Source organism: Leuconostoc pseudomesenteroides KCTC 3652, assembly GCF_014634745.1.
Taxonomy (GTDB): Bacteria; Bacillota; Bacilli; order Lactobacillales; family Lactobacillaceae; genus Leuconostoc; species Leuconostoc pseudomesenteroides.
This window is the reverse complement of sequence record NZ_BMBP01000003.1, coordinates 57,672-115,342: the sequence shown is the minus strand read 5'-3', so window position 1 is coordinate 115,342 and position 57,671 is coordinate 57,672. Positions and strand designations below refer to the sequence as shown.

The window sequence follows — 57,671 nt, the reverse complement described above, 5'->3', positions numbered from 1 at the left end:
TTATAAAAGTATGATATGTTATTAGATAACTTTAATTTTGCTTAGTTTGGAGAGAAAATGAGTATTTTTAGTAAGTTAATGTGGTTTTTCAAGGCCAATAAGCGGCTCTACATCTTAGGGTTGTCTTTTTTGTTGCTGACGGAAATTTCACAAATGGTATCGCCGGCGCTTATTGGGCGGTTTACCGATATTTTAGTAGCGCGAGAAGTCACCAGTCAAAATTTATTGATTTATGGTGGTGGCATTCTACTATTTTCTATTTTGATGTATGGCTTTCGTTATGCATGGATCACACATATATTTCAAGGGTCAGCTTTGTTGGAGCGCACATTAAGGCAACAATTATTTGATCATTATATGCAAATGGATACGACATTCTACCAACGTCGTCGTACCGGTGATTTGATGGCACATGCAACTAACGATCTTTCGGCAATTCAAAGAGTTGCTTCTGGTGGTGTGTTAATGCTAGTTGATTCGATCGTTATTATTATATTCACAGTCATTTCAATGGCCTTTGTTGTCGATTGGCGCTTGACACTGATCGGTGTTTTGCCATTACCTTTGCTGGCTTGGGGTGTCCGCTATTTGTCACCAAAGATTAGACGTGCTTTTACTGCCTCGCAAGAAGCTTTTTCACGGCTTTCTAATAAATCACAAGAATCAATTGCTGGAATCAAAGCGATTAAAACTTTAGGGCAAGAACAACAAGACGTCGCATCTTTTACAAGTGAAGTCCAAAACACAATTGCAATCAATAAAAAGGTGGCTAGAATTGATTCAATGTTTGGGCCCATGGCAACGCTTGTGATGACAATTAGTTATGTGGTTATGGTAACGTATGGTGGTTCTTTGGTCACAAATCAGACAATCACGATTGGCCAACTGGTTTCTTTTTCTACTTATTTGGGTTTGTTAGTCTGGCCAATGTTTGGTTTGGGACAGTTATTCAATGTGTTGGAACGTGGCAACGCATCATACATGCGAGTTCAGGAAATTCTGGCAGAAAAATCGGCTATTATTGAAGATGAATCAGGTCGTGAAACTTTAGCTCATGGGGATGTTACCATAAACATTGATGAATTTAAGTACCCTGATGACGAGACAACAACTGCTTTATCTGATGTTCATTTGACAGTCAAAGCTGGCGAAACGCTAGGGCTAGTTGGCCGTGTCGGTGCCGGAAAAACCACACTAATCAAATTGCTGCTGCGTCAGTTTGACGATTATCAAGGAAATATCACTGTGGGTGGTTTTGATATCAAACAATATAAGTTAAAAGCTTATCTGAAAGCAATTGGCTATGTGGCACAAGAAAACTTTTTGTTTTCAACGACAGTATTGGATAATATTCGTTTTGCAGATTTGACTAAAACAAGGGAAGAAGTTGAGGCAGCTGCAAAAAAAGCTGCCTTTCACGACGATGTTTTAGGTTTTCCAGCGGGCTATGAAACAGAGGTAGGGGAACATGGTGTTAGCTTATCTGGTGGGCAAAAGCAACGCTTGGCTATTGCGCGCGCTTTAATTGTTGATCCAGAAATTTTGATACTAGATGACGCCTTATCAGCTGTTGATGCACGCACGGAGAAACAAATTTTGGGTGCGTTAAAAGCAGAACGACAAGATAAAACGACTATTATTGCTGCTCATCGTATTAGTTCGGTCATGAATGCTGATGAAATTATTGTTTTTGACGATGGTCAAATCAAGGAACGCGGTACGCATGCTGAATTGTTAGCGTTAAACGGTTGGTACGCGCATATGTATGCGCAACAGCAATTAGCGACACAATTAGATGAACAGTTGTCAGCAAAGGAGGAAAATAATGCCTGAAAAAAATGAATCAGTTTGGGCTAAAAGTATTCCCGTAAAAGAACAACTTCATGTTATTTGGACGTTAATCAAGATGGCTAAGCCATTTCGAGCGATGTTCATTTGGGCTTTGTCAATTGGGGCCGCTTTTGCATTATTGCAGGCCGCCGCACCACGTGTGATTTCTTATTATATGACAAACTATTTGCATCAAACGACGAGTGTCCCTTTACAGATAACAATTAGTTTTGCTGTATTGGTGGCTGTCATTCGAATTTTACAGGCAATCACGGATGCTTTGAATGCCTATTATTTTTCGGTGGCGGGTGAATATGCTTTAGAGGATATTCGAGTTCGTGTCTTTAAAAAATTGCACACGCTAGGGATGCGATTTTTTGATCAAGTACCTGCGGGATCATTAGTGACGCGTGTGAACAATGATACAGCGTCGCTTGCTGACTTTTGGCGATTTTTTATGGAATTAACATTTGCTGTCATGAGTATGATTGGTGCCTATATCGGTATGTGGACAGTTGATGTGAAGGCAACACTACTTATGTTAGTCGTTGTGCCATTCATTGTTGCTAGTATCATTGCTTATCAGCGATTTTCATCGAGCCTTTTTCGGCACATGCGAGAAAGGTTGTCGGCACTGAATGCAAAAATTGCTGAAAGTATTACTGGTATTGATGTGATTCAAGAGTTTTACCAAGAAGACCGCTTTAAAAAAGAGTTTTCAAGAATTAACGGTGAATACTTTAATGCTAGATTTAAAATGGTTAAGGCAGATGCATTATTACTCGAGCCTATGATTGACATGTTATTAGGTGGTGCAACAGTGCTAATCCTTTGGTATTTCGGTGAATTGTCAATGCATACAGTGGTAGCCGCTGGTGTAATTTATGCATTTACTACCTATTTAAATAACATTTTTGGACCATTAGAAAATATTATGAGTTTGTTCAGTCCATTTCAAGAAGGATTAGTGTCTGGCTACAGAATTTTGGGCATTTTAGCAGATGAAACATATTCCCCTGCTCAAAATACAAATGCGCAAGGTGATATTACCGATGGCAAGATAGAATTTAAGCACGTCAATTTTAGTTATGATGGTCAGCATCAAATTCTAAAGGACCTGACATTTACAGCTAATCCAGGGGAAACGATCGCCTTGGTGGGACATACAGGATCTGGGAAAAGCTCAACGATTAATACATTGATGCGTTTTTATGAGTTTCAAAGTGGCGAAATCTTGATTGACGGGCAGGATATTCGAGATGTTAGCATGAAAAACTTACGTCAAAAAATGGGATTAGTTTTGCAAGAACCGTTTATGTTTTTTGGTGATGTAGCTTCTAATATCCGAATGTATGATGACAGTATTTCTGACGCGCGTGTGAGGGAAGCTGCCGAATTTGTAGGTGCCAATACTTTCATTGAAAAATTAGATAATCAATATAGAGCCAAAGTTCAAGAAGGCGGTTCTGGTTTTTCTGCCGGGGAAAAACAATTAATTAGCTTTGCACGAACTATTGTGCAAGACCCAAAAATTTTAATTTTGGATGAAGCAACGGCAAATGTCGACACTGAGACTGAAACCTTGATTCAAAAGTCACTGAAAAAAATGCGCGAAAATAGGACAACTATTGCTATTGCCCATCGACTATCTACCATTAAAGATGCTAATTTAATCCTTGTTTTGGATGAAGGACGTGTCGTTGAACGTGGTACGCACGAGTCGTTGTTAGCACAGAGAGGACGGTATTATGACTTGTATCGTTTGCAAGGCGCCAATGATGCTATTGTTGAATAAAAGTTGAAATTAATATATTTGTTATAAAACCTGACATAACTTTGACTAAATTGACAAAATGTGCGTAAAATGGAACTAGAACAGACTGGACTAGAACTCTACGTTCGTCCAGTTTTTTTTGATATCGTGAGTGCTTAAGGCAATCACAACGAGTGAAAAGGAGAATTAGGTCATGTCAATGATTGAATTTAAGAATGTTGAGAAATATTACGGGAATTTTCATGCGCTTAAGAACATTAATTTGGAAATTGATGAGGGCGAAACAGTTGTTTTGATTGGACCATCTGGGTCAGGAAAATCAACTTTAATTCGTACCGTTAATGGATTGGAAGAAATTCAAGAAGGTCAGTTACTTGTCAACGGCTTTGATCTTCATGATCCTAAAACTGACATCAACCGTATTCGTAAGAATGTTGGCATGGTGTTCCAGCACTTTAATTTGTATGATAACAAGTCAACAATTGAAAACATCATGTTAGCACCACGTCTTGTTTTAAAAAGAGACGAAGCTGAAAACAAAAAAATGGCAATGGCATTGTTAGAAAAAGTTGGCTTGGCAGACAAGGCTGCTAATATGCCTTCCGAACTTTCTGGTGGTCAAAAGCAACGTGTTGCGATTGCTCGCTCACTGGCTATGCAACCAAAGGCGCTTTTATTTGATGAACCTACCTCAGCGTTGGACCCAGAAATGATTGGGGATGTTTTGGATGTTATGCGTGACATTGCTAAAGATTCGTCAATGACCATGCTAGTTGTGACGCACGAAATGAGTTTTGCTAAAGCAGTTGCTGACCGTGTTATCTTTATGGCTGACGGTCAAATCCTTGAAGATAGCTCAACAGAAGCATTCTTTAATAATCCAACTGAACCACGAGCGCAACAATTCTTGAGCCAGGTTGAGCATCACTAAAATTTAGATTGGGAGGAAAAGTGTTAAAAACTTTATTGATGCCAACAATAATCGGTAAAATTTTTAATGCGACATTATTATGGAAAAAGCTAAAAAAAGACAATTCGGCATTATTGCCACAATCGTCTTAGCTGCCGTTATTGTCCTCGGTCTAATGTGGGCAACAGCTACCGCTAAGAAAAATCAAGAACATCAAGACACTTTGGCGCGTGTTGAAAAACTAGGCCGGATTGTGTGGGGTGTTAAAGCAGATACAAAATTATTTGGTTTGATGGATACAAAAACTGGTGTTTCTAAAGGATTTGATGTTGATATCGCCAAAGCACTGACGGTACAGTTATCCAAGCAAACTGGTGTACCGATGTCTGCTGAATTTGTACCCGTTTCATCATCGTCAAAAATTCAACTTTTAAAAAATACCAATATTGATGGTACTGTTTCAACAATGACTATCACGCCAGAACGTGAAAAAATTATTGACTTTACAAAACAGTATTTTGATGCCGGACAATCAATTCTAGTTAAAAAGGATTCGGGCATCAAGTCAATTAAGGATATGAATGACTCAAAGTACACGATTATTGTGGTCGTAGGTACAACAGCTGCGGAAGAAACTAAAAAGTTCGCACCTAAAGCGAAATTGTTGGCCGTTCAAGACTATGCAACTGGCATGCAAGCATTAAAGGCCGGACAAGGTCAAGCAATGTCGACCGACAATGCAATCTTATATGGTTTTGCAACTGAAAACCCTGATTATCAAATTGTTGGTGGCACATTTACACACGGACCTTATGGTATTGCTTTTGATAATGATCAAGGACCAATGATTCGAGAGACCAATAAAGCCTTGGCTACATTGAAGAAAAATGGTGTATACAATAAATTGATTAAAAAATGGTTCAGTAATGTGCCTGGTCTCGATTGGCATGAATTGGAGGCGAAATAATGGATTTATTACAGAATAATTTTTCGACATTTTTGCAAGGATTCGGTTATACGTTATTATCAAGCGTTATTGCGCTAGTTGTCTCAATGATTCTGGGTACTTTCTTTGCCATTTTGCAAATTTTACCCCAAAAATGGGTACAAAAAGTTGGTAACATTTACGTTCAGGTTTTTCGTAATATTCCCTTGTTGATTATCACTTTCTTTTTCTTCTTAGTTGTTGCAAAAGTGATACCAATGAATGGGTTCACTGCTGGAACAATTGCCCTATCACTATACACATCAGCCTTTATTGCAGAAACCGTCCGCGCGGGTATTTTATCAGTGAACAGTGGACAAATGGAAGGTGCTCGTGCTAATGGTTTATCTTTCTGGCAGGCGATGCAACACATTGTCTTGCCACAGGCGTTTAAAATAGCCTTGCCATCGCTGGGTAATCAATTCATTAATTTAGTAAAAAACTCATCTATTTTGGCTTTTGTCGGTGGTCTTGATTTAATGTATCAAGGCAATATGGTTGCGGCTAACACTTTTGACACGTTTGGCACATATATTATTGTGGCGCTTTTCTATCTAGTGATTACATTGCCGTTGAGTTACTACATGCAGCATCTTGAACGTAAACTAAAGCACGCGGCTTAAGGAGGACATTATGGTTACATTAGGAATTTTTGACGCCTTTACACCACAGAACGTCCAATATTTGTTGGGTGGTTTAGGCATTACAGTGGGTGTCTCAGTTATTTCAGTTATTTTAAGCTTCATTGCAGGTTCGGTGATCGGTATTATTCAATTTGAGAGATTACCATATTTTTCAAAGTTCGTTGGGACAATTAATAATATTATCCGTAACTTACCCTTGCTATTGATTATTTTCTTTGTTTATTTTGCCTTACCAAAATTAGGCATTCACTTGCCGATATTCTGGGCAACAGTGGTTGCTATGAGCACGTTTGAGTCTTCAATGTTGGCTGAAATTGTTCGTGGCGGACTTGAGTCGATTGATAAAGGGCAATTTGAAGGCGCACGCGCAAATGGTCTTTCCAATTTGCAAACAATGTTTTATATTGTATTGCCACAAGCTTATAAGAAAATGATTCCGCCAATTATTTCACAGTTGATTTCATTGGTTAAAGATACCAGTTTGGCAATGGGAATTGTCTTGTCAGAAATGACTTATCGTGGTCAAATTATCTATGCACAGAATTCAACGTATATCATTCCTGTGTTGATTGTGATTACCCTAATTTATTTCTTACTAAATTACGGCTTGTCCTTAATCGCAAGATGGTTTGATAGTAAGTTAGCTTAAATTGATGAGAGAGAATTGACGCTAATTGAGGTAATCAGACCAAATAAGGATCGGTTTGTCAGTGTATTTCTACTATAAATGTTATATTGTACGTTAAATCGCAGTAAAATCTTAAAAGATAACAAAATGAATTGCAAATGAGAAATACACATGGTAAACTAATACCATTGTTAGCAAAAAAGTATATCGGGAGGATATATTAACATGGATACATGGAAAAAATGGGCAATCGGCGCCGCCGTTGTCGTTGTGGTAGGTGGCGGAACACGCGCCGCTGGCCTCTGGGGTGGTTCAAATGGATCATCAAATGCACTTAAGTTTTCTTTCCCAACAGAAATCCAAACATTGGATATCTCAAAGAATACGGATACTTATTCTGGAACAGTCATCGGTAACACGGGCGCTAACTTGTTGCGTGTGAATGCCAAGGGTAAGGCTGTTCCTGAATTGGCTAAGTCAGTTAAGGTTTCAAAAGATGGTTTGACTTATACAGCAACTTTACGAAGTGGCTTGAAGTGGTCTGATGGTTCATCTTTGACAGCAAAAGACTTCGTTTATTCATGGCAACGTATTGTTGATCCAAAGACAGCTTCACAATATGCTTACCTTGCTTCGGGTGTGAAGAATGCTGATGCCATTACTGCTGGTAAAGCTAAAGTTAGCACTTTGGGTGTTTCAGCAAAAGGTAATGTTATTACATTCCAACTTGAACGTCCAATGCCACAATTTAACTATTTGTTGACATTTGCTAATTTCATGCCACAAAAGCAAAGCTTTGTTGAAAAGCAAGGTAAGAAGTATGGTACTACTTCTGCAAAGCAACTATATTCAGGTCCTTATAAGTTTGAAGGATGGAATGGTACTAACAACAGCTTTAAGTTAGTAAAAAATGATAACTATTGGGATGCCAAGAGTGTTAAGACAAAAGAAATCGACTACTCTGTCGTTAAAAAGCCAGAAACGGCCGTTCAATTGTATAAGCAAGGCAAGCTAGACCGCGCTTCAATCTCAACACCTGAACTATATGCTGCCAACAAGAGCAATAAGGATAAGGTGAAGGTTCCTGAAGCAACCACAGCTTATATCGAATATAACCAAACCGGTAAGAACAAGTTCTTAGCTAACACAAAGATTCGTCAGGCTTTGAACCTTGCAACTAACCGTAAAGAATTGGTTGATCAAGTAACATCTGGTATTTCAACACCAGCTACTGGCTTGGCACCACAAGGTTTGGCTAAGACTGCATCAGGTGAAGATTTAGCTAAGTACGTAGCACCTGGCTACAAGTACGATGCTAAGGCAGCTGCTAAGTTGTTCGCTGAAGGTTTGAAAGAAGTTGGTGAAACAAAGATGACTTTGACAATCACTTCTGATGCTGACAGCCCAGTTGCAAAGACAACTTTGGACTACTTACAAGGATCACTACAAAAAGCTTTGCCAGGTTTGAAGGTTGAAGAAAAGTTTGTACCATTCAAGCAACGTTTGTCAGATTCACAGACACAAAACTTTGAGGCTGTCGTAACGCTTTGGGGTGGTGACTATCCAGAAGGCTCAACATTCTATGATTTGTTTAAGGATGGCGCTTCATACAATGATGGTCAATTCAAGAATGATGCTTATACTGCAGCTGTTAAAAAGGCAGAGACAACAGATGCTTTGAATGATTCAGCACGTGACTCAGACTATAAGACTGCTGAAGCCGCATTGTATAAGGATGCTAACTTCAACCCATTGTACTTCCGTGCAGGATATTCATTGGCTCGTCCAAGTGTTAAGGGCATTATCATTAACACGACTGGATTGAACATTGATTTCAAATACGCCTACCGTAAGTAAGTGATTTATGATAGAATTAAACTACATTTAATTAAAAATGAGAATTGACATATGTCAATTCTTATTTATTAGGAAGTCAAGACTATGGTGAAATACATTTTAAAGCGATTGGCGCTTTTGATTTTCACGTTATTCTTAGTGATTACTGCAACTTTTTTCCTGATGCAAATTATGCCAGGAACACCGTTCAATAACCCTAAGCTAACGCCACAAATGATTGCCCAATTGAACAAAGCATATGGATTGGATTTGCCGCTTTGGCAACAATATCTTCATTACTTGGTAAACGCCTTTCGTGGTGATTTTGGAACATCATTCCAATATCAAAACCAAAGTGTTAGTATGCTGATTGGTCAGCGTCTACCAATTTCTGCACAACTTGGCGCACAAGCCTTGGTTGTGGGCGTTATTGCTGGTTTGCTCATGGGTGCCGCATCAGCGCGTAATAAAAACAACAAAATTGATGGCCTATTGGGTGTTGTTTCGACACTTGGTATTTCAGTGCCTAGTTTCATATTAGGTATTATCTTCTTGTACTTGTTTGGTTTCAAGTGGCCATTATTCCCAGTATCAGGCTGGTGAGACTCGTTTTCACAATCAGTATTGCCAACATTGGCACTGGCTGTTTCACCAGCAGCTGTTGTGACACGATTTGTTCGATCTGAAATGATTGAATCATTGAGTTCTGATTATGTGCAGTTGGCTCGAGCTAAAGGTCTGAGTGAGAAAGAGGTTGTTAATAAACACGCCTACCGTAACTCTATGATTCCTGTTCTAACATTGATTGGACCAATGGCGGCTGGTTTGTTAACCGGTTCCACATTGATTGAAAATATTTTCTCAATTCCAGGTATCGGGCAACAATTCGTTTCCTCAATTCCCACTAAAGATTTTCCAGTCATCATGGGAACTACTATCGTATATGCATTGATGCTGATGGTTATGATCTTGATTACGGATATTTTGACGGCAATTGTTGATCCACGTGTTCGGTTGCAATAAGGAGGCTCATGATGGCTGCAAATACAGAAGACTTTGTCATCGTTGGCGCACAAAACTCCGAAGCCAACGAACATATTTCTAAGCCTGCCTTGTCATTTTGGCAAGATGCTTGGCGTCGATTAAAATTAAATAAACTAGCTGTGATTTCACTTTGGTTTTTGGTGTTTATTCTCGGCTTTGCATTAGTATCAAATTTTTTCGTAACACAAAACAAAGCTAACGCTTTTGATTCTGATAACGTTGGTAAATATAAAAACTTACCACCAAACTCAGGGTTACCAATTCCAGGGTGGAATGGTAAGTTGAAAGAGCCTGGTGCCACAGATACTACTGATCCCTATAAAAACAATAACGTTAAAGAAAATTTCATTTTGGGAACTGATAATCTTGGTCGTTCATTAGGAAAACGTGTTATTGTGGGACTTCGTATCTCATTGTTAGTCGCTATTTCAGCAACTTTTATTGATTTGTTAATTGGTGTTACTTACGGTGTATTCTCCGGTTGGAAAGGTGGCTGGGTTGACGTTGTCATGCAGCGTATCATTGAAATTCTTTCCTCTGTACCTAATTTGATTGTTGTGACTATGTTTGGTTTGTTACTGGGAAACGGTGTCACATCAATCATTATTGCGATTGCCATTACGGGTTGGTTAAGTATGGCACGACAAGTACGTAACATGACACTTTCATTGAAAGAGCGTGACTACGTCTTGGCTGCCAAATCTCTTGGTGAAAGTTCAACTAAGATTGCGATTAAGCATTTGATTCCTAATATGGCTGGTACAATCATTGTTCAAATCATGATGACAGTGCCAAGCGCAATCATGTTTGAAGCGGTCTTGTCTGCCATTAACTTGGGTGTTAAGCCACCAACGGCTTCACTTGGTTCATTGATTTCTGATGCTCAAAGTATGTTGCAATTCTACCCTTACCAGGTTTTGATTCCTTCTGGTGTGTTGGTGTTGATTTCGTTGGCGTTTATCTTGCTGGGTGATGGGTTACGAGATGCCTTTGACCCACGTGCTAGTGAAGATTAAGAGGTGCAAGTACTTATGAGTAATCCTATATTAAGAGTTGAAAATTTGCACGTCAATTTCAATACCTATGCTGGTACGGTGCAAGCCATTAGAGACGTGTCATTTGATTTAAATCAAGGCGAAACGTTGGCAATTGTTGGTGAGTCTGGCTCAGGAAAGTCAGTCACAACAAAGACATTGATGGGTCTGAATGCTAAAAATGCTGTGATACCTGAGAATAGTCGTCTTTTGTTCAAAGACAAAAATTTGTTGGAATTGTCCGAAGAAGAATGGCAACATGTTCGTGGTAATGAAATTGCGATGATCTTCCAAGATCCAATGACTAGTTTAGACCCAACAATGAAGATTGGGCAGCAAATTGCTGAACCATTAATTAAACATCAAGAGTTGAGCGAAAAAGATGCTTTGGCTCGCGCTTTGGAGTTGATGAAGGGCGTTGGTATTCCTAACGCTGAAGAGCATATTAACGATTACCCTCATCAATGGTCTGGTGGTATGAGGCAGCGTGCTGTTATTGCAATTGCGCTGGCTGCGGATCCTGAAATTTTGATAGCTGATGAGCCAACTACTGCTTTGGATGTTACGATTCAGGCACAAATTTTGAATTTGATGAAGCAGTTACAAAAGCAGTCAAACTCTTCAATTATCTTTATCACACATGATTTGGGTGTTGTTGCTGGTATGGCTGATCGAGTAGCTGTCATGTACGCTGGTAAAATCGTTGAGTATGGTACAGTTGATGAAATTTTCTTTAATCCACAGCATCCCTATACATGGGGACTGTTAAATTCAATGCCAACCACGGATACGGCTGAAGGGTCATTGCAGGCTATTCCGGGGACACCACCAGATTTGTTGGAGCCACCGCTAGGTGATGCTTTTGCCCCGCGAAATTCGTATGCACTTGCCATTGATAGTAAAGAAGAGCCACCTTTCTTTAAAATTAGTGATACACATTATGCAGCCACTTGGCTACTTGATGAGCGAGCACCTAAAGTGACCCCACCCGAACAGATTTTGAAACGTTGGGCACGATGGGAAGAAATACAAGGACAGGAGGCTTAATCATGACTGAAGAAACACCAAAAAAATTGGTTGAGCTGAATGATTTGCAATTGTACTTCAACAAGGGAAAGGCCAATGAAGTACGGGCTATTGACCATGTCAGTTTTGACATCTATGAAGGTGAAGTGTTTGGCTTAGTAGGTGAGTCTGGTTCTGGTAAAACGACGATTGGTCGTACTATCTTAAAGTTATATGAACCAAATGATGGTACGATTACCTTTGATGGTGAAGACGTCACTAAACTTAAGGGCAAACAGTTATCTAATTTCCGCAAAGACGCACAAATGATCTTTCAGGATCCACAGGCTAGCTTGAACGGTCGAATGAAGGTGCGTGATATTATTGCTGAAGGCATCGATATCAACCATCTGGCCAAGTCAAAGAGTGAACGAAATGCTAAAGTTCAGGATTTGTTGGATTTGGTTGGTCTAAACAAAGATCACGCCACGAGATATCCACATGAATTTTCTGGTGGTCAGAGACAACGAATTGGGATTGCACGTGCGTTGGCAGTTGATCCAAAGTTTATCATTGCAGATGAACCTATTTCCGCTTTGGATGTGTCAATTCAAGCACAAGTTGTTAACTTAATGAAAGAATTGCAGAAAAGGCATTCATTAACATATCTGTTTATTGCCCATGATTTGTCGATGGTGAAATATATTTCAGACCGTATTGGTGTGATGCATTGGGGTAAGTTATTAGAAATTGGTACTTCAGATGCCGTTTATAATCATCCATTACATCCTTATACAAAGAGTCTATTATCTGCTATTCCAGTACCAGATCCTGAAGCTGAAAGTTTGAGGCAGCACATTGATTATGATACAACCATTGAAACTGATGGTAAAGAGCGTAGCATGATTGAAGTTAATCCAGGACATTTTGTATTGGCTACGCCTGAAGAAGCAGAACTATATAAGCAACAACAAAAATGAACACCTGTTAGCCGACCATTATTGGTTGGCTTTTTTTGTAAACAAAAACGAAAAGTGTATAATATTTATTAGTTAATTAAGATAAAGAAATGAGAATTGACATGACAAAATTACAAGATGATTTTTATGATGCAATTAACGGTGAGTGGGCAAAAACAGCTGAAATACCAGCTGATAAGCCCTCAACTGGGGGTTTTAATGATTTAGCAGTAGGGATTGAAAAGTGGTTGTTGTCAACGACTAACGAATGGCAAAACGGTGAGAACGTACCAGATGATGATATATTGCAGCAGTTTATTGCTTATCATCGTTTGACGTCCGATACACAAACACGGGATAAAATTGGTGTCGCGCCAGTATTGCCTTTGCTGGAACAATATAAAGGTTATCAATCGTTTGCTGATTTTGCATCCCATATTGCTGAACTTGAGCAAAGGGGATTGCCAAACGCATTGCCTTTTTGGATTGACCCAGATTTCAAGAATGCCAAACTAAATGTTTTGTGGGCTGGTAGTCTGCCATTACTGCTGCCAGACACGACATATTACACTCCCGACAATGAGCAAGCTAAAGTATTACTCGCGAAATTTCGTGAACAGCAAATGACATTATTGCCTCAGTTTGGTTTTTCAAGTGATGAAGCGGAAACAATGATTGACAATTACATTGCTTTGGACGCCCGAATTGCAAGTGTTTCATTGAGCCGAGAGGAACAAAACGAATATGCCAAATTGTATCACCCTTATCAATGGGATAATTTTGTTCAACAAGCGTCGGATTTGCCACTAAATGATATTATCAAAGCTTTGATTGGACAGATGCCGGATAAAATCATTGTACCTGCAGAGCGTTTTTGGGCTTCTGCAGATCAATTTTATTCTGAGGATGCATGGCCATTATTGAAAGACTATCTGCTTATAAATGTTGCTAATGAATATACTGATTTGTTGAGTGATGATTTGCGTGTCTTGGGTGGCGCTTATGCGAGAGCTTTGCAAGGCTTGCCTGAAGCTAAAAGCACCGAGAAAGCAGCTTTTTACTTGGCAGCAGGACCATTTAGCCAAGCGATTGGTATGTATTATGCACATGAGAAATTTTCTCCAGAGGCAAAGGCAGACGTTGAAGCAAAGGTAGCGACGATGATTGATGTCTATAAAAATCGTTTGCAGAACGTTACTTGGTTGACGCAGGCGACACGGGATAAAGCAATTATCAAACTTAACGCGATTGTGCCTCACATTGGTTATCCTGATAAACTGCCAGATCGTTTGTCACAAAAGACAGTTGATGAAGGGGCGACATTGTTTGAATCTGCAGCTAAATTTAGGCAAATTGAGATTACCCATACTTGGCAACAATGGCATCAACCAGTTGATGAAAATGAATGGCAAATGCCAGCACACTTGGTCAATGCTTACTATGATCCGCAACAAAATCAAATTTTCTTTCCGGCAGCTATTTTACAAGCACCTTTTTATAGCTTACATCAATCTTCATCAGCCAATTATGGTGGGATTGGTGCAGTGATTGCTCATGAAATTTCTCACGCTTTTGATACCAATGGCGCGTCATTTGATGAATTTGGTAGTTTGAATAATTGGTGGACTGATGCGGATTATGCTGCCTTCAAAGAACGTACACAGCAAGTTGTTGATCAATTTGATGGCTTAGATTCGTATGGCGCTAAAGTGAATGGTAAGTTGACAGTGTCAGAAAACGTGGCTGATTTGGGTGGATTAGCTGCTGCTTTGGCCGCTGCCAAACGAGATGAGGATTTTTCATCGGAGGCATTCTTTACCAATTGGGCTGCTATTTGGCGTATGAAAGCACGTCCTGAGTACATGCAATTGTTAGCGGCAGTGGATCCACACGGTCCTGCTAAGGCGCGTGTTAACGTACAAGTAAAAAATTTTGACGACTTTTTCACGACATTTGATGTTAAAGAAACTGATGGCATGTGGTTGGCGCCAGATAAACGCGTTCAAATCTGGTGATGACTGGTCTAAATGACACATTAGTCATCTGATTTGTTCTCAAACAATTATATGTTTTGGTTAGTTAATGGGTGCAATATAGCGAATCGTCGTTTATTTTGTCTTTTATGTCAAAATTGCTTGCTATCACTCTCATTTTCTGGTATTATAATATAGTTGTTTGAGATATGGGAGTGTACCTTCGGGTTCGTAGGTTCGAATCCTACCGCTCCCATTGCCGATTTAATAGTTAACGGCAAAATAAATTAACTATTGCCCCTTCGCCAAGCGGTAAGGCATCGGTTTTTGGTACCGACATGCGCTGGTTCGAATCCAGCAGGGGCAATTGCTAGAGGAACTTGGGAAAGTTCCTTTTTTTGTATATAATTATCATGATAAGAATAGCCTAGTAAGAGGTATCAATGATGAATTTTTTTGTGAACAAACGGATTGGGCATAGTAATAGCGGTGTGGAACATGCGCAATTTTATCGCGCCCAATGTTTTCGTGAAAAAAACATGGTGTTCAAGTTGATTTACACTGATTACCTACCACAATTGCATGAACACATGAAAGAGTGGCGCTTAAAGGAAAATGAAGTTATTGGTTTGTATGACTATTTATTGAGCGATAATCCTTCAGAATATTTGCAAAACGGATTAGCGCACACAAATGTGTACCGACAGCAAACTTTAGTAGATTTTGTGGACACGCAAAGAGTAGTGCATCAACAAACGACGGGTCAATATCAGGCGACGATACTGAAAAGTAAACGGTTTGATAGCAAAAAAAATGTTTATTTAGTTGGGGATGACCGCGTCATTTTAGAAAATGGACAACATCGTGTGGCTTGGCATTATCGTCATTCTGAATCGCTTGGTAAAATCATGACTAACATTCATGTTTCGGGATTTCATGACCGTGATTATTTGTTTGCGACGTTTGAAGAGTTACTCATGTTTTTTTTACTAGAATTGCAACGTGAATTTACTCATAATTGTTACTTCATTGATCGTGGTACTGACAATGAGGAAGTGCTTATTACCTTGAAAAATCGAGGTTATCAGTTGAAAATTGTTGACATTGTGCATGCAGCTCACTTGGTTTCTTATCAAAATAATCGACCGGTATGGAATAACTATTATCAATATATGTTTGATCACTTAGATGATGTTGACAGAGTGATTGTGGCGACAACCTTACAACAAAAAGATATATTGTCACAATTGCGTGATAGCGGTTTACCAGTCGATCCTCATAAAATAATAGCGATTCCAGTCGGTGGTGTTAATCAAATTGCGGCGCCAAAAAAATGGGCTGGTAATGTTGCAAAATTCGTCACGGTTTCACGACTGCATCCAGAAAAAAAGATAGCGCACATTGTTGAGTCGATTGCGCAACTTAATCAAAAGGGCTTTGCTGCCACTTTGTCAATATATGGTACGGGAAATGAAGAAGATAAATTAAAACAGCTCATTAACGACTACCATTTGAATGACAAAATCACTTTAAAGGGATTTTGTCAGTCGATTACACGCGAGCTGCTGAATTATGATGCTTATGTTTCCGCGTCTTATTCAGAAGGTTTCGGTCTGACATATATTGAAGCATTGGGAGCAGCACTACCAGTTGCCTCCTATGCTAATTTGTACGGTGCACAATCATTGATTAAAGATGGTAAAAATGGTCATTTAGCAGAATTTGATCGTCATAACAAAAATGAAGCTACCAATATTGCTCATTTGTCAGCAGCGATGCAACTTATTTTCACAGATTATGATACGTTATCGGAGGGCGCTACATTGACTGCTGAAAACTTTCAAATTAAAAAAATAGCGGATCAGTGGGCGCGTGTTGTTGAGGGGCTATCATGAAAATTGAAATCATCAATTCTTTATCGATCACGCAATTGGATGGTATTGCTTGGCAAATCGAACAAGTTAAGCTCGGGCGTAGTGATGAATTATGGGTTGCCACACCCCATGAAGATGCTGTTTACCTCATCAAAAAGATGGGATTGTCACCTGATAAGGTGTTTGACATGTATGGACAACAATATTTTTCAACAATTGATGACACAAAAGGTATTTGGTGGTCAGACTTGATTGTGCCAAATGAAAGTCAAATTGTCGTCAATCAAGATGGTACTAAAAGTATCATGAGTTTTGGGCGTGAGCTGGCAAAGGTGAGATGGTTTAGTCAATCTAAACGACTAGTACAAGCTGTGACATGGTATGATGACGACGGCAAAATTGACTATAAAGATATTTATCGACGTGACGGGCGACTATTTGCTAAACAGTATTTTAGTGATGGTGAATTGTTGCAATCTGACTTTTATCTTGGTAATAATAAGGTGGTTGTTCAAGATTTTTATGCTGATGGGCACTGCAACTTAGTGGTGGCTTTTGGACAAAAGTTCCGGCGACAGAGTGATTATATTGCAGATGTTGGTAACCAACATGTCGATAATCAGTATAATGTGACACAGCTTGGACGTTCAATTGACTTTGCACCACAAAAAACCAAACTGACATTATTTAATGATGTGACAGATAAGAATGGGCATGTTTTGAAAGAAGTGTCTGCTATTTTAAAGAATAAACATCATCCGATTGGATCAGTCTGGGTTAAGCCACAAGACGCAATAACATTGAAAATGTCTGGGTTACCGGGGCAAAAGGTTCATGTCATTAGGACTGAACGCCATAAGTAGTTATTATCGTGCATTTTTTCACACACCAAGCAAGACAATTAAAGCGTTTTGTTTTATAATAGAGTTTGTAACAATAAAAAATTGGAGGCTATCATGGCTAAATTGACTGTTTCAGATTTGGAACTTTCAGGTAAGAAAGTATTGATGCGCGTTGATTTCAACGTGCCTATCAAAGCAGGCGTTATCGGAAACGATAACCGTATTGTGGCAGCATTGCCAACAATCAAGTACGTGTTGGAAAACAACGGTCGTGCAATTTTGTTTTCACACTTGGGACGTATTAAGTCTGAAGATGATAAAAAAGAATTGTCATTGGCACCAGTTGCTGCGCGATTGGGCGAATTATTAGGCAAGGACGTTAAGTTCGTACCATTTACACGTGGTGCAGAATTAGAATCAGCAATTAATGCTTTGCAAGATGGCGAAGTTTTGATGGTTGAAAACACACGTTTTGAGGATGTTGTTGACGGCGTTGAAGTCAAAAACGAATCAAAGAACAACCCAGAGTTGGGCAAGTATTGGGCATCATTGGGTGATGATTTGTTCATCAACGACGCCTTTGGAACAGCACATCGTGCCCACGCTTCAAACGTCGGTATCGCTTCAAATGTTTCACAAGCAGCCGCTGGTTTCTTGATGGAAAAGGAAATTAAGTTCTTGGGTGACGCTGTGGCTAACCCAGTTCGTCCATTTGTTGCTATTATTGGTGGTGCAAAAGTTTCTGATAAGATTGAGATTGTGAAGTCACTATTGTCTAAAGCCGACAAGGTTATTGTTGGTGGTGGTATGGCTTATACTTTTGACGCTGCTAAGGGTGAAAAAATCGGTAACTCATTATTTGAAGCCGACAAGGTTGAATTGGCTAAGGAATTAATGGCTGAAGCTGGTGACAAGTTGGTTTTGCCGGTTGATTCAATTGCTGCTGACGCATTTTCAAATGATGCCAAGACAGAAGTTGTTGATGCCACAGCTGGTATTCCTGATGGCTACATGGGACTGGATATTGGTCCTAAGTCAGTTAAGCTGTTGCAAGATACTTTGTCAGACGCTAAGACAGTTGTTTGGAACGGCCCAATGGGTGTGTTCGAAATGCCTAACTTCGCCAAGGGTACATTGGCAATTGGTGAAGAATTGGTTAAGGTGACTGAAAATGGTGGTACAACAATTGTTGGTGGTGGTGACTCAACTGCCGCAGTACAACAATTGGGTGTTGCTGACAAATTGACACATATTTCAACAGGTGGTGGTGCATCACTTGAATACCTTGAAGGTAAGGAATTACCAGGTATTGCTTCAATTTCTGAAAAATAAATTTATCAGTTAAACCTGATTAAAGGCACAGCGCTCTACTAGGAGCCTGTGTTTTTTTTGTCACATTTTTAGTAATTTCTTTACCATTTATGAAATAGCTATTTTTCTATATTATAATGTCGTTTATATGAGAAATATGTTAATTTGATTTCTAAACCATGTACAAAGATTAGATATACATGATATAATATTACCCAGGTTAAAATTAAGGAAGAGTAACATGGCAGAAAAATTGTTAGATGCTCAAGATGTTTCGGTAGAATTTAAGATTGCCGGTGAATATCAAAAAGCATTGCATAAAGTTAATTTATCAATCAATCATGGTGAAGTTCTTGCCCTTGTGGGTGAATCCGGTTCAGGCAAATCAACGTTTGCAATGAGTGTCATGGGACTTCATAACCCTGACCAGACAAAAGTCACTGGGTCCATTAAACTTAATGGCAATGAATTAATCGGTTTAACCGAACGACAATTCGATCAGTATCGTGGTGTTTCGGTCGGCATGATTTTTCAAGATCCACTATCAAGTTTAAATCCTCTTATGAAAATCGGCGATCAAATTGCGGAAGCCATGACTGTTCATGATAAACACACGCAACAAGTGTCAAATCGCGTGTTAGGATTACTTGATGACGTTGGTATTGTCGACGCTAAACGTGTCGCACAGCAATATCCGCATGCGCTTTCTGGTGGTATGCGTCAGCGTGTGATGATTGCAATTGCATTGGCTAACGAGCCAGATTTGATCATTGCTGATGAACCGACAACCGCTTTGGACGTTACGATTCAAGCACAAATTTTGGATTTGATTAAGGAAATCCAACAAAAAAAGAATGCCGGTATTTTACTCATTACCCATGATTTAGGTGTTGTGGCTGAAATGGCTGATACTGTTGCGGTTATGTATGCGGGTCAGATTGTTGAAAAAGCTGGTGTTGAGGAATTATTTAATCATCCGAAACATCCGTACACACGTTCGTTATTGCGAGCTGATCCTTCAGATGTTAAACCAGGTGAAACGCTATATGCTATTCCAGGTACAGTGCCAGCTCTAAAAGATATGGATCACAATAAAGATTTGTTTTTGCAGCGTGTGCCTTGGTTAGATGAATCAGTAGTAAATGCCAACGTAAAAGATGAGCTACAACAAGTTGGGGATCATCACTATGTTCGTGGTACAGCGTGGCAAAATTTTGAATTTAATGACGTTACTGAGGGAGAAAATCAGGTATGAGCGACTTAATTAGAATTGAAAATTTGAAAGTCTATTATCCGGTACGTTCTGGTTTCTTTAATCGTGTAACGGATAACATTAAGGCTGTTGATGATGTGTCATTTTCCATTAAAGCAGGACAAACATACGGGTTAGTAGGTGAGTCAGGCTCAGGCAAAACGACGATTGGCAAATCATTGGTGGGATTAGAAGATCCCACTAGCGGGACAATTTTGTTTGATGGCGAGGAAGCTACAACAATCAAGCAGAAAAAGAAATTAAATTATAACAAAGATGTCCAAATGGTGTTTCAAGATAGTCAATCTAGTCTAAACCCACGTCGTTCCATCGGAGAAATCATCGCTGAACCTTTGAAGAGCTTTGGTGTACCTAACGCAATTGGTGCGGGAGCCGGAGATAAACGTTCATTTGATCAAGATGATATTGATAAACGTGTATTAGAATTATTAGAAATTGTGGGTTTGCCAGCACGAACTGTGACGCAATATCCGTTCCAGTTTTCGGGTGGTCAGCGGCAACGTATTGGTGTGGCCCGCGCCTTAGCAACCAATCCACGATTAATTGTGGCAGATGAGCCAGTTTCAGCGTTAGATTTATCAGTTCAAGCGCAAGTTTTGAATTTCATGAAAAAAATACAACGTGACTTCGGCATTAGTTTCTTATTTATTTCCCATGATTTAGGTGTTGTGAAGTACATGACGGATAACATTGCGATTATGCATAATGGGCGTTTTGTCGAGTTAGGTACGACGGCAGATATTTTCGATGATCCGCGTCATATTTATACTAAGCGATTACTATCCGCAATTCCAAGTCTAGATGTTAGCAAACGTGATGCTAACCGCGCTTATCGCAAGCGGGTTGAAGCTGAATTTGCTGAAAATCAAGCTGCATATTATGAGCAGGATGGCTTACGGGCACGTGCGTACGATTTAAAGCAAATTACGCCAACCCATTCTGCGGCACTTAAGAAAGGAGAGGCTTAATTATGTGGCGAACGATTTTACGGCGTGTTTTGATTATGATTCCTCAGTTATTTTTGGTTTCAATACTGATTTTTATGTTGGCACAGTTAATGCCTGGTGATCCATTCTATGGAAATTTAAATCCTAACTCCGATCCAGCTACCATTGCGCGCATGCGACATGCGGCTGGCTTGGACCAACCACTATATCAACAATATATTCACTGGATTGATCGTGTTTTTCACGGTGATTTAGGCACATCATACGCCGTTAACAAAGGCTGGACTGTGACGCGAATTATTGCTTCGCGTCTTTGGCCAACCATTTCAATGGGAATTATTGCAGCGATATTAACTTATGTTTTTGCAATCTCTGAAGCTTTATTATCAGCACGACACGAAAACAAAACAATTGACCGCATTTTGATGGTGTGGAATACAATCACCTCAGCAGTACCATCCTTTGTTTTTTATTTTTTGATGATGATTTTGTTTGTTTACTTGATTCCAATTTTTCCAGCTTCAGGTACGGGAATAGATGACTCTCAGAGTTTTACGACGAGTTTTTTCAGTAATTTGCGTTATGCGTTTTTACCTGCGTTCACGATTGCCTTGTTCAGTACGAACAGTATTTTTCAATATTTGAGATCAAACTTATTAGATCAACAAGCACAAGATTATGTTAGAACTGCACGTGCTAAAGGTGTCACAATTAAGGATGTCTTTAGAAAACACATCTTACGAAATGCCTTTCTGCCGATTGCATCGGGAATTGGTTACTCAATTACTGGTGTGCTGGGTGGTGCAATGTTTGCTGAAACAATCTTTGGTTATCCCGGTATTGGTGCATTATTCGTCCAAGCTCTGACTAGTCGTGATTATACAGTCATCACAGCAGTTATGTTATTGCAAGGATTCTTAGCATTGTTGGGTGGCTTACTATCTGATGTTATTTCAGCTTGGGTTGATCCACGTATTCGAGTGAAATAAGGAGTGAACCATGGAAACTAAAATGAAAAAACAACGGTTTGGTGCACGCTTTATTAAAAATTTCTGGCGTGAACTCGAAAAAGATAACTTAGCATTAGTGACAGTTGTCTTGTTAATTGCACTATTCTTATTTATAGTCATTGGTCAATTCTTTGTGCCAAGTAACATTGGGACTATGAGTGATATTTTGAATGCTAATCTACCACCCATGAGTGGTGGTCATATCTTAGGCACAACAGATTCTGGTGCTGACTTTATTTTAACGTTGATTGCCTCAGCTAAAAACTCAATTATTATTGGTTTTGGCGTTGCAATCATTATTACAGTTATTTCAGTTGTTGCTGGTATGATTATCGGCTATTTTGGTGGCTGGATAGATTGGTTATCAATGCGTATTATTGATTTCTGGTTGATTATGCCACTTATCATGATTTTAGCAATTATTTTTTCAACAGCTAAGGGCTTGTCGATTTGGAATTTAATATTGATTTTGGGACTAACCAGTTGGCCAGCGAGCGTGCGTTTGGTTCGAACATTGACGTTATCTGAAGTTAATCGTGATTATGTTGATGCGGCCAAAATTTCGGGAACCCCTTGGTACAAAATACTCTTTACAGGTATTTTTCCAAATATTTCACCAACGATTATATCGGATTTTGCACTAACATTGGCTACTTCAATTGGTATTGAGACAAGTTTGACATTCCTTGGCTTTGGTTTAAAACAAGGCACTAACTCAATCGGAATGATGTTGACTGTGTTAAGCCAGAACTCAGCCTCAACTATCTATACGCAATGGTGGTTATGGTTGCCAGAAACTATTGTGTTGATTATTTTGACAGTTGGTGTTGTGATTTTGGGTCAAGTTGCACGACGTGCGAGTGACCAGCGACAATCAGTTTCTTAAAATAATAATATAAAAATGAGAAAATGATGTTGACAGCAAAATAAATAAGTGATATATTGCTTAACATGATGAGTGTTTTAAAAAAGAACATTCCAATGAAGAAACACAAAAAGGGAGAATATATATGGTAAGCACAGGTGCAAAAATTGGCTTTGGCGTTGTTGGCCTAGTCGTTGTTGTAGGAGGTGGCTGGGCAGCATTGTCAGCAACGTCCAATAAGGACGCTACACCAAAGGCAGTCAGTGTTGGTTCATTTAAGGGTGATTATACTAACTCAAAGGCAGCGATTAAGGGCGGTAATTTAACAGTTACCTATCCTGGACAAGCTGCTTCACCAATCACATTTGCTGGGTATACGGAATTCGCACAGTGGGCGGCTGCTCAACAACAACTACAACCAGCTGGTAATAATCAGTTGTTCTACACCGATAAGAATGGGAAGATTATCAGTAGTGGTCCAGCAAAATTGAAAGTTGACAAAGATGCCAAAACTGTCACGATTACATTGAGAGATAACTTGAAGTGGTCGGATGGTAAAGCTGTCACTGCCAAAGACGTTGAATTTTCACTTGAAACCTTGTCCACTAACACAGTAGCTTCAGGTAACTTTACTGAAGCCTATACCAAGATTAAAGGTTTGACAGATTTCCAAAATGGTAAGTCAAAGTCAATTTCAGGTATCAAGTTTGATGATGGTGAAGATGGCAAGAAGTTGACAGTATCTTATACAAGTCTACCAGCTGCTGTTAACTGGGGTGACGGTGTGCCAGCCTATGCTTTGCCATATCATGATTTGAAAGATGTGAGTTCAAAGACGATTGACACATCTAAAAAAGTTACCAAAACACCTCTGTCATTTGGACCGTTTAAAGTGTCGTCTGTTTCTTCAGACTCAACAGTTAAGTATGTGCGTAACACTGATTACTGGGGTAAACAAGCTAAGTTGAAGACAATCACTTATTATGTTAACCAAGATCAGTCAAAGCTTGAAAATGACTTATCAAAGCAAAAGTTTGATATTGTGACAACAGCGCCAGCTACATTGTGGAAGAATGGTAATACGCCAGTGTTGTCAAAATATAACAATGCCAAGGGATATGCTGCTACTGGTCAAGCTGATGCAGGGTATTGGGAACTTTACTTTAACTTAGGACACGCAGATTCTAAGGGAACAAGTATTCAAGATCGTTCAACGCCATTGCAAGATGCCGACGTACGTAAGGCAGTTGGTTATGCACAAAACGTCGGTGCGGTTGTTGCTAAGTATGGTAATGGTCTACGTGTGACAACTAACACATTAGTTTCAAAGTCAGAAACTAAGAAGTTGTTCTACGATAAGAATGTCAAGGGTTATCAAGAAAAAGCAAATGGCGACATCAAGAAAGCTGATAGTTTGTTGGAAAAGGCAGGCTATAAGAAAGATTCTGATGGTTACTATGCTAAAGATGGCAAGCGTCTAACGTTGACTTACTTGGCTCGTTCAGGTCGTTCAACAGCTGAGTCTGAAGCAAAAGCTTACATCGCTGCATGGAAAGCAGCCGGTATTGAAGTTAAGCTTTATCAAGACAAGTTAGTTGATGCAGCTACTTGGCAGTCAATTGTTTTGTCAGCAAAGAACAATGATTGGGATATCACTGATGGTGGTTGGGGTGAAGGTACAGTACCAACATTTGACCAACTTTGGAGCAAGAATGCTGCTTATAACTTTGGTCATGTCACATCAGCAGCTTTGACTAAGAATTTGACTGACACACAGAATTCAACTTCTGATGCAAGTTTGATTAAGAATATCAAGGCCTTCCAAAAGTTAGTTGTTGATAAAGAAGCCTACACAATTCCTACTTACACTAACATTGATGTGCAATTGGTCAATGGTCGTGTTAAGGGATGGACAAATGCACCTGTCAATGATTTGTATGCTAAATTAAGTGTTACTTCAAACAAATTGACTACTTCTGGTAATCCACGTAAGTAATCACAAATTAAATACGGGTTGGTATCCTCCCATGGCTCACGTTACTTTTCCAGCCCGTAAGCAGTAGTTGAGCCAAACAGTAAAAAACATCACAGCATGGATTTTTGACTTCCTAATGTTGTGATGTTTTTTTATGTCATTTTCTAATTGTTTTATAAAAATTTGAACCAAAATTAACATTTTATTGGCTAATTAGCATACAATGTATGTGACAACGACTCAGACATTTCGAAGAAAAGAAAGTGTGAAAAAATGTACGCAATAGAGATGAAAGATTATGGCGACGTCGATGTTTTTGCAGAGGTAACAGATGCCAAAACACCAGACATTAAGCCCAGTCAGGTACTGGTTAAGCAACGTGCAACAGCTATTGATCCCTATGATGTAAAGTTTCGTGCAGGTGTCATGGGAACTAGTGCACCAACACCACTGATTAATGGCTCGTCTGTGGCTGGTGACATTATTGCAGTAGGTAGTGAAGTAAGTGATTTTCATGTTGGTGATCGTGTTGCTGCATCACCGCATCTCAAAAGTTACGCTGAATTTGTGGCTGTCAGTAGTAAGCAATTAGCTAAAATTCCAGATGGTGTGAGTTATGAAACAGCCGCAGCAGTTGTTTTGGGTGGTCAAACGGGTTATCAAATGATGACGAGCGATTTAGATGTACGACCTGGTGAGAGCGTATTGATTCACGGTGGCGCCGGCTCAGTTGGATTTACTGCGATTCAAGTTGCTCAGGCAATCGGTGCGGATAAAATATACACAACCGCCAGTGGGGAATCAGCCGTATTCTTAAAGGCGTTCAATCCGCATTTACATGTTATTGACTATAAGAAAGAAAGTTTGGCGACTGTTATTAAAGATAAAGTAGACGTCGTGCTTGATACCATCGGTGGTAAAACCTTAACTGATTCTTTGAGCGTGTTGCAATTCGAAGGTCGACTTGTGTCCATAGTTGATGATAATGATGACCCAAGAGTCACTCATAGTTTTATGAAGTCAAATGGTCAGCAATTGGCGGAATTGTTGCAGATGGTTGCCAGTGGTGATGTGAAAGTCAATATTGCTGAAGTGGCGCCATTTAATGTGATTAATCTGAAAGAATTTCATAGTCGTCAGCACGTTTTAGGCAAGTTAGTTTTAAAGTTCTCGTAATCCAACTTTTATTTTTAGAAACCTTAAAGGTCTCTATATATTTGTTAGTGAAACACGTCACTTTATAAAAGAATTTTATGTAAATTTTACATAAAAACTATTTACAAATATGAATTTTATGGTTACAATTTACTTGTAAATAAATTCACATATATGAAAGAGGTTAAATATGAAAGCAGCAGTTGTCCGTGAAGTGAATGATGGGTATGTTGATTTAATTGATGATTGGCAACCACGCGCGTTAGGCTTCGGTGATGCTTTGGTTGATGTTGAATACGTCGGTCTTTGCCACACTGATTTGCACTGTGCTAATGGTGACTTTGGTAATCCAAACGAAATTGGTGAACGAAACGGTCAATTCCGTCGTGTTATTGGTCATGAAGGCGTTGGTCGTGTTTCAAAGTTAGGCGAAGGTGCCGGTGATTATCTTAAAATTGGTGATCGCGTATCAATTGCTTGGTTCTATGATGCTTGTGGTGTTTGTGACTACTGTGTTTCAGGTAATGAAACGTTCTGCCGTAAGGTTCGTAACTCAGGTTACACGATTGACGGTGCAATGTCACAACAGGTTGTTGTCAACTCAAAATATGCAGTGAAAGTACCAGAAGGTTTGGATCCAGTTGAAGCAACATCAATCACTTGTGCCGGTGTGACAATGTATAAGTCACTTAAAGTTGGTGAAACAAAGCCAGGTGAATGGGTGTCAGTTCATGGTGCCGGTGGTTTAGGTAACTTGGCTGTGCAATATGCTCATAATGTATTTGGTGCACACGTAGCCGTTATTGATGGTAACGATGACAAGTTGGCTGCTGCTAAGGCTAACGGTGCTGAAGTGTTGGTCAACCGTAAGACCGAAGATGTGGTTGCTAAGGTTAATGAACTAACTGGTGGTGTGCATAACGCGCAAGTAACTGCTGTTAATGATGCAGCTTTCTCACAAGCTGTTAATGTTTTGCGCCCAATGGGTAAGTTAGTGGCCGTTGCTTTGCCACAAGGTGATATGGCACTCAATATTGCTAAAACAGTATTAGACGGCATTGAAGTTCGAGGATCACTTGTTGGTACTCGTGCCGATTTGAAAGAAGCTTTCCAATTTGGGGCTGAAGGTAAAGTTAAACCAATCGTCGAAACAGTTGATTTCAAGGATATGAATGATGTGATTGATGAGATGAAGGCTGGTAACATTACTGGACGTAAAGTCTTTGACTTCACAGCATTATAATTAAAAAAAACGAGATACAGAATTTGTATCTCGTTTTTTTAACTATTGATTTGCCTCAAGTGTGATTAAATTACCTTCGGAGTCATGGATTTTAAAGGCGATTTTATTGCCGAAACGTGGCTCGGGCTTGCCTACAATTGGAATAAAATTATTGCGAAGATGTTGCTTTAATTCATCTTGATGGTCTCTAATCAACATTTCTAATTGATCAGTTGATTCACCGGCTACAAAAATAATATCATCACCATCAATCATTAAGTGGCGACCACTTGCGTGACCAGATTGTGGTAGGTCGAATACATCACGCCAAAAACGGTAGGCGCGGTTGACATCTTGAGCTGGAATTGTTTTAATGTTGAGTTTTCTTGGTTTCATAATACTTATAGTATAGCTGTTTCAGTGGTTTTTTCAACCTTCTCAATGTCATGTTGACGGGTTAAAATGATGTATACAACAGTCATCAATGTCACAATTGCCATGATTAACCACGAGATATTTGGTGAGATCAAATTTGCAATACCAAGGAACAATAACTGACCAACTGGCGCGCTTGACAAAGCAAATGTATTGAGCAAACCACTGACACTTGCCAGCTTGTTTTGATCAATGCGTTTCATTAAAATGGCACCAAATTTGGGATTGACTTGCGCGTTAAAATAAGCAACGACAAAGGAAATAAGCATCCATACACTGCCGTTTGGATAAATGATTGGTACGAGCTCTAAGCCTAGTACGCCAGTCAGCGCTACGGCTAGTAATTGCTTAGTTGTTAGATGACTCAGAAAAGGCATGGGCAGAAGAGAGCCTAACAACATCCCGGTTGAAAAGATAGCGCCAAACATCGCGACGGTAGTGCCAAAACTACCAATGAGCAGGCTTTTTTCGTGTAAAAGTGTGACATTAAATACGCCATTTAGCGAGGTGCCAATAAAATTAACTGCAGTGGCTAATAGCATTAACTGAAAGAACAGCTTGTCTTGATAAACATACGAAAAAGTCATTTTTAAGTCGTGCCACATGGGTTGCGTTGGTTTTGGACGTTGTGTTGTTTCAATATGTGCTTCGGCTTGTTTGAAGTGGTGACGATTGACAGTCATAATGAACCAAGCGACGATGAACATGAACGCATTGATCAAGCTAAAAGCGGCATAATCCTGATGTAGTAATCCCAATAATCCGACACCGGCAAAACCGCCAATTAAACTCACCGTGATACTGACCGCCTGCTCCAATCCCATTGCGTTTTGTAATTGATCATCGCTTAAAATATATCGTGATACGGGGGTCATTAATAGATTACTGTATGAGCCAATGGTATCAGCGAAAAAAATAAGTACTAGTAGCGCGATAAAACTGTCAAACCGACCATGCCAGAAAGTTAGAATAACAGTCACAATTAAGAATATACCGGCTTGCGATAGTCGGGCAAATGACCAAGCGCGCAGATGATTTTTAGTTTTATCTGCCAAATTTCCCATCACAACTGATAGTAGTGATGGGAAGAACTCAGCGAATGCCACTAATGTTACTGCGAGCGTTTTATTGGGTAGGATAGCGGCATAAATTAAAAAAACAATGTTAAAAAAACTGCTCCCAATATTATTAAAGAACTGCGCTATAATCATCACGCGAAATGCTTTGTTGACTTTGAAAACCTGCATTAGCAATACTCCTTTTGACTTGAATAAATTAAGTGTACACGGTAAGATAAATTAAAGAACAATAAGAGAATATATTCTACTTTAAATCATCTGTACACAACAGTTAGTAAAATAAGCATAGTTGATTTTGTTGTTAACACGATATAAGTGACATATATGACAACTTTTAAAAATAAGCAGGTATAAAATGACAAATTATGGCGAAGTTTTGCATGAATTGCGTGTTGGCAAACAGATGACATTAGCAAAAACAGCGGGGGATATTGTATCTGCTTCCTTTTTGGCTCGTTTTGAAAAAGGTGACACCAACATATCGTTAGAACACTTCACAAGGATATTGCAGCGGTTAAATGTCAGCCCCTTAGAATTTTTTGCGCTAGCCAACAAGTTTTCTGCGCAAATGTTTGATGATTTATTTACACAAATAACCGAACAGGCAACAATTGATTTAACGTGTAACAGCGCAGTTGTGGGTCAATATGTGTCATTATTAGCTAAGAAATTAACGCATACGACACAGCGATTGCCGGTGTTGTTGGCGCTAGATTTCTTTCAAACATTACTTGATGTGCAACACTTAGCACAACATGCTAATATGACAAATGTTTCTCAACGTTTGTTACAAGGTGGACGCCGAGCAAAAAATTATTTATTGTCAGTTGATACATGGGGTGAATTTGAGATGAAAATATTGACCCGATTTGCCTCAATGATTAGCGCCTCAGAGCTACGACCATTAGTTCAGTTAGCGGTACAAAAAATTGCCATTTATCAGCAGCAAGCTGTGTATGAAGATTATATGTTTCGTTTGTTAAATTCAGTTTTCTTTGCGACTGTGTACACTGATACGCAATTATCAGCTGAAATCCTGACGCTTATGTCCAGAGAAATGACAGCTCGAAATAATGCTGATAATCATTTGAAATACAGGTTAGCTGAGGCGTTACAAGCGCTTGCTGAAGGTCAAATTGCAAAAAGTCGAGCAAATTTTGAACAATTGACAACTGTAAGCCAACAAATTGGTTTGACATTTGATACATTCTTTGGCTTCTCAGCACAGGACTGGTTAGCTTTTGAGGAACAAGTGAAACACGGGCAACAACATACACGCATTCTGCGTTTTGAATTGTGAGGTAAACTATGATTGATTATGGCGCGACATTTAAACGCTTGCGAGAAGATAAGGGCTTGAAAATTGTTGACCTCGAGCAACCCAATATTTCACGATCATTGATTGGTAAATTTGAAAGCGGTCAAACACGGATGTCGGCTGATCGTTTAGACAAATTATTAGCCGACATGGGTGTTAGCCATGATGAATTCTTATTTCTTGGTGGTGATCGTAGTGATAATTATATTTATACAAAACTACATGAAATGGGCGTGCAAACCGGTGAACCAAAAGAAATGCAACAACTTGAGGCGATGATTACACGATCAACTAATGATTTAAAACATGGTCGTGGTGGGATTGGCGCTCGTTTTATGCGTGAATTTGGTTTGATGCTGAAGTACGGCATAGACAAAGAAACGAATGAGCAGTTCTATGATCGTGTTGAAGTAAAAAAGCATGTCAAACCAGCTGTTGATTTTCTCAAGCAAGCTGAAACTTGGGGGCGAATTGAACTAGACATTTTTACTTTGTTCTATCCGGGGATGTCACCAACAGACTTGTTGACACTGGGGCGTTTAGCCATTAAACGGGCACATTTTTATTCACAATTGCGAACAGAACAGATGCGTTTAGTTAACATTATTGACGTTGTTTTCACTGGCTTGATTTACACAGATATTGATGGCGCCGCTGAAATGTTAGCTTTAGAAGAATCGGTATTAAAGCGTATGGACGAATTCATGACGAATTTAACCACGCAACGGTTAAGGCTTGTGTATAGCAAAGGCATATTGCAAATGCTTCAGGGAAATGTTGAAGGTGGCTACACACAAGCAACGTCTGTTGTCCCAGCATACGAAATTGCTGGCATGAATCAGACGGCAAAATTCGTTCAAGAGGCAGCAAAATTAACGCGCAAGGAAATATTGGCCGGTAATCCTGACAATATACCACACACATACTCAATGTTGATTTAAAATGTGATAAACTTATAGTTATGGCATTATTAGAAGTAAACGGCCTAACCATGGCCTACGCAGAAAAAACTTTATATGAAGACGCAGAGTTTGAGCTTCAAAGCGGCGAACACATGGGAATTGTTGGACAAAATGGTGCCGGCAAATCAACGCTCATTAAGATTGTCACTGGGCAAGAACTTCCATTATCAGGCAAAATTGATTGGCAAAAAGGCTTGAAAATCGGTTATTTGGACCAGTATGCAGAAATTCCAGAGGGCATGACGCTGGTTGATTTTTTGCATACCGCTTATCAAGACCTATATGACAAACAAGATCGTATCACGGCACTTTACAATGAGTATGCCGAAACGTTGTCTGATAAATTGCTCGAACGCGCTGGTCGCATGCAAGAAGAACTTGATGCGGCAGGCTTTTATGATGTCGACACGCAAATTGAGCGTGTGATTTCTGGTTTGGGATTAGAGGCTATTGGACGTGAGCGTGAGTTGGAAGCTATGTCTGGTGGACAGCGCGCCAAGGTCATTTTGGCCAAGCTCTTGTTGGAAAATGACGACGTGATTATTTTGGATGAGCCAACCAACTATTTGGATGTGGCACACATTGAATGGCTGGAAGACTTTTTGCAAACCTTTGAAGGTGCAGCAATGATTATTTCCCATGATTTTGATTTCTTAGACAAAGTCACTAACGCAATCATTGATGTTTCATTTGGTAAAATCACTAAATTCCGTGGTTCATTTAAAAAGGCTATGCGTCAAAAAGACGAACGCGCCGAACAACAGTTGCGTCAGTACGAAAAGCAACAAACAGAAATTGAAAAGGCACAAAAGTTCATTGCCAAAAATAAGGCACGTGCTTCAACTTCTAAGCAAGCAAAGTCTCGTGAAAAAATGTTGGCGCGCATGGACCGTGTTGATCCACCTTCTGAAACCTTGCAAGCTAAATTTAATTTTCCCTATGTTAATTCACAGTCAGCTAACGCGTTGACAGTTAGTGATTTGTCTGTGGGCTATGTGACACCGGTGCTAGAGCCCGTGACTTTTTCAATTACCACTGGGCAAAAAGTTGTCTTTAAAGGTTTTAACGGCGCTGGTAAATCAACTTTGATTAAATCAATTTTGGGTGTCATACCGGCATTGGCTGGTCAATCTGAATTTTCCCCATCAGCGGTTGTTAATTATTTTGACCAAGATTTGGCTTGGGATAATGATAGCAAGACACCATTGCAGGAAATGCAAGATCGTTTTCCAACATTGGAACCAAAAGCCTTGCGTACGCGTTTAGCTGCAGCAGGCATCAATGCCGAAAATGCCCAAAAACCATTGCAACAACTTTCAGGTGGTGAACAAACCAAAGTTAAGTTGGCAATCATGGAAATGAAACCAAGTAATTTCTTGATTTTAGATGAGCCAACTAACCATTTGGATGAAGGTACTAAGAATGCTTTGCGCGCAGCGATTGACAAGTTTCAAGGCAATGTCATTATTGTGTCTCACGAGACCAGCTTTACACAAGGACTTGGGGACAAGGAATTGAACGTTGCAGCATTAAGTTATAAAAAGGAATCAGATTAAATGAATTTACTTACTCAAACAGGTATGCATGACGATATTACTGTGATTGATGTGGTTGATTCAACAATGACAATAGGTCGTGATATGCTCAAACAGGGCGTGTCACGACCTTTTGGCATTGTGAGCAATCAACAGCGCGCTGGTTATGGTAAAAAGGGACGCTTTTTCTTTTCACCGCGAGGCGCAGGCGTTTATCAAACTTATGTTTTTGATGTTGCGGGCGAATTTGACGCTGGTCTCTTAACAACAGGGGTTGCGGTTTCTGTGGCAGAGGTTCTTTTTGAAATGACTGGGATTCAAGTGTCATTGAAGTGGGTCAACGATTTTTACCTACATGATCGTAAAATGGGTGGTGTCCTAGTTGAAGGTATTTTAACTTCGGGTAAAATAACACAGGTGATTATCGGTATTGGTTTAAATATTTTACCGACGGCGGTGCCATCTGATTTGGAAGATATTGTAACAACACTCGGTGTGGACGTGGATCGCAATACGTTAGTTGCCGCGATTTTTGAAAGAATTGTTCAAAATATATCTGGATATCAAGCAGGTCAACATCTTGATTATTACCGTCAGCATTCATATTTAAAGGATAAGATGGTCACTTTACTGACAAATAACCAAGAAATTTCTGGACAAGTTCTTGACATTGGTACATGGGGTGAATTATTATTGAAACATGATGAAAACTTAACACCATTCATCAGTGGTGACGTAACGAAGGTGTTCATTAAGGGGAAGAAATGAAAAATAATACACAACGAATTGCGATTACAGCGGTTTTGACCGCGCTATTACTGATTATTGGACCACTAGCAATTAATGTTGGACCAGTGCCAATGACACTACAAACTTTAATTGTTGCACTAGTAGCTTCAGTAGCGTCAACGCGGGTTAGTTTAACAGCCATTGGACTTTATATTGTACTTGGCGCACTTGGTTTGCCGGTCTTTGCAGGATATTCTAGTGGCTTTGCCGTCTTGATTGGACCAACTGCCGGCTATTTGTGGTCATTCTTGCTTTATGCACCAATCATTGGGTTGACAATTAAGCATACCTCAAACATTTTGGCATTGATTGTTGCCAACATTGTAGCAGTGGTTGTTAATTTGGTGATTGGTACAATTTGGTTGTCTATCAGTACGCACATGAGTGCAACAGCAGCAATTGCGGCTGGTGTGACACCGTTCGTATTATCAGGATTGATCAAAATAGTTGTTGTGGTATTAGCCACAGTGTTGATCCGTCAGGCTACTCAAAAAATGCGTTTGACGGTATAAGTGTTAACGGGTATTGCTATCATCGGGAAATTCTGGTATAGTATTATCTGTTATGGAGAAGTACTCAAGCGGCTGAAGAGGCGCCCTTGCTAAGGGTGTAGACGTGTTAAAGCGTGCGAGGGTTCGAATCCCTTCTTCTCCACTAACCATTGAATGGCGTTGTATCAAGTTGTAAAAACCTTGATATGACGCTTTTTTTCATGCAGTAAATTGATTGAAATGTTAATAATACTAAGTATATGGATCACAATCGTTGCAAGGCGCGGGGATTAGAAGGTGAGATGATATAATATTAAAAACACTCTTAAGGAGAAAATGATGGCACAAAAAGAAACGTTTTCGGAATTTGAACGACAAGCAATGCGGAAAAGAGCAAAAGAACTTAAAAAAGCCAAAAACACGGAGGCAGATGTTTTAGAGAAAATAGCAGAAATGACTGACGAAGAAGTTAGCTTTGCGATGACAATTCATGATATCGTAAAGCGTGTCGCACCTGAGTTAAAAGCTAAAACGTGGTATGGTATGCCTGCCTATGCAAATGCTGATGGGAAAGTGGTGATATTTTTCCAAGCGGCGACGAAATTTAAAGCGAGGTATTCGACGATTGGTTTCAATGATACCGCTTCACTTGACGAAGGAAACTTATGGACGACGTCATTTGCCATTAGCGCTATGACAAATGACGTCGTTGCAAAATTGACAGTGCTCATTAAACGCAGTATCTCGGGTAACAATATTTCATGAGCACAGTAACATGTTGATATGACGTGTGGTACTTATTCAATTTAACATCTCAAAAAAACCACGACTGGAAGGTAATTCAAGTCATGGTTTTTTTGTCCTACGGTTAATTTTAAAAATTGTCTACCGGCATAATTAAAGTATCCGTTTAGTTGTGGTGTTGATGTGAACTGTGGGCTTGAATATTATTTTTAATTTGCAAAGCCCAAATGACAGTGCGCCGTCCTAAAAAATAAGACATCCCACCAAATAACACTTCTATGCCAACACACACCCACCAAAGCTGAGTTAGAGGGTGATTAAATAAGCTAGGCACAAACATGATGAACATGTAAAGGAAAATGACAAAAGCACAAACCGCAACAGCCCAGACGACGAGTGCGAGCCAGAATCTGAAGCCAAATGGTTTGTCATCATCAACATCAAATAACGTGTCTGAGAATACCAAAATCATGCCAAATAATTCTTCCATAGTAGTTGCCCTTCGAGTTTTTCTTATTGTACCATAAGCAATTGTTATCATGATGAAGTAATTAAACCTTGATATTTTTTTACGCGCAAATCCCCAAATAACGCCATGCTAGTGACGCTTGCTTTACAAGAGCAAGCAGGAATTGCTAGTATTGTTCTTAGTGAGTCGGTTACATTAGGAGATGAAAGCTATGAGTTTTGAACAAGATATTAAACAACTAAGACTACAAAAAAAGATGACACAACAGGAGCTGGCAGATGAAGTTCATGTCAGTCGGCAAACTGTGTCAACTTGGGAAACAGGTAAAAATTATCCTAGTTTGGATGTCTTAAGGCGTTTGAGTGATTTGTTTGACGTATCTTTCGAAAAAATAATGTTCGGAGAAGAAATCGACATGACAAACAAACAAAAAAGCATTGCTGAAGCAATTGATCAAGATGTGTCATTGAAGCATCGCTATAAGCGACTCACGATGATACTGGGGTCCATTTTTGTATTATTGGTATTATGGTTGGGCATGCTGTTGGTTGGTTACCAAAAAGGCATTGATACAATTGACCGCATGAATCCATTTTTGCAATACAAAGTTGCCTATACAAAAATGCCTAGCGATAAAGTCACTAATCCCAATAATAAGGCAAACCATGGTTATTGGACAAAATGGTTTTCAGATAATGACATGGGGACGGAGTGGACGAAGCTAACGCTAACAACGGGACTCAACCCCGGCGTGAAAGATCCGTACGTAATGGCTTATCACAAAGGCAGCTACGTTAAAATTGCCAGAATTGTACCGGGATCATCAGTTAGCACCGTCATGAAAAGCAATGTTTCAGCTATCACAAGATTGATGTATTCAAAAGATCACGATAATTTGAGTATGAATTTCCGATCAGTTAAGGATTTACAAAATAAAAAGCACTTTAATAAAGTTATTCAAGAACTTGTTGTGCAGTAGGTTAAACAAAGAATCATTATTGGGGATGATTCTTTTGCTTTTATTGAAAAAAGATTAAAAAATTCGGAAAATTTAGCCTTTAGATTGTACTATAATGAGAGTTATATACTAGGTTGATTGAAGCGATTGGGAGGTCGAAATCATGAATGATAATCAGATGAACTATGGCATTGCTGAAAAGCATAGTTTTAAAGATACCCTCCGAAACATTGGTAATATTGCTGCTGTGGGGACACATCGTTATTATTTTTATGTGGAACACGAGGGCAATGCGAGCCAAAATAAAATTTCTAAGAACGACTTGTTGCGACTCTTGGTAGATAACAAACAATTACAAAATCAGATTTTGGCTAATGAACTGAATATTGACAAGGGTGGTGAATTCACAATGGGGATTGTGAATACCTGTATCGCTCAAAACATTATTAGCTATCTTAATCGTTGACAGGTCGCTTGGCGAACGCGAAAAGAATAGATAACTTAATTGTCAATTATATCCACCACCAATAACGTGTGAGGAAGAATATAATGGCAAAGACTAACAGTGCAAATCCAATAAATTGACAAACATATTTTGCGACAGGATGGTGAATGTTAAAACCAATCGCTAAAGAAAATACCCCGACAACGACACAACATACTATGGTAACAAGCATGGTAGTATACATTAGCTTCTCCTTTCGTGGGACTAATTAATTTAATACTAGCAGACATCTATTTATAATCAAAGTAATACGTCCTGCTTTATTTGAAAAATACCATAATCTTCTTATCATCATCTCAAGGTGAAAATTGATAAAATGTTTGTTATTATATAGTAAGAAATAACAAAAAAATTCATTATTTGGGGAGAATCAAATGTTTCATATTCAGCCAACGCCTATTTCTTGGGTGCTGTGGGCGGCCATGTTTGCCGTACCTGTTGTCATTATTTTGCTAGGTGTCTATGCCTATTTCTTTGGTGGTAAGAAGCGTTTAGGCAACACGATTGGTGTCATCGGTATTATCGCAGCACTGGTTGTATTCGGACTAGCAGCGTCGTCAAAATATTATAATTATATCCACTCATCAAGTTACATTAAGTCCAAAAAGACTTACCAGTTGGAATATAACAACAATCAAAAACGTGAAATTGTCATCAAAGATTATCAAGGTAAGGTCATTTATCAATATACTGGCTCATTTAGCTTTGATCGAAGCGGACATGGTGTTAATCTGGTTGATAATAAGACAGGTAAGAAAACGTCAATCTACATTGGAGATAACGCCACTGTGATTGTAACAGATAAATAAAATTAGCGGAGACGACATCATGTCGTCTCCGCTTTTTAGGTTAACGTTCACAATTTGTTCACCAAAAATTCGTCTGGTCTTCCACCCCCCTAGTAGAATGAGGGTCTAGGCTACTAATGGAGAAAAATCATGCGTTTGAACAAACAATTCTACTTACCAATATTAATTACATTACTAACCTTCACAGGTCCAATACAGTCCGTGACAGCTGCCGAAGTGATGACAGCTGATGACGTCAAAACGGATAAAAAGCTACGTCTACCAAATGACGGTCGCTCTGACTTGCAAGAATTGATTCAGCGCGTCGCTACTGACGATACGGGTGACGGTCAGTCAGCAGGGGCGGAATCTGATGAGCTCGAGACACCTGAAGTAGCCGAACCGGAACAGCCTAAAGTTGAAGCAGACCCACAAGTTGAACAACCTTTGGCGAAGACAGATAGTAAGCCAGCTTCGTCTGGAAAAGCACCGAGAACAATTACGGAGAATCTGAACGGAACTAGCACTTGGACATTTGATTCGGATACTGGTTTGTTGGTTTTTGAGCAGGGACGATTATCACAGAACATCTACTCAAACATAGAAGCTGCTGAATTGTATCGTAACGACGTCAAAAAAATTAAATTTGAAGGGACTGTCACAGTAGACCCCAACGTGCCTTATTTATTTGCTAATCTAGGACAACTCACTGAATTTATTGATTTGCAAAATTTTGATACGAGTAATGTAACCTCGATGTCTTATTGGTTTTACAACAGTAAAGGCCTGACTAATCCTGATTTGAGTGCGTTGAATACCAGTAATGTGACGAATATGTCTAATATGTTTTATGGTACTCTCGCGACCAGTTTAGACTTGAGTGCGTGGAACGTCGATAAAGTAACAACGTTTGCCTACATGTTTTCTGGCGCGACGGCTTTGACCACTTTGAATTTATCAAGTTGGGGTGCGCATCGAACAGCAGACGTCGTTTCAATGGCCCATATGTTTTATAATACGGCAGCGTTGCAGAATGACAACTTTAATTTAACTGATTTTAATACCACCAACGTTAATAACATGACTTATATGTTTCAGAGCACGGGTTTGACGAATTTAGATTTAAGTATGTGGGACATTACTAAAGTCGCTGATTTTTCGTATATGTTCAATGGTTCCAAAATTGTAAATTTGGACCTTAGTCATTGGGGCGAGAACCGAACAGCAGAAAATGTTAACATGGCAGACATGTTTTATAACACACAATTTTTGGAGAATCTTGTGTTGACTGATTTTAAAACTAACCATGTTACTAATATGGCTTATATGTTTGGATATACGAAAAAAATGACGGTTTTGGACTTGAGTCAGTGGGATGTTTCAGAAGTCACCAATTTTTCGTACATGTTTGCTTCTTCTTCCTTGGTGACTTTGAACGTAAGTAATTGGTGTAAAAATGGAACTGCGGAAAATATCAATATGTCGCATATGTTTCAATGGATGGTGGGACTAGAAAATCTAATACAGAGTGATTTTACGACCGACAGGGTAACGGATATGTCCTATATGTTTCAGAGTTTTAGCAAAGAATATTTAGATTTGAGTTCTTGGAACGTATCAAAAGTGACGACTTTTGTGGGTATGTTTAATGGCACAGAGGCGAAGACAATTGATTTAAGTGGTTGGGGTGTCAATCGAACGGCTGAAAACGTAACGATGGAAGATATGTTTCGGAGCACAAATGTAGAAGGGCTGACATTAAACAATTTTGATACTATCAACGTCACTGACATGACTCGAATGTTTGAAAGCATAAATCTGAACGCGTTAGATTTAAGTCATTTTAATGTTGACCAAGTGACCGAGTTTCAGTTCATGTTTAATAAGTCAAAACTTGAAGTGATCAATTTGAGTAGTTGGGGAAGTAACCGAGAGATCGATGGTGTTAATATGCGTAGTATGTTTGCTTATACAGAGGACTTGAAGCAACTGATATTAACTAACTTTATGACCACGGGTGTTGCAACAATGATGGATATGTTTAGTTATTCGGGTATAGGCGAATTAGATCTTAGCTGGTGGGATGTTTCACAAGTAGCAAATTTTATGAACATGTTTAACTTTTCTCAATTAAAAACGCTTGATGTGAGCCACTGGAATGTTGGTGAAAATGTTGCAAGTGTTGGCATGACTAGTATGTTTGCTAATATGAGTCAATTAAATCAATTGACGTTGACGGGATTTAAAACAACCAATGTAACGGCTATGACCAGCATGTTTAATAAAAATGGGGCTTCTCAATTAGATGTAAGTGATTGGGACGTTTCTAAAGTAACCTATATGAGTAACATGTTTTATGATAGTCGAGTTACTACGCTTGACTTAAGTAAATGGAATACCAGCAGTCTGACAGGAAGAACAAACATGTTTACCCAAATGACTAAGCTCTGGAAAGTTAAGTTGGGCCCAAATGTTCAATTAGGTACAGGAAATGAGACGACAATGACGTTTACTGCAGCACCGTCAATTGGCACAACACTCAATGACAATGGTCATAACTACATTACCACGGCGGCAAGTTGGCAAGTGGTTGGTTCTGGTACAGACCATAATCCTAAGGGGGACATTGTCACGACAAGTGATATGTGGCAAAACGAACTGCAATCAGCCACCTATGTTTGGACGCAAGCACCGTTTGTCAATAGCGTTTCATCTTTTGGATTTGGTCAGGTAAAAGCGAGTGATTTTCGTGGCAGTAAGGTGCCAACAGCTGTTGGTGCATCTTCTTGTTCGTTTAATTTGAGTAACTTAGAGGTTAATCAACCGTATCAAATCACTATTGAACAAACAAGTGATTGGACAAATCATGAAACGTCGAAAAAAATTTCTGACTCGGATCTTAGTATGTATTATGGCGATGACGATATGTCAAACGGGCCAGTCATTTTTTGGCAAGAGGAAGCCCAAAATAGCCAAGTCAACATTCCGTTTGATCATGACAATGAGAAGCGATTTAACTTACAAATGAACAAAAATATCACCATGAATTCATCATTGATTGGTAAGTTGCTTGAATCCACGGTTACATGGTCATTCAATGACACACCATAATGTTTTGTCCGTTAATTGTTCATCAAGTAGCCCCCCCTAATTTGATTCATAGCAGATTAGGAGGATTTTCTTTATGCCAAATTAAAATTGAAATGTTTTTTCTTTTCATTTATCCAATCTAAGCGTATAATTATATCATTGAAATTTAAGAGAGTGGGACGCGTTTTTGGACGAAAAAATTAAGCAAGTTGAAGAGCAATATTTGAAGACAACACTATCAGCCATGAACCAATCTTTGACTGATACCGAGCTAGAAATTAAGCGGACAAACAAGAACATCTCTGACGTTTCCAAAAGTTGGGGAGATGTGCGTCTCAAAACCGATACCTATTCCGGTATTGTTGAAACAGCCATGTCTGTCCGCCAGCAACAACAAATGTTGGCTGAACGTGAAAATTCTAAGTCACGGGCAGAGCGTCGCTATGAAGTGTTGAATAAACAGATTCATAATCCGTATTTTGCACGTATTGATTTTAGCGAATCCGTGTCAGAAAGCGGTGAACCAGAAACCATCTACATTGGTTTAGGGTCATTTAGTGATGACGACAATCGCTATTTTGTCTATGATTGGCGTGCGCCGGTAGCTTCTATTTATTATGACGGTGGCATTGGACCGGTTGAATATTTGACACCGGATGGCACTCAAAAAGCTAATGTCACGCTGAAACGTCAATTTCAAATTGAAGATGGCGTGATTGTGACGTTATTTGACACGGAAGAGGCAATTGGGGATGCTATGTTGATGAATGCCTTGAGTGGCGAATCATCAACCAAGATGAAGTCAATTGTGACAACCATTCAAAAAGAGCAAAATAAGATTATACGTAATACTTCGGCGGATCTTCTATTTGTTCAAGGTGCAGCCGGTTCTGGTAAGACGGCGGCAGTTTTGCAACGTGTGGCTTACTTGCTTTATCGCTATCGTGGTAAATTAACCAGCGGTCAAGTGGTGCTATTTAGTCCTAACCAACTATTTAATGATTATATTGATCAAGTTTTGCCTGAATTGGGTGAACAGAATATGATTCAAATGACATTTTACCAATACGCCTCACGGCGTTTACCCAAAATGTCTGTAGAAACGTTGCAAGAACGCTTTGAATTGGATCATGTGAATAATCGCTTGGCATTGGCCAAAGGTAGTGTTGACATGTTCAACGCGGTCACTAATTATGCCAACTCTTTGACGCGTCAGGGGATGAAGTTCCGCAGCATTATGTTTAGAGGCGAGCCATTTATCGCCAAAGAACGCATGGCAGAAATTTATTATCAGTACAACGAAAATTACAAGTTAAGTCAACGTTTGGACGCAACTCGCGACACACTTATGCGTATGCTAAGCAGCCGCATTGGTACGGAAATGCGTAAAGATTGGGTAGATTTAGAAATTGAAAATCTATCTAAGGAAGAATATGATGAGCTTGTTGGCGCTGGGCGTGTCCGTATGGGCGACAATGAAGAAAATGATGCGGCGGCAGTGACGCGCCGCACGCAATTAGGTGCTGGGGAACAGGAGCGAGAATTTTCCAGTGAAAAAGCTGAGCGAAAGTTCTTGGCTAAGCAAATCACGACACGAGCTTTGAAGCCTTTGGCAAGACAAGTGAGACGTGCCAGTTTCCTTAATATCAATGCGCAATTTATTGAGTTTTTGCATGAGTTACCAAGATTTTTTGACTTAGCGGCTTATCAACTATCAGAAGCAGAGTGGCAGACGCATGTTGAACACGTTGTGGCTAATCTCAAGAATCATCAAATGTCCCTTGCTGACACAACGTTATATTTGTATTTATATGATTTAATGACTGGTAAGCATGGCGAACGTGATATTCGCTTCCTATTCATTGATGAAGTGCAAGATTATACGCCGTTCCAATTAGCTTTCTTAAAGTTTAGCTTCCCATTGGCAAAATTCACGGTGCTTGGCGACCTTAACCAAGCCATTTTCACCAAGGATAATGCGGCTAATTTGCAGGAAGATTTGGCTAGCTTGTTTGACTCAGAACGGGTAGACACGGTTAAGCTCACGCAAACTTATCGTTCGACGCAACAAATTACTGATTTCACTAAAGACATTTTATTGGGTGGGCAAGATATTGAAGCGTTTAATCGTAATGGCGAGAAGCCAACTGTGAAAATTGCTGACAATGAAACCGAATTGCTGAATAAGTTACGTCAGCAGTTACAACAAAATGCTAAAGACCAAGATTCGACAGCTATTATTACTAAAACACTCGCTGATGCGAAGTTATTGGCGCAACAATTGGCGGATAAAAATGTGACACTGATTCAATCAGAAAATCAACGTTTGGCGTTGGGCACTATCATAGTACCATCGTATTTGGCTAAGGGACTGGAATTTGACGCAGTCGTCATTTGGCACGCGGATTGGACACGATATGCGGCAGAAGACGAACGCCGTCTGTTGTATACAGTTGCGTCACGCGCGATGCATCGTTTGACATTGCTGGCTGAAAAGTCAGTGACACCGTTGTTGGACCATGTCGGTGCCGAACGTTATGAGGTTGAAAAATGAACGAATTAGTCAATGAAATTTTGAAACGCTATCAGCCACCTTTCATGGTAATTGGTGTTACCGGTTCAGTTTCAGTTGGCAAAAGTACATTTGCTAATAATTTGGCATCTTTATTGCATCAGGAAAATTTGACGGCTAGTGTGATTAGTACAGATGATTTTATGATGTCTAATGACACATTATTGGCCGCCGGCATTTTTGAACAAAAAGGGTTCCCACAGACATACGATTTGAACCGTATGGCAACAGTGATTAGAGATTTCAAGGCTGGTCGTGAGCGAATCGAGATACCCCTTTATACGCAAGAACTGGCTGATATTCACCCCACCCAATTGCAAACAATTATGCGACCCAACATTTTAATTGTTGAGGGTGTAACAGCCCTGCGATTGCCAGAGGATGTGTTAGATTTCAAAATTTTTGTTACCGCAGATTTGGTTGATATTAAGTCATGGTATTTGTCAAGAACGCTACAAGAAACAGCCTTAGCCAAGAATGATCCGTCTAGCTGGCGCTATCAATATGCCAAAATGCCGTTAGACGAGTTGAGTGATCTGGTCATGAAAGTGTGGGATACAACGAATCAAACTAATTTAGATCACTATATTTTACCTACGAAATCATTAGCAGATGTGATTGTTACGCTGAATGGGCAGCATGATGTGCAAAAAATCACATATAATAAATGATAATTAATTGTCAACTTAGTTGACAATTTTTTATTTAAGCGTAAAATACATTTTTGAAGCTAATGAAGAACTAAAGTGTTTTCTGTAAATGACAGAAAATGAATGAAAGGATTTTGATATGTCTGATAAAATAGTAGACACAAAGGGGAAACCAGTCAACCGCGTTGCCATGATGATTGTGTTGTTGGTCGGTGTGTTCTCTGTAATGCTGATGCAAACAGCTTTGGGGACAGCATTACCTGCATTGATGAAAGCGTTTGATGTTAATGCCTCAACAGTGCAATGGTTGACAACCATTTTCTTAATGGCTAACGGAATTATGGTTCCGGTTTCAGCTTTCTTAACAACACGAATTCAAACAAAAACGTTGTATTTATCAGCGCTTGGTTTGTTTACGGCTGGTACTTTACTGGCGTTTGTGACACCAACTAGTGCTTTCTGGATGCTCATGGTGGCACGTGTTTTGCAAGCTATGGCTGTTGGTGTTTTGATGCCATTGATGCAAGTGATTTCGTTGAATTTATTTGATGCAGAATCCCGCGGTAAAGCGATGGGACTTGGTGGTTTGGTTATTGGAATGGCACCTGCCATCGGACCAACGCTGTCAGGTTGGATTTTGGAAAAAGACCACACAATTTTGGGCTTCACACTTGAAAATTCATGGCGCTCAATCTTTGGCGTTGTCCTACCAGTGGTTATTGTGGTGATGATTGCTTCGTTCGTATATTTCCGTAACATTTTACCAACGAAAAAAGTGACGCTAAATGTGCGTTCTTTGATTGAATCAACGTTTGGATTTGGTCTGATTTTGTTTGGATTTGCCATGGTTTCAGATCACGGATGGGGTGATTTTGGTTGGGTTATTTTGCCATTAATTGCCGGATTGCTAATCACAATTGAGTTTATGTGGCATCAATCTCGTATGGAAAAGCCATTCTTGGATATGTCTGTCTTCAAGTCTAGACAATTTACCATTACGACAATATTAGTGTCCTTAGCAATGATGGCTATGATTGGTGTTGAAATGGTTTTGCCAATTTATATGCAAAATATTCGCGGATTAACGCCTTTGGATTCAGGATTAACATTGCTTCCAGGTGCGTTGATGATGGGAATTATGTCACCAATTGCTGGTGCTTTCTACGATAAGCATGGGGCTAAGCGCTTAGCCGTTACTGGATTTTCTATTTTGTTGATTGGTACTGTACCACTATTTTATATGACAGCTGATACGTCACAACACTTCATCACTGCGCTATATACATTGCGTATGTTTGGTATTGCGATGACAATGATGCCATTGACAGCTTCTGCTATGGGTGCTTTGTCACCTGAAACGGCTGCTCAAGGAACAGCTGCCAACAACACGATGCGTCAAATTGCTTCTTCATTGGGAACGGCAATTTTGGCATCAGTCATGCAGTCTGTTACTGATAACAATAAGCCAGCTGCTTCACTTAAAGGTCAAGATCCATTGTCATATGCTAATAAGTTAATAGATGCAACATTGAACGGCTTCCATGCTTCATTTTTGTTGGCCGCAGGATTTGCTCTTGTTGCATTGTTAATTACATTCTTACTACACAGTGGCAAAATTAACACACCAGCACACAAGGAGGACGCAGCCTAATGATTATTTTGTTGATAGCGTTATTTGCTATTTTGGCCTTTGTGGCAAATATGATGATTACTAATCGTGGCGTACGTATTGTAACGACAGTGATTATGTTTGTAGGTTTGGTTTTAAGTGTTGCTGGCGTTGCGGCTAACATGAATTCACACTACGGTATGAAGGAAGTCACCACCACAACCAAAAAACAAATCTACACAGCCGGAACAGCGTCACAGGGATTTGGTCTATTGCTTTATCAAGGTGTTGGTACAAACGGCGCTGAAAATGTCTATGTTTACCGTGCTACAGACAATGCTAAAAAAACAACGATTGCAAAGCCTAACTTGAATACCAGTTCTCGTATGTCTAATATTTCTGGCAATAAAGCCTACAAAATTACGAAAACAACGCGTTATGTTTATAAAAATGCCACAATGCGGTTGATGTTTGGTATTGGTGGCAATAATCACCAACTTAAAAATAAGCATGTTGTTTATCAAGTGCCAAGCACTTGGGTTGCTTTGACGACGACTCAAGCTAAGTCATTGCAATCGAAAATGACGCCAAAAACGGATGCTGAAAAGCAAGCACTAGCCCAACAGCAAGCACAGTTAGCTACCTTGGCAAAAACAGATCCAGACAAAGCAGCACAGTTACAAGTTGCAGCAGTCAAAAAAGCGTTAAATATTAAATAATATGTCATCAACGTTTTCGCCTTAAACAGGTTGGAAACGTTTTTTTGATACTATTGAAGTTGCTTTTAATCGGTGAAAAAAATAATCCAATAATTGGGAATGAAAAAGAATTACAGTTATTAGTGTATTACTTGCTAATTTCTGTGAATGTGTTACACTAATGGGGTAATAAAAGTTTTTGATTTTGATTTGTTTTTTTCGGAAGGCGCTCAGTACCAATTATTTTAGATTACGCACAATATTACTTGGTGAGCACACCAAAGGAGAAACATATCATGGAAAAAGGCACAGTAAAGTGGTTTAACGGCGAAAAGGGTTACGGATTCATCACACGCGAAAACGGCGAAGATGTATTTGCACACTTCTCAGCAATCCAAGGCGACGGCTTCAAGACTCTTGACGAAGGTCAAGCAGTTACTTTCGAAGTTGAAAGTGGTGACCGTGGTTTGCAAGCTGTTAACATCGTTAAGGGCTAATAACCAATTAGAAAGAACTCGCTTCGGCGAGTTTTTTTGTGTCGTGATTTCGTGGTATAATGATATCGTTACGATTAACACAAACATAAACTAAGGAGTTTGGAACAAATGGCTAAATTAGTACTAATCCGTCATGGTCAAAGTGAATGGAACGCATTGAACTTATTCAATGGTTGGATTGACACAAAGTTGTCAGACAAGGGTGTTGAACAAGCAAAGGAAGCTGGCGAATTGTTGGCGGCTGAAGGTATCCAATTTGATCAGGCTTATACATCAGTTTTGACACGTGCGATTACAACGTTGCACTATGCTTTGGAAGAGGCTGGTCAATTGTTTATTCCTGAAGAGAAGTCATGGCGCCTTAACGAACGTCACTATGGCGCTTTGCAAGGTCAAAATAAGGCTGAAGCTGCTGAAAAGTGGGGCGACGAACAAGTTCATATTTGGCGTCGTTCATACGATGTTTTGCCACCATTGTTGGATTCATACGATGAAACAATGACAGTTCAAGGTAAGACATATCCTGCGTTTGATCGTCGTTACGCCGATGTACCTGAAGGTGAATTGCCATTAGGTGAAAATTTGAAGATTACTTTGGAACGTGTATTACCTTTCTGGGAATCAAACATTTCAAAGGACTTGAAAGCTGGCAAAAATGTTGTCATCGCCGCTCATGGTAATTCACTCCGTGCCTTGGCTAAGCATATCGAACATATTTCAGATGATGATATTTTGAATCTTGAAATTGCGAATGGACAACCTCTAGTTTACGACTTGGATGACAATTTGGAAGTTGTATCAAAGACAACATTAACAAAATAAAGCTAATTATCATTCTTAGGTGTACCAAAATTGGTATACCTTTTTTTATTGCAATTTATTGCTTTTTCTAGTGGAAAAGTGTACATTGGTATATGTTGTGAAAATGGTTTTGATGTGTTATGAAAGTTTACATGAAAAAACTTATTTGTCCTAAAAAGCGTTATTATCAGTAGTGTTATGTCATATAGGGAAAGGAATCGCTGCATTTGTGCTTAAATTAGCACAAATTGGTGGGTGAGGTTATGAAAGATTATTTTCAAAGAATAGGACGCTCATTGATGCTGCCAGTGGCAGTGTTACCAGCTGCTGCGATTTTGACAGGTATTGGTAATTGGTTACCAGCTACTTGGTTTGTAAGTGGCGTTTTGAAGCTTGCGGGTGGCTCGATACTTGATATCTTGGCACTTTTATTTGCAGTAGGCTTAGCTTTGGGAATGTCCAATAAAAAGGATGGGGCGGTTGCTTTGGCAGCAGTCGTTGGGTACGCGCTGACAGACTATGTACTGCGTCCAGAAAATATTGCGACGTTGTTTGGTCAAAAAATAACAGCGGTTAACGCCGCCTTTGGTACACCAACGCACAACAATGTCTTATTTGGTATTGTATCTGGTTTAGTCGCAGCCGCGCTTTTTGATAAGTTTGGACAAACAAAATTGCCTCAAGCGTTGTCTTTTTTTAGTGGTAAGCGATTAGTACCTATTTTAACGGCCTTGGCGATGCTGATATTTAGTATTGTGATGATTGTGGTGTGGCCGTTTGTTTATGCGGCATTAGTTGCTTTTGCAACAACTATTTCTAATCTTGGTTGGATTGGGGCAGGATTGTATGGTTTCTTTAACCGATTACTGATTCCAACTGGCCTACATCATGCCTTGAATTCGGTTTTTTGGTTTAAAGTGGCGGGGATTAATGATATTGGTAATTTTTGGGATTCCCATGGTGTTTTGGGCATTACCGGTCGTTATCAGGCAGGATTTTTCCCAATTATGATGTTTGGTTTGCCGGCAGGGGCGTATGCCATATATCGTAATGCGTTACCAGAGCAAAAGAAACGGATTGGTTCGTTAATGTTGGCAGCAGGCGTTGCCTCATTCTTTACAGGTGTAACAGAGCCTTTAGAGTTCTCATTCATGTTTGTTGCGTGGCCACTGTATTTGATTCACGCAGCTCTAACTGGTTTGAGCTTGGCAATTGCTGCTTTTTTCCATTGGACATCTGGCTTTGGGTTTTCAGCCGGGCTGGTCGACTACGTATTAGCGTTCAAAATGCCTTTGGCTAACAAGCCATATATGTTGTTACTACAAGGGATTGTATTCGCGATTTTGTATTATGTGATTTTTAATTTTGCAATTCAAAAATTCAATTTGATGACACCGGGTCGTGATCCAAAAGAAAATAATTCGGCAGAAAGTGATGTCGTGCTCAGTTCGTCAACAGAAGACAAGTATTTACGCACTGCACGTGTGATTTGGCAAGCTTTGGGTGGAGATAAGGCAAAAGACAATTTAACTTATTTATATAATTGTACGACGCGTTTACGTTACAAAATGACGGATACGGCATTGGCTGATGTTAATGCTTTAAAACATGCACCGGGTGTTATGGGCGTTAATGTTTTAGATCAACATCAAATTCATATTGTGATTGGACCAGATGTGCAATTTGTGGCAGATAATATTCAAAACATTTATGACGGCAACTTGTCACCGACGCTGACGGTACCATTAAAATCAAGCGAAATGATACCCTCGGAAACGACAACACCGATCAAGGATACAGTAGTTGAATCACTTTTTGCGGTAGCTGATGGGCAACTTTTACATTTAGAACATGTCAAAGATGATACCTTTGCTAGCAAAGTGATGGGTGATGGTTTTGCAATTGAACCTGCTAACGGCAATGTTTTAGCGCCGATTGATGGTGAAATTACAATGATTGCACCAACACAACATGCTATTGGTATTAAAACAGAGCGTGGTACAGATGTGTTGGTTCACATGGGCATTGACACAGTCGCTATGAATGGTGCACCATTTGATCTCAAAATTACCGTCGGTGATCATGTTAAACATGGCGATAAGCTGGCAGATATGAACATTAAAGCAATTCATGAAGCTGACAAAATGGCAACGATTATGGTGATTTGCCTCGAATTACCGGAAACCGCCACCGTTAAAATTGATGAAGAATTGGATTTTGATGGTCATGGTGGGGACTATGTCGGTCAAATAGTGTACTAAAATAAGGATAAAAAATAGTTGAAAGCGCTTACAAATGGTGATATACTATAGTTAATCAAATAAGAGGAGGCCATGAATGTCGCAAAACAATTTGACAGAAATTGAAGCAGTTCAAGGCAACGCCTCGCAGACTAAGGTTGAGATTAATTAATTATTCCAATGTGAATAAACAAATGCTAATGATAAAGCGCAATCAACTGACGTCGCAAAAGTACACAAGTTATCCAAATGATATATATGTAGCAGACAAATTTTGTCTGACCACCCCAATAATAGTGGGATGACGTTGTGTACTGTCAAGAAGCGAGGTGTTGCGTGACAGTGGATGTTTCAGCAACACTATGCGTTTGCCGCGCATATTTGACAAAATCATATAACAAAAAACCTGACATCATCGTGCATGAAGTCAGGTTTTTTGTATATAATAGATTCAATACGTTCAGGAGAGTAATTATGTCAGAAAATACCAATAGCAATGCTATCTATGATCTTCATGACAAACCACCATTTTTAGTGTGGCTTGGATTATCACTTCAGCACTTGTTTTCAATGTTTGGCGCAACAGTCTTAGTGCCGTTGCTAGTTGGGTTAAATCCCGGTGTGGCCTTGTTTACTTCGGGAGTCGGCACACTATTACACCTACTGATTACACGTGGTAAAGTACCAGCGTACATGGGCTCAAGTTTTGCCTTTATTATACCGATGGCTTCGCTTTTGAAAACAATTGGCTATCCAGCGGTCGCGCAAGGTATTATTTCCGTTGGTCTAGTCTACTTAATTGTTGCTCTTGTTGTGACATTTACAGGAACTGGTTGGATTGAATACATTTTTCCAGCAGAAGTTGTTGGTCCGATTATTATGGTTATTGGTCTGAGTTTGGCAGGATCGGCTGCTAGCTCTGCGACAATGCTGAACAATAAATATGATTGGCGCGTCTTTGTTGTTGCTTTGGTTACACTCCTTGCGACAATTGCGTTTAATATGTTCTTAAAAGGTTTCTTGGGACTACTTCCCGTGTTGTTAGGGATTATATTTGGTTATATTGTCGCGTTAATGGTTGGTTTAGTTGACCTAAGCCCAGTTGCTTCAGCGCACTGGTTCCAATTACCTAACTTTGAAACGTTCATTGGTAAGAATGGATTTGTCTTTTATCCGGCAGCGGTGCTGAGCATGGCGCCTTTGGCGTTAGTAACCCTATCAGAACATTTAGGTCATTTGATGGTATTGTCTAAAATTACTGGACATGATTTTTTCGCTAATCCTGGCTTGAAGCGTACGTTAACTGGTGATGGTACGGCTTCAGTAGTCGCTGGATTAGTTGGTGGACCAGCGGTAACGTCTTACGGTGAAAATATAGGTGTGATGCAGTTGAGTCGTGTATACTCTGTATGGGTTATTGGTGGTGCGGCATTCTTCGCTGTTGTCTTTAGTTTCATTGGTAAATTATCTGCGTTGATTTCAACTATTCCTGGTGCGGTTACTGGGGGTGTTGGCTTCATGCTTTACGGCGTCATTGCGGCGGCGGGTTTGCAGGTCATTGTGGACAATAAGGTTGACTATAGCAAAAAGCGTAATTTGATGATTGCTGCACCGATTCTTGTGGTTGGTATTGGTAATTTCCATTTACAGTTGAGTTCGCAAGTCGATTTTTCAGGTGTCGCTATCGCTACCGTTTTGGGTATTGTGTTGAATCTGGTTTTGCCAAAAGTGGCTGCCAGTGAAAAGTAATTTTAATAAACCTTGTTAGGAGGTGCTGCGTTAGCCTGTAAAGGCTGAAACGCAGCACTTTTTTGATCGAAATTGTGATGAAATAATCTTGTTGTCGATCGAAATTAATCGGTTAAAATTTTAATTTATGGGCGTTGATAACTAAGTTGACAACCTTACAAAGTCAAGATAATAAAAAGTTTGTGAAAAAGGTTCGCTAAGTAGTTGAAATTCAAACTGAAAGGCGTATCATAGATTTATATTATGACGAATAGCCGAAATACTTACGACCACTTCGCCAAATATTTGAGAAAGGAGAAGGCGCATGGATGACCCAACGGCAACGTTTAAGTTTCTTGGTTTGACCTTTGATTGGACCACAATTATTTCAACGTTGCTGGCTATGGCAATTGTTGTCATTGTCTCAGTTGTATTGACCCGCAATCTTAGTGTAAAACCTAACAAGCGGCAAAATGTGATTGAATATTTGCTAGATTTCACGAACGGTATCGTTGGTGGACAACTATCAAAAAAACAAGCACGTCAATTTGGTTTGTTCGCATTTACATTGTTTTTCTTTGTAATTGTGTCAAACGAAATGGGCTTGCTGTTACAAATTAAGCTTGGTGATGGTGTGACTTATATTAAGTCACCAACGGCCAACCCAATTGTAACAATGACCTTGGCAATTATGTCGTTAATGGTAGCTCATGGTATGGGTGTGCAAGAACTTGGCTTTAAAGGCTATATCAAGAATATGTTCTTCACCCCGTATGCATGGATGTTGCCGTTGAATATTATTGAACAATTAGCCAATTTCTTGACGTTGTCACTGCGTTTGTTCGGTAACATCTTCGCTGGTGAAATGTTGCTGACACTCGTAGCTAACAGTTTGGCATGGCCAGGACATTTTAATGGTCTTTGGTCAGTGTTGTCATTGCCAATCGAAATGGTTTGGCAAGGATTTTCACTCTTTATTGGTGCCATTCAGGCATACGTATTTGTTATTTTGACTGGCGTGTTTATTTCACAATTGTCAGGTAATGAATAGTGTTGTTGGAGCAAATGGGATTTGTGCCACAATCGCACTAAACTTAGACGTTTAATGGGGTTATGACACGAGTTGGTTTGCCAAAAGAACGCGAGAGCGTATCATCTATATAGTATAAAGTGTGTGGTATGGGAAGACCCATGCAACACGGTACAATAAGGAGAAATCTAATGGATTTGCACAATCTTGGTGTAATCGCAGCAGGTCTTGCAGCTGCTGGAGCTGCCGTTGGTGGTGGTATTGGTAACGGTGTTTTGATCTCACAGTTCTTGGCAGGTATGAGCCGCCAACCTGAACTTGAAAGTCGTTTGTTGTCACGTATGTTCTTGGGTGTCGCGTTGGTCGAAGTTATGCCAATTTTGTCAATCGTCTTCGCCTTCATGTTGATGGGCAAGTAATCACACAATAGTAGCGGAGGAAAATCATGTTGGGATTAACAACATTAGCAGCACTTCCATTGGGAAATATGCTGTTTATTATCATTGCCTTCCTCTTGTTGATGCTCATTTTGAAGAAGGTGGCCTACGGACCATTGACAAAAATTCTTGACGAACGTGCAGATAAAATTTCTTCTGATATTGACGGTGCTGAGTCAGCGCGTCAAGAGGCAGAACAATTAGCATCACAACGTCAATCTGAGCTAGCTGAGACACGTCAAAATGCCACAAAAGTGGTAGCAGATGCCAAGGCAAGTGCTCAAAAGCAAAGTGATTCTTTGATTGCTGCTGCAACTGATCGCGCAACGTCAATCAATCAACAAGCTCAGACGGATGCACAAAAGCTCAAGGAAGACGCAATTTCAGGTGCAAAAGACGATGTAGCAGCCCTTTCAGTGGCTATTGCATCAAAGTTAATGCAAAAGGAATTGTCGTTGAATGATCAACAAGCATTAATTGATGCTTACATTTCAGATTTAGAAACTAAATAAGGAGTATTGGGATGGCAAAAAATATTAAAGATATTGCTGACCAATACGCCAAAGCAATTTTTGAGCTAGCAAGTGAACGAGATCAGCTTGATGATGTCTTGCATGACTTAGAAACGATTCAAAAGTTAATTACTGAGAATCCAAGTTTTGTAACTGTTGTGACTGCTTCGGATTTAGCGATAACAGATCGTGATCAATTGTTGCAGACGCTCACAAAGGGCGCAGCTGAGTCAATTCAAAATTTGATTCAGCTGCTGGCGCGCAATGATCGTTTAGACATTTTGTCAATGGTTATTGATCAATTTGTCAGTCATTATAATGAGGCCAAGGGCATCGTTGACGTCAAAGCAACAACGGCTGTTGCTTTGGATGACCAACGTTTAGATAAATTAGCTAACGTATTTGCAGCCAAGACTGGCGCAAAACAAGTTAATATTGAAAACGTCGTTGATAACAGCATTCTTGGTGGTGTTATCTTGCAATCACAATCAATTCTGATTGATGGTAGCTTACAAACAAAAATTGCCAAAATGAAGGCACAATTATTAGGTTAGTGAGGAAGAATAATGGCTATTCAAGCTGAAGAAATATCTGCTTTAATTAAGCAACAGCTCGAAAAGTTCGACACAACGCTAACTGTAGAAGAAGTGGGAACCATTACCTATGTTGGTGATGGTGTGGCCCGTGCAACCGGCTTGGCTAACGCCTTGGCTGGTGAACTTGTCGAATTTGCTAATGGCACTTACGGCATGGCCCAAAACCTCGAATCAAACGAAGTCGGTATCATCATTCTTGGTGGTTTTGATGACATTCGTGAAGGTGACACAGTAAAGCGTACTGGCCGTATCATGGAAGTGCCAGTTGGCGAACAATTAATCGGACGCGTTGTAAATGCTTTGGGTCAACCAATTGATGGATTGGGTGATATCAAAACTGACAAGACACGCCCTGTTGAAGTAAAAGCACCCGGTGTTATGCAACGTAAATCAGTTTTTGAACCGTTGCAAACTGGAATTAAAGCAATCGATGCCCTTGTGCCTATCGGACGAGGACAACGTGAATTGATTATTGGTGACCGTAAGACTGGTAAAACGTCTTTGGCTATCGATACAATTTTGAACCAAAAAGATCAAAACATGATTGTTATCTATGTGGCTATTGGTCAAAAGGATTCAACTGTGCGTACACAAGTTGAAACTTTGCGCCAAATGGGTGCTATGGATTACACAATCGTTGTTAATGCTGGTCCTTCTGAACCAGCTCCTATGTTGTATTTGGCGCCTTATGTCGGTGCAGCAATGGGTGAAGAATTTATGTACAATGGCAAACACGTGTTGATCGTGTACGATGATTTGTCAAAGCAGGCTACGGCTTACCGTGAGTTGTCATTGATTCTTCGTCGTCCACCCGGACGTGAAGCTTATCCAGGTGATGTTTTCTACTTGCATTCACGTTTGCTAGAACGTGCTGCTAAGTTGAGTGATGAATTAGGTGGTGGTTCAATGACTGCTTTGCCATTCATTGAGACACAAGCTGGTGATGTTTCAGCTTATATTCCAACCAACGTTATCTCAATTACCGATGGTCAAGTGTTCTTGGATGCTGATCAATTCTATGCTGGTGTTCGTCCTGCTATTGATGCCGGAACTTCTGTTTCTCGTGTTGGTGGTGATGCGCAAATTAAAGCTATGAAGAAGGTTGCTGGTACGTTGCGTTTGGATTTGGCTTCTTTCCGTGAATTGGAAAGTTTCGCCCAATTCGGATCTGATTTGGATTCAGCAACACAAGCAAAGTTGGCTCGTGGTCGTCGTACAGTTGAAGTGTTGAAGCAACCATTACACAAGCCAATGCCAGTACAGCATCAAGTTGTTGTTCTGTACGCTTTGACACATGGTTACTTGGATGATGTTGCTGTCGAAGATATTCAACGTTTCCAAGATGAATTAATTGCTTATGTTGACGCCAATGCGTCTGATTTGTTTAAGACAATTGTTGAAACCAAGAACTTACCTGAAGAGGCTGATTTGAATGCAGCAATTGAGGCCTTTAAGGCTGGATTTGCTGGATCTGAATCAGCAGAATAAAAGGAGGCGCTGCAATGGCTTCTTTGCAAGATATTCAGCGTCGTATTTCATCAACTAAGAAGACGCGCCAAATTACGAGTGCCATGCAAATGGTTTCAACGGCCAAGTTGAGTCAAATTCAAAAATACAGTGCTGGATATGGTGCCTATGCTGCTCGTTTAGAGACGGTGGTTGAGCATCTTGTCTCTGCTCATCTGTTCGATAATGCGGATGCTGATCATATTCCGTTGATTGCGCAACGTCCAATCCAAAAAACGGGTATCTTGGTGGTAACATCAGACCGCGGTTTGGTTGGTTCATACAACGCTAACGTTATTAAGCAAACTAACGCACTGTTAGAAAAATTGAATTTGGATACCACTAACACAGCTATTCTTGCTGTAGGTGGAAATGGTGCCGATTTCTACAAAAAGCGTGGGTTTGAAGTGATTTTAGAACATCGTGGTGTGTCGGATGTGCCGTCATTTAACGAAATTCGTTCTGTTGTCAAAACAGTAACGAGTTTGTATGAGACGGGTGTATTTGATGCCTTACACGTTGTGTATAATCACTTTGTTAACCGATTGACTAGTGAGTACCGTGATGTCCAGTTATTGCCACTAACAACAGATACGTTGGAAGCAATGGGTGGAACAGAAGCACAAAAAGCTGAACTAGACGTTCAATCCACGTATGAAATCGAACCAGACACAACGGCGGTGCTAAATGTTGTCTTACCACAATTTGCACAAAGCTTAGTGTATGAAGCGGTGCTTGACGCAAAAACGGCTGAACATGCGGCTTCATCAACTGCGATGAAGGGCGCTACGGATAACGCTAAGGACTTAATAGGTCGTTTAGAGTTACAGTTTAACCGAGCACGTCAGGCAGCGATTACGACTGAAATTACAGAAATTACTGGTGGTATGGCTGCTCTAGAGTAAGTCGACTGTCACATTAAATAAAACACAACTACTGTTTGTGTAGCATGCATCAATAATTACCCGATATCAGAACTATTTGTGGTGACACATCTGGACAGACGATAAAGGTAATTCGATTATTGATGTTTATCATGAAAGGAAACGACAATGAGTACTGGAAAAGTCGTACAAGTGATTGGTCCGGTCGTTGATGTTGCGTTTGAAGCTGGTCAACAAGTGCCAGACATTAACAATGCGCTTGTCATTGACAAAGGCGAAGGCCAAACATTAACAGTTGAAGTATCTTTGGCATTAGGTGACGGGATTGTCCGTAGTATTGCCATGGATTCAACAGATGGACTTCAACGCGGTATGTCAGTCACTGATACTGGTAAGCCAATCCAAGTCCCAGTTGGTGAAGCGACATTAGGACGCGTGTTCAACGTTTTGGGAGAACCTGTCGACAACAATGGCGAAATTGCCAATGATGTCCCACGTAGTTCAATCCATCGTGAAGCGCCTAAATATGACGAATTAACAAACTCAACCGAAATTTTGGAAACGGGTATTAAGGTGATTGATTTATTGGCGCCTTACGTTCGTGGTGGAAAAATTGGTTTGTTTGGTGGTGCCGGTGTTGGTAAAACAGTTCTAATTCAAGAATTGATTCACAACATTGCGCAAGGCCACAATGGTATTTCAGTCTTCACAGGTGTCGGAGAACGTACCCGTGAAGGTAATGATATGTACCACGAAATGGAAGAATCAGGTGTCTTGAAACAGACAGCCATGGTTTATGGTCAAATGAACGAACCACCAGGTGCACGTATGCGTGTTGCCTTAACTGGTTTGACAATGGCTGAAAACTTCCGTGATAATGAAGGTAAGGATGTGTTGTTGTTTATTGATAACATTTTCCGTTTCACTCAAGCTGGTTCTGAAGTGTCAGCTTTGTTGGGTCGTATTCCATCAGCCGTTGGTTACCAACCAACGTTGGCAACAGAAATGGGACAATTGCAGGAACGAATTACTTCAACGAAGAAGGGTTCAGTTACCTCAATTCAAGCCGTTTATGTGCCTGCCGATGATTACACTGATCCGGCACCTGCCACAACATTTGCGCACTTGGATGCAACAACCAACTTGGAGCGTTCATTGACACAACAAGGTATTTATCCTGCGGTTGATCCTTTGGCATCAACTTCATCAGCTTTGGATCCACAAATCGTTGGTCAAGAGCACTATGAAATTGCTACTGAAGTGCAACGCACGTTGCAACGTTATCGTGAATTGCAAGACATTATCTCAATTTTGGGTATGGATGAATTGTCAGACGAAGAGAAAACGACTGTTAACCGTGCGCGTCGTATTCAATTCTTCTTGTCACAACCATTCTCAGTTGCTGAGACGTTTACCGGTATCAATGGTGAATATGTGCCAGTTGCTGAAACTGTACGTTCATTCAAGGAAATTTTGGATGGCAAATATGATGATTTGCCTGAAGATGCATTCCGTAACGTTGGTGCTATTGAACAGGTTGTTGAAAAAGCCAAGACAATGGCCCAATAAGGGGGTATTGACATATGGCAGATGAAACAACTGCAACACATGGTATCCAAGTTCAAATTGTTACGCCAGCTGGTGATGTTTAC

The 57,671-nt window shown here is 39.9% G+C and carries 50 protein-coding genes, 2 tRNA genes and 1 pseudogene (1 of these 53 only partly in view); 50 read left to right on the top strand and 3 right to left on the bottom strand.

Annotated elements, in window-relative coordinates:
• Positions 1 to 57 precede the first annotated feature (57 nt).
• The 23 genes and pseudogenes from IEU65_RS05095 to adhP all read left to right on the top strand — a co-directional run bounded on the left by IEU65_RS05095 (position 58) and on the right by adhP (position 27,117).
• Positions 58 to 1,833: an ABC transporter ATP-binding protein gene (locus tag IEU65_RS05095; RefSeq protein ID WP_010295953.1), complete on the top strand. Its 1,776-nt coding sequence runs from the start codon at positions 58 to 60 to the stop codon at positions 1,831 to 1,833.
• Entirely contained in the window at positions 1,826 to 3,625 is a 1,800-nt protein-coding gene (locus IEU65_RS05090) for an ABC transporter ATP-binding protein (protein ID WP_010295950.1), read from the top strand. Before IEU65_RS05095 ends, IEU65_RS05090 begins: the two co-directional genes overlap by 8 nt.
• Before the next feature lie 172 nt (positions 3,626 to 3,797).
• On the top strand, positions 3,798 to 4,535 hold the full coding sequence (locus IEU65_RS05085) for an amino acid ABC transporter ATP-binding protein (RefSeq protein WP_031941379.1): 738 nt from the start codon (positions 3,798 to 3,800) through the stop codon (positions 4,533 to 4,535).
• Between the two features lie 79 nt (positions 4,536 to 4,614).
• Positions 4,615 to 5,481: a transporter substrate-binding domain-containing protein gene (locus IEU65_RS05080; RefSeq protein ID WP_010295944.1), complete on the top strand. Its 867-nt coding sequence runs from the start codon at positions 4,615 to 4,617 to the stop codon at positions 5,479 to 5,481.
• Complete coding sequence (locus tag IEU65_RS05075; protein WP_010295941.1) at positions 5,481 to 6,122, top strand: amino acid ABC transporter permease; 642 nt, start codon at positions 5,481 to 5,483, stop codon at positions 6,120 to 6,122. The genes IEU65_RS05080 and IEU65_RS05075 overlap by 1 nt, the downstream gene beginning before the upstream one ends.
• Before the next feature lie 10 nt (positions 6,123 to 6,132).
• Entirely contained in the window at positions 6,133 to 6,792 is a 660-nt protein-coding gene (locus tag IEU65_RS05070; RefSeq protein WP_010295938.1) for an amino acid ABC transporter permease, read from the top strand.
• Between the two features lie 204 nt (positions 6,793 to 6,996).
• Positions 6,997 to 8,628: a peptide ABC transporter substrate-binding protein gene (locus IEU65_RS05065; RefSeq protein ID WP_010295934.1), complete on the top strand. Its 1,632-nt coding sequence runs from the start codon at positions 6,997 to 6,999 to the stop codon at positions 8,626 to 8,628.
• Positions 8,629 to 8,712: 84 nt separating this feature from the next.
• Positions 8,713 to 9,630: pseudogene (locus IEU65_RS05060) on the top strand (ABC transporter permease).
• Between the two features lie 11 nt (positions 9,631 to 9,641).
• Positions 9,642 to 10,667, top strand: a complete 1,026-nt coding sequence (locus IEU65_RS05055) for an ABC transporter permease (RefSeq protein ID WP_010295931.1) — start codon at positions 9,642 to 9,644, stop codon at positions 10,665 to 10,667.
• Between the two features lie 15 nt (positions 10,668 to 10,682).
• Positions 10,683 to 11,732 (top strand): ABC transporter ATP-binding protein, encoded by a 1,050-nt coding sequence (locus tag IEU65_RS05050; protein ID WP_010295928.1) that lies wholly within the window; start codon positions 10,683 to 10,685, stop codon positions 11,730 to 11,732.
• A 2-nt stretch (positions 11,733 to 11,734) separates the two neighbouring features.
• Complete coding sequence (locus IEU65_RS05045) at positions 11,735 to 12,670, top strand: ABC transporter ATP-binding protein (protein ID WP_010295924.1); 936 nt, start codon at positions 11,735 to 11,737, stop codon at positions 12,668 to 12,670.
• 101 nt (positions 12,671 to 12,771) lie between these two features.
• Entirely contained in the window at positions 12,772 to 14,664 is a 1,893-nt protein-coding gene (locus IEU65_RS05040) for a M13-type metalloendopeptidase (RefSeq protein ID WP_010295921.1), read from the top strand.
• Between the two features lie 253 nt (positions 14,665 to 14,917).
• A tRNA-Gln gene (locus tag IEU65_RS05035) sits at positions 14,918 to 14,989 on the top strand.
• Between the two features lie 79 nt (positions 14,990 to 15,068).
• On the top strand, positions 15,069 to 16,517 hold the full coding sequence (locus IEU65_RS05030) for a glycosyltransferase (protein ID WP_168441509.1): 1,449 nt from the start codon (positions 15,069 to 15,071) through the stop codon (positions 16,515 to 16,517).
• Positions 16,514 to 17,359 carry a glycosyl transferase gene (locus IEU65_RS05025; RefSeq protein ID WP_010295918.1) on the top strand — a complete coding sequence of 282 codons (846 nt, stop codon included), beginning with the start codon at positions 16,514 to 16,516 and terminating at the stop codon, positions 17,357 to 17,359. Before IEU65_RS05030 ends, IEU65_RS05025 begins: the two co-directional genes overlap by 4 nt.
• Before the next feature lie 93 nt (positions 17,360 to 17,452).
• On the top strand, positions 17,453 to 18,670 hold the full coding sequence (locus IEU65_RS05020) for a phosphoglycerate kinase (RefSeq protein WP_010295915.1): 1,218 nt from the start codon (positions 17,453 to 17,455) through the stop codon (positions 18,668 to 18,670).
• A 220-nt stretch (positions 18,671 to 18,890) separates the two neighbouring features.
• Entirely contained in the window at positions 18,891 to 19,904 is a 1,014-nt protein-coding gene (locus IEU65_RS05015) for an ABC transporter ATP-binding protein (protein WP_010295912.1), read from the top strand.
• Positions 19,901 to 20,890, top strand: a complete 990-nt coding sequence (locus IEU65_RS05010; protein WP_010295910.1) for an ATP-binding cassette domain-containing protein — start codon at positions 19,901 to 19,903, stop codon at positions 20,888 to 20,890. The genes IEU65_RS05015 and IEU65_RS05010 overlap by 4 nt, the downstream gene beginning before the upstream one ends.
• A gap of 2 nt (positions 20,891 to 20,892) precedes the next feature.
• A complete protein-coding gene (locus IEU65_RS05005; RefSeq protein WP_139967610.1) occupies positions 20,893 to 21,858 on the top strand; it encodes an ABC transporter permease in 966 nt (321 codons plus the stop codon).
• 10 nt (positions 21,859 to 21,868) lie between these two features.
• Positions 21,869 to 22,765, top strand: a complete 897-nt coding sequence (locus tag IEU65_RS05000) for an ABC transporter permease (RefSeq protein ID WP_010295902.1) — start codon at positions 21,869 to 21,871, stop codon at positions 22,763 to 22,765.
• A 124-nt stretch (positions 22,766 to 22,889) separates the two neighbouring features.
• The gene (locus IEU65_RS04995) at positions 22,890 to 24,740 is read left to right on the top strand and encodes an ABC transporter substrate-binding protein (protein WP_010295900.1); all 1,851 of its coding nucleotides are present in this window, start codon (positions 22,890 to 22,892) and stop codon (positions 24,738 to 24,740) included.
• Positions 24,741 to 24,992: 252 nt separating this feature from the next.
• Positions 24,993 to 25,895, top strand: a complete 903-nt coding sequence (locus IEU65_RS04990) for an NADP-dependent oxidoreductase (protein WP_010295897.1) — start codon at positions 24,993 to 24,995, stop codon at positions 25,893 to 25,895.
• A 169-nt stretch (positions 25,896 to 26,064) separates the two neighbouring features.
• The gene (gene adhP / locus IEU65_RS04985) at positions 26,065 to 27,117 is read left to right on the top strand and encodes an alcohol dehydrogenase AdhP (RefSeq protein ID WP_004911634.1); all 1,053 of its coding nucleotides are present in this window, start codon (positions 26,065 to 26,067) and stop codon (positions 27,115 to 27,117) included.
• Positions 27,118 to 27,159: 42 nt separating this feature from the next.
• On the opposite strand, the gene IEU65_RS04980 is transcribed toward adhP, so the two are convergent.
• Positions 27,160 to 27,492, bottom strand: a complete 333-nt coding sequence (locus IEU65_RS04980; protein ID WP_010295891.1) for a VOC family protein — start codon at positions 27,490 to 27,492, stop codon at positions 27,160 to 27,162.
• A 5-nt stretch (positions 27,493 to 27,497) separates the two neighbouring features.
• Entirely contained in the window at positions 27,498 to 28,778 is a 1,281-nt protein-coding gene (locus IEU65_RS04975; RefSeq protein WP_010295888.1) for an MFS transporter, read from the bottom strand.
• Between the two features lie 187 nt (positions 28,779 to 28,965).
• Between IEU65_RS04975 and IEU65_RS04970 the strand changes: the two genes are divergently transcribed.
• From IEU65_RS04970 to IEU65_RS04940, 7 genes are all read left to right on the top strand, one after another.
• Positions 28,966 to 29,910 (top strand): helix-turn-helix domain-containing protein, encoded by a 945-nt coding sequence (locus tag IEU65_RS04970; protein ID WP_010295885.1) that lies wholly within the window; start codon positions 28,966 to 28,968, stop codon positions 29,908 to 29,910.
• An 8-nt stretch (positions 29,911 to 29,918) separates the two neighbouring features.
• A complete protein-coding gene (locus IEU65_RS04965; protein WP_010295882.1) occupies positions 29,919 to 30,869 on the top strand; it encodes an Rgg/GadR/MutR family transcriptional regulator in 951 nt (316 codons plus the stop codon).
• Positions 30,870 to 30,889: 20 nt separating this feature from the next.
• Positions 30,890 to 32,446 carry an ABC-F family ATP-binding cassette domain-containing protein gene (locus tag IEU65_RS04960; RefSeq protein ID WP_010295879.1) on the top strand — a complete coding sequence of 519 codons (1,557 nt, stop codon included), beginning with the start codon at positions 30,890 to 30,892 and terminating at the stop codon, positions 32,444 to 32,446.
• The gene (locus IEU65_RS04955) at positions 32,447 to 33,193 is read left to right on the top strand and encodes a biotin--[acetyl-CoA-carboxylase] ligase (RefSeq protein WP_010295875.1); all 747 of its coding nucleotides are present in this window, start codon (positions 32,447 to 32,449) and stop codon (positions 33,191 to 33,193) included. It begins immediately after the preceding gene.
• Positions 33,190 to 33,726 carry a biotin transporter BioY gene (locus IEU65_RS04950; RefSeq protein ID WP_010295872.1) on the top strand — a complete coding sequence of 179 codons (537 nt, stop codon included), beginning with the start codon at positions 33,190 to 33,192 and terminating at the stop codon, positions 33,724 to 33,726. The genes IEU65_RS04955 and IEU65_RS04950 overlap by 4 nt, the downstream gene beginning before the upstream one ends.
• A 54-nt stretch (positions 33,727 to 33,780) precedes the next feature.
• Positions 33,781 to 33,868, top strand: a tRNA-Ser gene (locus IEU65_RS04945).
• A gap of 176 nt (positions 33,869 to 34,044) precedes the next feature.
• Positions 34,045 to 34,470 carry an iron chaperone gene (locus tag IEU65_RS04940; RefSeq protein ID WP_031941378.1) on the top strand — a complete coding sequence of 142 codons (426 nt, stop codon included), beginning with the start codon at positions 34,045 to 34,047 and terminating at the stop codon, positions 34,468 to 34,470.
• A 145-nt stretch (positions 34,471 to 34,615) separates the two neighbouring features.
• On the opposite strand, the gene IEU65_RS04935 is transcribed toward IEU65_RS04940, so the two are convergent.
• Positions 34,616 to 34,939, bottom strand: a complete 324-nt coding sequence (locus IEU65_RS04935; protein WP_010295866.1) for a hypothetical protein — start codon at positions 34,937 to 34,939, stop codon at positions 34,616 to 34,618.
• Positions 34,940 to 35,129: 190 nt separating this feature from the next.
• Between IEU65_RS04935 and IEU65_RS04930 the strand changes: the two genes are divergently transcribed.
• The 20 genes from IEU65_RS04930 to IEU65_RS04835 all read left to right on the top strand — a co-directional run.
• Positions 35,130 to 35,897: a helix-turn-helix transcriptional regulator gene (locus tag IEU65_RS04930; RefSeq protein ID WP_010295864.1), complete on the top strand. Its 768-nt coding sequence runs from the start codon at positions 35,130 to 35,132 to the stop codon at positions 35,895 to 35,897.
• Between the two features lie 142 nt (positions 35,898 to 36,039).
• A complete protein-coding gene (locus IEU65_RS04925) occupies positions 36,040 to 36,342 on the top strand; it encodes a hypothetical protein (RefSeq protein ID WP_010295861.1) in 303 nt (100 codons plus the stop codon).
• A 413-nt stretch (positions 36,343 to 36,755) separates the two neighbouring features.
• Positions 36,756 to 37,190 (top strand): hypothetical protein, encoded by a 435-nt coding sequence (locus IEU65_RS04920; RefSeq protein WP_010295859.1) that lies wholly within the window; start codon positions 36,756 to 36,758, stop codon positions 37,188 to 37,190.
• A 129-nt stretch (positions 37,191 to 37,319) separates the two neighbouring features.
• Entirely contained in the window at positions 37,320 to 40,280 is a 2,961-nt protein-coding gene (locus IEU65_RS04915; protein WP_010295857.1) for a BspA family leucine-rich repeat surface protein, read from the top strand.
• 166 nt (positions 40,281 to 40,446) lie between these two features.
• A complete protein-coding gene (gene helD, locus IEU65_RS04910) occupies positions 40,447 to 42,813 on the top strand; it encodes an RNA polymerase recycling motor HelD (protein ID WP_010295855.1) in 2,367 nt (788 codons plus the stop codon).
• Positions 42,810 to 43,502: a nucleoside/nucleotide kinase family protein gene (locus IEU65_RS04905; protein ID WP_010295852.1), complete on the top strand. Its 693-nt coding sequence runs from the start codon at positions 42,810 to 42,812 to the stop codon at positions 43,500 to 43,502. The genes helD and IEU65_RS04905 overlap by 4 nt, the downstream gene beginning before the upstream one ends.
• 118 nt (positions 43,503 to 43,620) lie before the next feature.
• Positions 43,621 to 45,132: an MDR family MFS transporter gene (locus tag IEU65_RS04900; protein WP_010295851.1), complete on the top strand. Its 1,512-nt coding sequence runs from the start codon at positions 43,621 to 43,623 to the stop codon at positions 45,130 to 45,132.
• Positions 45,132 to 45,809: a DUF4811 domain-containing protein gene (locus IEU65_RS04895; protein ID WP_010295847.1), complete on the top strand. Its 678-nt coding sequence runs from the start codon at positions 45,132 to 45,134 to the stop codon at positions 45,807 to 45,809. The genes IEU65_RS04900 and IEU65_RS04895 overlap by 1 nt, the downstream gene beginning before the upstream one ends.
• Before the next feature lie 275 nt (positions 45,810 to 46,084).
• Positions 46,085 to 46,285, top strand: coding sequence for a cold-shock protein (locus tag IEU65_RS04890; protein ID WP_004912309.1), 201 nt, complete (start codon positions 46,085 to 46,087; stop codon positions 46,283 to 46,285).
• A gap of 108 nt (positions 46,286 to 46,393) precedes the next feature.
• Positions 46,394 to 47,107: a 2,3-diphosphoglycerate-dependent phosphoglycerate mutase gene (gene gpmA, locus IEU65_RS04885; protein WP_004912306.1), complete on the top strand. Its 714-nt coding sequence runs from the start codon at positions 46,394 to 46,396 to the stop codon at positions 47,105 to 47,107.
• Between the two features lie 242 nt (positions 47,108 to 47,349).
• A complete protein-coding gene (nagE, locus tag IEU65_RS04880; RefSeq protein WP_147651160.1) occupies positions 47,350 to 49,347 on the top strand; it encodes an N-acetylglucosamine-specific PTS transporter subunit IIBC in 1,998 nt (665 codons plus the stop codon).
• A gap of 453 nt (positions 49,348 to 49,800) precedes the next feature.
• Positions 49,801 to 51,075, top strand: a complete 1,275-nt coding sequence (locus tag IEU65_RS04875) for a uracil-xanthine permease family protein (RefSeq protein WP_004911737.1) — start codon at positions 49,801 to 49,803, stop codon at positions 51,073 to 51,075.
• A 304-nt stretch (positions 51,076 to 51,379) separates the two neighbouring features.
• A complete protein-coding gene (atpB, locus tag IEU65_RS04870; protein WP_010291627.1) occupies positions 51,380 to 52,105 on the top strand; it encodes a F0F1 ATP synthase subunit A in 726 nt (241 codons plus the stop codon).
• A gap of 170 nt (positions 52,106 to 52,275) precedes the next feature.
• Entirely contained in the window at positions 52,276 to 52,503 is a 228-nt protein-coding gene (gene atpE, locus IEU65_RS04865; protein WP_004902064.1) for a F0F1 ATP synthase subunit C, read from the top strand.
• Between the two features lie 26 nt (positions 52,504 to 52,529).
• On the top strand, positions 52,530 to 53,033 hold the full coding sequence (gene atpF, locus IEU65_RS04860; protein ID WP_010291629.1) for a F0F1 ATP synthase subunit B: 504 nt from the start codon (positions 52,530 to 52,532) through the stop codon (positions 53,031 to 53,033).
• 11 nt (positions 53,034 to 53,044) lie between these two features.
• Positions 53,045 to 53,587: an ATP synthase F1 subunit delta gene (gene atpH / locus IEU65_RS04855; protein WP_010291631.1), complete on the top strand. Its 543-nt coding sequence runs from the start codon at positions 53,045 to 53,047 to the stop codon at positions 53,585 to 53,587.
• Positions 53,588 to 53,599: 12 nt separating this feature from the next.
• Positions 53,600 to 55,117: a F0F1 ATP synthase subunit alpha gene (atpA, locus tag IEU65_RS04850; RefSeq protein ID WP_147651161.1), complete on the top strand. Its 1,518-nt coding sequence runs from the start codon at positions 53,600 to 53,602 to the stop codon at positions 55,115 to 55,117.
• A 14-nt stretch (positions 55,118 to 55,131) separates the two neighbouring features.
• A complete protein-coding gene (locus IEU65_RS04845; protein ID WP_010291621.1) occupies positions 55,132 to 56,040 on the top strand; it encodes a F0F1 ATP synthase subunit gamma in 909 nt (302 codons plus the stop codon).
• A 147-nt stretch (positions 56,041 to 56,187) separates the two neighbouring features.
• Positions 56,188 to 57,588 carry a F0F1 ATP synthase subunit beta gene (atpD, locus tag IEU65_RS04840; protein ID WP_010291619.1) on the top strand — a complete coding sequence of 467 codons (1,401 nt, stop codon included), beginning with the start codon at positions 56,188 to 56,190 and terminating at the stop codon, positions 57,586 to 57,588.
• A gap of 14 nt (positions 57,589 to 57,602) precedes the next feature.
• Positions 57,603 to 57,671 carry the start of a F0F1 ATP synthase subunit epsilon gene (locus IEU65_RS04835; protein WP_010291618.1) on the top strand. It continues 375 nt past the right edge of the window, so 69 of the gene's 444 nt are visible here — the first part of the coding sequence; the start codon lies at positions 57,603 to 57,605; its stop codon lies beyond the right edge, outside the window.

Coding starts and splice junctions, on each gene's coding strand:
- IEU65_RS04970 (WP_010295885.1), top strand. CDS start 28,966: ATGACAAATTATGGCGAAGTTTTGCATGAATTGCGTGTTGGCAAACAG.
- IEU65_RS05000 (WP_010295902.1), top strand. CDS start 21,869: ATGGAAACTAAAATGAAAAAACAACGGTTTGGTGCACGCTTTATTAAA.
- IEU65_RS05095 (WP_010295953.1), top strand. CDS start 58: ATGAGTATTTTTAGTAAGTTAATGTGGTTTTTCAAGGCCAATAAGCGG.
- IEU65_RS04935 (WP_010295866.1), bottom strand. CDS start 34,939: ATGGAAGAATTATTTGGCATGATTTTGGTATTCTCAGACACGTTATTT.
- IEU65_RS04895 (WP_010295847.1), top strand. CDS start 45,132: ATGATTATTTTGTTGATAGCGTTATTTGCTATTTTGGCCTTTGTGGCA.
- IEU65_RS04995 (WP_010295900.1), top strand. CDS start 22,890: ATGGTAAGCACAGGTGCAAAAATTGGCTTTGGCGTTGTTGGCCTAGTC.
- IEU65_RS05010 (WP_010295910.1), top strand. CDS start 19,901: ATGAGCGACTTAATTAGAATTGAAAATTTGAAAGTCTATTATCCGGTA.
- atpA (WP_147651161.1), top strand. CDS start 53,600: ATGGCTATTCAAGCTGAAGAAATATCTGCTTTAATTAAGCAACAGCTC.
- IEU65_RS04845 (WP_010291621.1), top strand. CDS start 55,132: ATGGCTTCTTTGCAAGATATTCAGCGTCGTATTTCATCAACTAAGAAG.
- IEU65_RS04980 (WP_010295891.1), bottom strand. CDS start 27,492: ATGAAACCAAGAAAACTCAACATTAAAACAATTCCAGCTCAAGATGTC.
- IEU65_RS05030 (WP_168441509.1), top strand. CDS start 15,069: ATGAATTTTTTTGTGAACAAACGGATTGGGCATAGTAATAGCGGTGTG.
- atpH (WP_010291631.1), top strand. CDS start 53,045: ATGGCAAAAAATATTAAAGATATTGCTGACCAATACGCCAAAGCAATT.
- IEU65_RS05025 (WP_010295918.1), top strand. CDS start 16,514: ATGAAAATTGAAATCATCAATTCTTTATCGATCACGCAATTGGATGGT.
- IEU65_RS04950 (WP_010295872.1), top strand. CDS start 33,190: ATGAAAAATAATACACAACGAATTGCGATTACAGCGGTTTTGACCGCG.
- atpB (WP_010291627.1), top strand. CDS start 51,380: ATGGATGACCCAACGGCAACGTTTAAGTTTCTTGGTTTGACCTTTGAT.
- IEU65_RS04890 (WP_004912309.1), top strand. CDS start 46,085: ATGGAAAAAGGCACAGTAAAGTGGTTTAACGGCGAAAAGGGTTACGGA.
- IEU65_RS04925 (WP_010295861.1), top strand. CDS start 36,040: ATGAATGATAATCAGATGAACTATGGCATTGCTGAAAAGCATAGTTTT.
- IEU65_RS04905 (WP_010295852.1), top strand. CDS start 42,810: ATGAACGAATTAGTCAATGAAATTTTGAAACGCTATCAGCCACCTTTC.
- IEU65_RS05090 (WP_010295950.1), top strand. CDS start 1,826: ATGCCTGAAAAAAATGAATCAGTTTGGGCTAAAAGTATTCCCGTAAAA.
- IEU65_RS04975 (WP_010295888.1), bottom strand. CDS start 28,778: ATGCAGGTTTTCAAAGTCAACAAAGCATTTCGCGTGATGATTATAGCG.
- IEU65_RS05040 (WP_010295921.1), top strand. CDS start 12,772: ATGACAAAATTACAAGATGATTTTTATGATGCAATTAACGGTGAGTGG.
- IEU65_RS04990 (WP_010295897.1), top strand. CDS start 24,993: ATGTACGCAATAGAGATGAAAGATTATGGCGACGTCGATGTTTTTGCA.
- IEU65_RS05085 (WP_031941379.1), top strand. CDS start 3,798: ATGTCAATGATTGAATTTAAGAATGTTGAGAAATATTACGGGAATTTT.
- atpD (WP_010291619.1), top strand. CDS start 56,188: ATGAGTACTGGAAAAGTCGTACAAGTGATTGGTCCGGTCGTTGATGTT.
- IEU65_RS05055 (WP_010295931.1), top strand. CDS start 9,642: ATGGCTGCAAATACAGAAGACTTTGTCATCGTTGGCGCACAAAACTCC.
- atpE (WP_004902064.1), top strand. CDS start 52,276: ATGGATTTGCACAATCTTGGTGTAATCGCAGCAGGTCTTGCAGCTGCT.
- IEU65_RS04915 (WP_010295857.1), top strand. CDS start 37,320: ATGCGTTTGAACAAACAATTCTACTTACCAATATTAATTACATTACTA.
- IEU65_RS04940 (WP_031941378.1), top strand. CDS start 34,045: ATGGCACAAAAAGAAACGTTTTCGGAATTTGAACGACAAGCAATGCGG.
- IEU65_RS05020 (WP_010295915.1), top strand. CDS start 17,453: ATGGCTAAATTGACTGTTTCAGATTTGGAACTTTCAGGTAAGAAAGTA.
- IEU65_RS05045 (WP_010295924.1), top strand. CDS start 11,735: ATGACTGAAGAAACACCAAAAAAATTGGTTGAGCTGAATGATTTGCAA.
- IEU65_RS04955 (WP_010295875.1), top strand. CDS start 32,447: ATGAATTTACTTACTCAAACAGGTATGCATGACGATATTACTGTGATT.
- IEU65_RS05075 (WP_010295941.1), top strand. CDS start 5,481: ATGGATTTATTACAGAATAATTTTTCGACATTTTTGCAAGGATTCGGT.
- IEU65_RS05070 (WP_010295938.1), top strand. CDS start 6,133: ATGGTTACATTAGGAATTTTTGACGCCTTTACACCACAGAACGTCCAA.
- IEU65_RS04875 (WP_004911737.1), top strand. CDS start 49,801: ATGTCAGAAAATACCAATAGCAATGCTATCTATGATCTTCATGACAAA.
- IEU65_RS05015 (WP_010295912.1), top strand. CDS start 18,891: ATGGCAGAAAAATTGTTAGATGCTCAAGATGTTTCGGTAGAATTTAAG.
- IEU65_RS05065 (WP_010295934.1), top strand. CDS start 6,997: ATGGATACATGGAAAAAATGGGCAATCGGCGCCGCCGTTGTCGTTGTG.
- IEU65_RS05050 (WP_010295928.1), top strand. CDS start 10,683: ATGAGTAATCCTATATTAAGAGTTGAAAATTTGCACGTCAATTTCAAT.
- IEU65_RS04920 (WP_010295859.1), top strand. CDS start 36,756: ATGTTTCATATTCAGCCAACGCCTATTTCTTGGGTGCTGTGGGCGGCC.
- gpmA (WP_004912306.1), top strand. CDS start 46,394: ATGGCTAAATTAGTACTAATCCGTCATGGTCAAAGTGAATGGAACGCA.
- atpF (WP_010291629.1), top strand. CDS start 52,530: ATGTTGGGATTAACAACATTAGCAGCACTTCCATTGGGAAATATGCTG.
- IEU65_RS04900 (WP_010295851.1), top strand. CDS start 43,621: ATGTCTGATAAAATAGTAGACACAAAGGGGAAACCAGTCAACCGCGTT.
- nagE (WP_147651160.1), top strand. CDS start 47,350: ATGAAAGATTATTTTCAAAGAATAGGACGCTCATTGATGCTGCCAGTG.
- adhP (WP_004911634.1), top strand. CDS start 26,065: ATGAAAGCAGCAGTTGTCCGTGAAGTGAATGATGGGTATGTTGATTTA.
- IEU65_RS04930 (WP_010295864.1), top strand. CDS start 35,130: ATGAGTTTTGAACAAGATATTAAACAACTAAGACTACAAAAAAAGATG.
- IEU65_RS05005 (WP_139967610.1), top strand. CDS start 20,893: ATGTGGCGAACGATTTTACGGCGTGTTTTGATTATGATTCCTCAGTTA.
- IEU65_RS04965 (WP_010295882.1), top strand. CDS start 29,919: ATGATTGATTATGGCGCGACATTTAAACGCTTGCGAGAAGATAAGGGC.
- IEU65_RS05080 (WP_010295944.1), top strand. CDS start 4,615: ATGGAAAAAGCTAAAAAAAGACAATTCGGCATTATTGCCACAATCGTC.
- IEU65_RS04960 (WP_010295879.1), top strand. CDS start 30,890: ATGGCATTATTAGAAGTAAACGGCCTAACCATGGCCTACGCAGAAAAA.